Here is a 57,671-nt window from a genome sequence, read left to right as displayed (position 1 = left end):
TAGAATTTGCTCAACGACTGGTTCCTGTTCAATCAGGATGTTTCCGTGCCGATCGACTACTTTCGTAATAAATCGTGGTTCTACCTTTTTACCACCGTTCGCAAAAGCACTGTAGCTATTTGTAATTTCTAACACCCCAACACGTTTAGTGCCAAGTGCTAACGAAGGTATCTCGGTTAATGTACTCTCAATGCCAAGCCTTTTTGCCGTAGTCGTCAATTGATCAAACCCAAGGAAAAAGTGAGTTTTCATTGCATAAATATTATCAGATAAGGCGATTGCCTTAGCTAAGGTCATAAAATCATTAGCATATTGGTTATTAAAATTACTTGGCGCATAGGTTTCTCTACCATCATCATAGACAAAAGTTGTTTCTTCACTTGTCAATGGCGTTGCAGGTGTAAAGCCGTGCTCCAACGCTGCGTAATATAAAAATGGTTTCATCGCTGAACCCGGTGCTCTTCTTGCTTGTGTTGCTCGGTTAAATTGACTTTCTAAGTAATTTCTACCGCCCACCATTGCTTTGACATCGCCATTACGAGGATCAATCGCAACAAGGGCCGTTTGTAACTCTGTTGCTTTCAGTTCATCTTCTACCCACTTCTCCGCCTTTTCCTGTAGGTCTGGATCCAAGGTTGTATACACTTGAAGACCACCAGCCTCAATAATTTGCGGATCTAGTCCGTATTCATCTGTTAAAATTTGATAGACAACATCCTGAAAATAAGGCCCAGTAACCAATGAACTGAGGGACGTATCATGATCTAGATCTAGTGGTGCTCGGTAAAAGTCATCGGCTTCTTGTGCGGTAATATAACCTTCAGTAGCCATCGCGTTAAGTACCTGAGATTGACGACTTTTTGCTCGGTCATAATTTCGTATAGGTGAATAATATAAAGGACCTTTTGGGATTCCAACAAGCATAGATGCTTCTGCAATGTCTAGCTCACTAGCACTTTTTTGAAAATAATAATTTGCAGCAGCCTCAATCCCATAAGCACCGTGGCCATAATAGATAGTGTTTAAATACCCTTCTAATATTTCATCTTTTGAATAGTTCATTTCAAGACGTAAGGCGTAAATTGCTTCATTCCACTTTCTTTGCCAGGTTTTTGCATGGCTTAAAAATAGATTTCGCGCGTATTGTTGCGTAATTGTACTTGCACCTTGAGCCTTTGTCCCTTGCTGAATATTTTTAAGAACAGCAGAGCCAATTCTAATAAAATCAAAACCGTAATGGCGATAGAATTTACGATCTTCAATCGCAATCGTAGCTTCAATGATTGCTGGGTTAATCTCGTCTAAAGGTATCCAATGCCGGTTTTGCCCAACAATCCGCTGGCCAATGACTGAGTCGTCACTGCCATAAAAAACGGTCGTTTGCTGTACCTGTAAAGGTGGTGGACCCTGCATCTTTGCGTATGTTAATAAACCTACGACGCTACCCATTAGTAAAATTCCTAGTACTAATGTTAACCTGATAAGTTTTCTAATTAGACCGACTTTTCTCCGGTATTGTTTTCTAGTGATGACTTCCATCGTATCCACCCCACTGCTTAATTGTGATTTTTGAATTAAAGAAGTCCTTCTGTTAACTTTCGAAGCAAGACAAACCCAAATTCACAATTCATAATTGATAATTCTTCTACATCCATTGTTGGATCTAATTTCCTTTTTTATACTTGTAAAAGAGGATTAGCTAACCTAAGGAAATTTTTCCTTGATTTTTACCAAAAGTCATATATACTTTTTTCTAGTACACAAAGGAACTCGGTGCTAAATCCCGAGTTTTTTTATATTTAAAAGCTTTAAGACTCCTTATTTAGGGAAAGATACTGAAAGAAAAATAATTAGAGGTGAATGAAATGGGAATTTGGTTTACAGAAAAGCAAACGGAGCATTTTGGAATTACAGCAGAAATTAAGCAAACATTACATACAGAGCAAACAGAATTTCAAAAGTTAGATATGGTTGAGACTGCTGAGTTTGGAAATATGCTTATTTTAGACGGAATGGTCATGACAACGCAAAAAGATGAGTTTGTTTATCATGAAATGGTAGCTCATGTACCTTTATTTACTCATCCTAACCCAAAACATGTTCTTGTAGTTGGTGGTGGTGACGGCGGCGTTATTCGTGAAGTGTTAAAACATCCATCAGTTGAAAAAGCAACATTAGTTGAAATCGATGGAAAAGTAATCGAGTACTCGAAAAAATACTTACCTGAAATTGCAGGTAAGCTAGAAGATCCGCGCGTGGATGTGCAAGTTGATGACGGCTTTATGCATATTGCAAAAAGTGAAGCAGTTTACGATGTTATCATGGTTGACTCAACTGAGCCAGTTGGACCAGCAGTAAACTTATTTACAAAAGGGTTCTATGAAGGGATTTCGAAAGCTCTTAAAGAAGATGGTGTTTTCGTTGCGCAAACGGACAATCCTTGGTTCCATAGTCAATTAATCACGAATGTTCAAAAAGATGTAAAAGAAGTTTTCCCAATTACAAGATTATATACAGCAAACATTCCAACGTACCCAAGCGGTCTTTGGACGTTTACAATTGGTTCGAAAAAGTATGATCCACTTGAAGTTGAAGAAGAGCGTTTCCATGAGATTGAAACGAAATACTACACAAAAGAACTTCATAAAGCAGCATTTGCCTTACCGAAGTTCGTTCAAGACTTAATCAAGTAGGGAGCTGTACTAATGCGATTTGATGAAGCATATTCAGGAAATGTGTTTATTGGAATGAACAGTACGTATGAAGAAAGTCAGGCAGTTATATATGGAATGCCGATGGATTTTACAGTTAGTTTCAGACCAGGTTCTCGTTTCGGTCCAGCAAGAATTCGTGAAGTTTCTTTAGGATTAGAAGAATATAGCCCATATTTAGATCGACATTTGGAAGAAGTTCGTTTTTTTGATGCTGGCGACATTCCACTACCATTTGGAAATGCACAACGAAGCATTGATATGATTGAAGAGTTTGTAGACAAGCTTTTAGCAGATGGAAAGTTCCCGCTAGGGCTTGGTGGTGAACATTTAGTTTCATGGCCTATTTTTAAAGCATTGAAGAAGAAGTACGATGATTTAGTTGTGATCCACATTGATGCTCATGCTGATTTACGCGAGCATTATGAAGGAGAGCCACTGAGCCATTCCACACCAATTCGAAAAGCATGTGAACTTCTAGGCCCCGAAAATGTTTATTCGTTCGGTATCCGATCTGGTATGCGAGAAGAATTTCAATATGCTCGAGATTCTGGCATGTATATGGCCAAGTTTAAGGTGGCTGAACCGTTGAAGTTAGTCTTGCCACAGCTTGTCGGTAAAAATGTCTATGTCACGATTGATATTGATGTATTAGACCCTTCGGCAGCACCAGGAACAGGAACGGCAGAAGCCGGTGGAATTACATCTAAAGAGCTTCTTCATGCGATTCATTTAATTGCTGATACAAACATGAATATCGTTGGTGGAGACATCGTTGAAGTTGCACCTGCCTATGATCATTCAGAACAAACCCAAATTGTCGCAAGTAAGTTTGTAAGGGAAATCTTACTAGGTTGGGTGAAGTAGGACTATTGAGTTTAAAGTGGAGAGTGCAGAGTTATGAAGGCAATGCTTCGTAGCCTACTCTCGCTTTAAGCTCTTTTTTGTTAGTGCTGGGATTGTTGGCGAAGTAAGCTCGTTGGCAGTTTACATGATTCTCCTAGTAACTGCTAAAAAGCGTAAGCAAGACCGTTGCCGGTTACACGATTCTCCTAGGAACTGTAAAATAACGTAAGCGAGACCGTTGCTGGTTACACGATTCTCCTAGGAACTGTAAAATAACGTAAGTAAGACTGTTGCTGGTTACATGATTCTCCTAGGAACTGTAAAATAAAGTAAGCAAGACCGTTGCCGGTTACAGGATTCTCCTAATAACTGTAACAAATCGTAAGTAAGACTGTTGCCGGTTACAGGATTCTCCTAGCAACTGTAAAATAACGTAAGTAAGACGGTTGCCGGTCACAGGATTCTCCTAGTAACTGTAAAATAACGTAAGCGAGACGGTTGCCGATTACATGATTCTCCTAGTAACTGTAAAATAACGTAAGCGAGACGGTTGCCGGTTACCAGATTCTCCTAGTAACTGTAAAATAACGTAAGCGAGACGGTTGCCGGTTACCAGATTCTCCTAGTAACTGTAAAATAACGTAAGCGAGACGGTTGCCGGTTACCGGATTCTCCTAGCAACTGTAAAATAATGTAAGCGAGACGGTTGCCGGTTACACAATTCTCCTAGGAACTGTAAAATAACGTAAGCAAGACCGTTGCCGGTTACACGATTCTCCTAAAAACTGCAAAAAAACGTAAGTAAGACGGTTGCCGATTACACAATTCTCCTAGGAACTGTAAAATAACGTAAGCAAGACCGTGCTGGTAAACTATATTCTCCTAGAAAATTCCATAATCAAGCCTTTTGTTGGTGCCCAAAACCTCCTAAAAAGAGAATAAGTACATAAAAATCCAAGAAAATTTACTTCCCTAAAGGACAAGTCCTTGAATGGGAGCAATTACATTCGTTATAATAGCATGGTACATAAGACGAAAAATTAAGGATTGATATAGTGATAACGAAGGATGGTATCGCCGTTTCTGTTAACATGAAAACTCAGATTACCGGTGGAGAAGAAGAACAAGTGATAACACTGTCTGCAGATGGGCGGATATTTAAAAAAGATGTGGGTCTTTATCTACAGTTTAAAGAAGAAACAGAAGAAGTAGGCTCGGTGAACCAAGTTGTAAAATTAGATGACAATCAAACAATTACAATCATTCGCCAAGGTGCTGTCTCAATGAAGCAGCTCTTTCAGCAAGGGATAAAGTCAGAGGGCGTTTATCGTAGCCCATTTGGGATTATGCTGATGAATACAGAAACGAAATACATAAATATCAACATTGATGAGCAAAAGGTAGAAGGTACAATTCGAATTTCTTACCAATTACATATGCAAGATGAGTTTGCGGGCAATTATGATATAACAATTCAATTTAGGAGGAACGACTAATGAATACTGTTGAACAAGTAAAAGAAAATTTGAAGCAAGAGATTATTGCTTCAATTGAAAGAGCAGGATTAGCGACGAAAGAGCAAATTCCTGAGATCGTTTTACAACTTCCAAAAGACAAAGCACATGGTGACTATGCGACAAATGCAGCGATGCAACTGACGAAACTTGCGCAAAAGCCACCACGTCAAATTGCCGAGGAGCTAGTAAATCATTTTGATAAAGGAAGAGCTTCAATTTCAAAAATAGAAATCGCTGGACCTGGATTTATCAATTTTTACATGGACAATAGCTATCTAACAGACTTAATTCCTGCGATCCTTAATGCTGGAGAAAAATACGGTGAAACAAACTTTGGTAATGGCAAAAAGGTTCAAGTTGAGTTTGTATCTGCTAATCCAACAGGTAGCTTGCACCTTGGTCATGCTCGTGGTGCGGCAGTAGGAGATTCGTTATGTAATATCCTAGCAAAAGCGGGCTTTGACGTTGCGAGAGAATTCTATATTAACGATGCCGGAAACCAAATTAACAACCTTGCGCTATCACTAGAAGCTCGTTACTTCCAAGCATTAGGATTAGTAGCTGACATGCCTGAGGGTGGCTATCATGGTGAAGATATCATTGAGTTCGGGAAACAACTAGCCGACGAATTTGGTGATCGTTTTGTCAATGAGTCAGTGGAAGATAGACTCGCATTTTTCCGCGAGTACGGACTAAAGAAAGAACTTGAAAAACTTAAGCATGATTTAAAAGAATATCGTGTTGAATTCGATCACTGGTTCTCTGAAACCTCTTTATATGAGAATGGAAAAGTGATTGAAACGCTTGACCTTTTAAAAGAAAAAGGTGAAACGTACGAGAAAGATGGAGCTACTTGGTTCCAGTCAACGGTTTATGGTGATGATAAAGACCGCGTACTTGTGAAAAATGACGGTTCTTATACGTACTTAACACCTGATATTGCCTATCATCGCAACAAGCTTGAGCGTGGATTTGAAAAGCTAATCAATATTTGGGGTGCTGACCATCACGGCTATATTCCAAGAATGAAAGCAGCCATTCAAGCCCTAGGCTATAACAAGGACCAATTAGATGTTGAAATCATTCAGATGGTTTCACTGTTCCAAAATGGTGAAAAAGTGAAAATGAGCAAGCGTACTGGTAATGCCGTTACATTACGCGAATTAATGGAGGAAGTAGGAATTGACGCGACTCGTTATTTCTTTGCAATGCGTAGTGCCGACACTCAATTAGATTTTGACATGGACTTGGCTGTTTCAAAATCGAACGAAAATCCAGTTTTCTATGTCCAATATGCTCACGCTCGCGTATGCAGCATTTTAAGACAAGGTGAACAAATGCAAGTACCAATTAAAACAGATGCAAATTTCGCTTTAATTGAATCGGAAAAAGAGTTTGATTTACTGAAAAAATTAGGAGAGTTCCCTGAAGCCGTTTCTGATGCCGCTCAAAAGCAGTCACCACATCGTATTACGAATTATGTCTACGAGCTTGCTGCAACACTCCACTCGTTCTACAATGCTGAAAAAGTATTAGATGCAGAAGATATGGACAGAAGCATGGCACGTTTAGCGTTAATGAAAGCTGTACAACAAACAATTCAAAATGCATTAGCGTTAATCGGTGTACAAGCTCCTGAAAGAATGTAATCTTTTAAGCTGTGAGAAATTTCTCGCAGCTTAAAATTTTTTCTATAGTCGTCTGATATCTGACGTGTTAAAACCAATTTTATCAACTACATTATTTCTGAATGAAATTTTTATCGCATTAGTAGCAGGTTTGATCGTTGGCTTCATATTTACGTTTCTTCGATTGCCAATCCCGGCACCGCCTGTTCTATCAGAAATTATGGGTATCATTGGAATATTTCTAGGCTATAAAGCATTTCAACTTTTGATACCTCTGATAACAAAATAGTATAAAACTAGAAGTTTGGCAGACACTACCATATAGGAAAACTATATTTTGGTGGTGTAAGATAGATGCCTTTTGCAAATCATCCGGATACAACAAACATTTATTATGAAACCTATGGTGAAGGAACGCCAATTTTATTTGTCCATCCGCCTGCCATGGGTCACGTTACGTTTAAAGAGCAACGTCCTTTAGCGCAACATTTTCAAATGATTACGGTCGACTTACGTGGGAATGGTCGAAGTGACAATCAAGCAGAAAAAATTACGATGAAGCTGATTGTGGAAGATTTAAAGGCAGTTGTTGATGCAGTTGGTGTTGAAAAAGTTGTTCTTTGCGGCTATTCCAACGGTGGGTCAATTGCCCAAGAATTTGCTTTAACATATCCCGAACGAGCTTTGGGAGTCATCTTATGTGGTGGTTTTTCAGAGGTAACTAGCTTTTTGCTCAGAAATGAGTTTCGTCTTGGAATTTATGCTGCTCAGTTTAAGCTGATGCGCTTAATGTCGTTTGCGCTAGCAACGGCTCATACAAGATCCAAGCTTTTTCAAATGGAGTTAGAGGACTATGTGAAGAAAACAGATCCAAAAGTACTTCGAAATATGTACAATGAAGGACTGCATTATGTTTCAACGGATCGCCTTGATCAATTAACTGTACCACTCCTCCTCGTCTATGGAGAAAAAGACCATTACGTTCACCATTATCAAGATATTTTCTTAGATAAGGTAAAAACCGACGTTGATATCGTCTACATATCCGGAGTTAAACATCAGGTTCCAACGAAAAAAAGTATGGAGCTGAACAGAATTATTTATAACTTTGTGAAAAGAAAAGTAGAAAAAGCTTCGTAGCACAAGCTACGAAGCTTTTTCTTACCCTCTTAAAAGCCTTAGGCCGTTTAGGATGACCAAGATAGTACTACCTTCATGACCTATTACTCCTAACGGAAGTGACACTTGTTGAAAGAAGTTCCCGATGATAAGCAACACGATCACTGAGATTGAGAACAGAATGTTTTGTTTAATGATCTTATTCATGCGCTTTGATAGATTGATAGCTTTGGCAATCTTCGAGAGATCATTTTTTACAAGAACAATATCGGCAGTTTCAATCGCTACGTCAGTCCCGGTACCCATGGCAATCCCGACATTGGCTGTTGCTAGGGCTGGAGCATCATTAATACCGTCACCAACCATCGCAACTGACCCGTATTTTTGCTTCAAACCACTTACCTTTTCAACCTTTGTTTCAGGTAAACAGTTGGCAATATACTCATCGATATTGGTCTCTTTGGCGATTGCCTGAGCTGTTTTCTCATGATCGCCAGTAATCATAATTGAATAAATTCCAGCTTCATGGAACTGGCGTATCGCCTCAATTGCGACATCTCGAACAGTGTCCTGCAAAGCTATTATACCGTAAATACCATCTTCATCGGCTACATAAACCAATGTCTTTCCTGCTGCAGTTAAATCTTCAGCTTCTTGCTTGTAAAATTGGTCAGCTGCCTCGTCACCGATAAAGCTGCGTTTGCCTATTTTATACTGTTTACCGTCTAACGTAGCTGTTAAACCCCAGCCAGTGACATCTTCTACATTTTCAGGTTGGGCTTGTAATATAATCTCTTCTTTCCGAGCATACGCAACGATAGACTCGGCTAGCGGATGTGTGGAATGACTTTCAATAGTAGCAACAGTATATAGAAAGTCTTGTTTTTGAACACCATCTTTGACAAGGATGTCAGTTACCTCAGGCTTTCCTTTTGTTAATGTACCTGTTTTATCTAAAGCGATTGCTTTTATTGAGCTCAATGCTTCTAGATGAACGCCGCCCTTAAATAAAATTCCGTTTCTTGCACCATTTGAAATGGCGGATAATGTTGCTGGCATAATTGAAGCCACAAGAGCACAAGGAGAGGCAACAACAAGCATAACCATAGCTCGATAAAATGTTTCAGTCCAACTCCAGCCTAGCAAATAGTGGGGAGCAAACATCATCAAGGCAACTACAATCAATACTCCTTTTACATAGGTTCCTTCAAATTTCTCAATAAACAATTGAGAAGGTGACTTTTCATCTTTGGCTGTTTGAACTAACTCAATAATCTTTTGAAAAAGGGTTTCATCATTTGTTTTTGTTACCTTCACTGTAATGGCTCCGTTTAGATTAACAGTGCCAGCAAACACTTGATCATCTAACTTTTTGTGAACCGGGATAGACTCACCGGTGATAGCGGCCTCATCAATCGTTGTTTGACCTTTAAAAATCGTTCCATCCGTTGGCACACGTTCCCCAGGCTTTACTAATACTTGATCACCAATTTGTAGAGCTGTCACAGCGATAACTTTTTCATTTCCATCTCTCAAAACTGTTGCTTCTTCAGGCTGTAACTCCATTAATGCCGAGATCTCACGGTGACTTTTGTTTAACGTATAGGTTTCAAGAGCACCACTCAATGAAAATATGAAAATGAGAATTGCACCTTCAACCCAATAGCCAATAATTGCTGCCCCTATAGCAGCTAAAATCATTAGTAGTTCCACATTTAACGAACGCTCAACAACTAAATCTGTGAACCCTTCCTTCGCTTTAAAATACCCTCCAATTAGGTAAGAAGCCAAAAAGGAGGCAATTGCCAACTGCTGCATTTCCATGTTTTGAAGAACGATACCAAGAAGTAAAAATAGGCCACCGAACCCTGCAAAAATTAATTCTTGGTGTTCTGAAAGCTTCGATCGCTCTTTCGTTAACTCCAAATTATCTCCCATCATTTCTTCCTCCTCTACACCTAATTGAGAAATACAATCAAATTCATTACCCCTAAAATGACGAATGCTGCCACCCAACTAGGGTGACAGCAACAATACTATATTTTATTATATTCATCTTACCATAAAAAGGAGACAATTACTAAAGAAGTGGTGACAAAGCAGAGGCGATTTTTTCCTTGCTTTTATGAAAAAATGAGCGATTTTTCAACTGTTCCACCGTTAAGCGCTCCGAGATTGATATGTCATGATCCATTACGGCAATCACATCTTTAATAAATTCCCGATCAAAAATTAAGCAGTTAATCTCATGGTTAATATGAAAGCTACGATTATCTATATTGGCTGTACCGATGTCACAGACTTTTTTATCAATGACAATGGTTTTCGCATGGTAAAAGCCGCGGTAATATCGGTAAACTTCACAGCCGGCCTCAAGGAGTGGTTGAAAGTATGGAAAGGCAGCTTCCTTCACTAAGGGATGGTCTCCTTGCTTTGGAACAATTACCTTTACATCGACCCCACGTTTTGCAGCTTCGATTAACGCAGTTTTTATTTCTTTCCCTGGAATAAAGTAAGGCGTACCAATATAAATAGAATCCTCAGCTTTTTTAATAAAATCAATAAACGACTCTTCAAGAAATGCACCGTCAGAAGGAATGATCTTTAGCTCATGATCCCCTTGTTGTAAAACTGGGTAATAGAAATCCGTATTCAACTTCTCTCTTGTGGCAACAACCCAATCCTCGAGAAATTGTTCTTGCAAATCTTGACATCCATCACCTTGTATACGTAGGTGAATATCGCGCCAATCACCGAACTTAGGCTTTCTCCCTAAATACTCATCACCAACATTGTAGCCACCAATATAACCAAGGTGACCATCTATCACAGTAATTTTACGGTGATTTCGCCGGTTTAAGGTGAAAAATAGGTAGGGAAACTTCGGGGGATGAGAATGAGCGAACTTAACTCCTGCCTTTTTTAACTCTTGACGCTTCTTTTTGCTAAGGTCACAGCCAACGCGGTCGAGAAGAAGACGAACCTCTACCCCTTCTTTTGCCTTTTCCTTGAGTGCTTTTAGAACCTGATTGCCAATATGATCCTCTCGAAAAATATAGAAAAGCATGTGAACATGTTTTTCCGCATTATGAATATCGTCAATCATCTTTTTAAATAGATCATGTCCAGTCGTTAAAATTTCACATTGTCCTTTGCGAATTTCTTGTACGTAACGTCTCGCTTCTCTTTGTTGTTTCTTCATACCTAAACGAAAATCTACCGTCATCCAAATGACAAGTAGTAATATTATCGCAACGATCATCATAAGTACCATTATAAGCCCCCCTAAAAAGCTATATAGGTTAGTTTGCCCAAGTAATGTAGAAAGTTGTATTTATTGTTGATAAAAAAATATTTAGAAAACAATTGACTGAATGCTCATTCACAAATTAAATTTATGTGTTATAATATAAATTAAATTTAGTATTTTCAGAATTTAAACTCGAGAATCTGAAGGGAGTCAATGAAATGGATGCATTTGTGTATGTAAACTGGGCATTATTTTTAATCGTAACAGGTTATGCATTATATCTGTTTGCCACATTAGTTCGAACTCGTATTGAATTTATCAAACTTGGTAAAAAAGCTGAGTGGAATCACACAGCGAAAGAACGTCTCAACGAAGTATTAGTTAACGTGTTTGGACAAAAGAAATTAATGAAGGATAAGAAGAGTGGGATCATCCACATTATGTTCTTCTATGGGTTTCTACTCGTTCAGCTTGGTGCCATTGATTTAATTTGGAAAGGGCTAGCAACAGGATCACATTTACCGCTAGGTCCAATTTATCCATTTTTTACATTTTTCCAAGAAATCGTTGTCCTAATGATTATTGTTGCTGTAGTTTGGGCGTTCCACCGCCGCTATGTTGAAAAGTTAGTTCGTTTAAAACGCAATTTTAAATCTGGGCTTGTCCTTATTTTTATCGGTGGATTAATGATTTCAAAGCTTATTGCAAAAGGAATGGAAATCATCTGGCTTGATAAAACAATTTCATGGGCAGAACCAGTTGCAGCTACTATTGCTACAATAGGTGGAGGCTTAGGGTCAACAGTTGCTGGAGTTTTATTCTTTGTATTCTGGTGGGCTCACTTATTATTCTTACTGACATTCTTAGTGTATATCCCTCAATCAAAACATGCTCACTTAATCGCTGGTCCTGCAAACGTTTACTTGGGGAGAACACATAAGGTTGGCCAATTAGCTTCGATCAATTTCGAAGACGAAGATCAAGAGGTTTTCGGTGTAAACAAAATTGAAGATTTTAATCAAAAACAATTATTAGACCTCTATGCCTGTGTAGAGTGTGGACGCTGTACGAGTATGTGTCCGGCAGCAGGAACAGGAAAATTACTTTCTCCAATGGACTTAATCGTAAAGTTGCGTGACCATCTAACGGAAAAAGGTGCAGTCGTTACATCTCGTAAACCATGGTTACCTGCTTACGCATTCAATAATACAAAAGCAAACCAATTAGCGATGCAAGGTGCTGGTGGTGTTGAAGCTGCAGCTGGTTACGACGTTTCATTAATTGGTGATGTTATTACGGAAGAAGAAATTTGGGCCTGTACAACGTGCCGTAACTGTGAAGATCAATGTCCAGTTGCCAATGAGCATGTCGATAAAATTATTGACTTACGTCGTTACTTAGTTTTAACAGAAGGAAAGCTGGATGCCGATGCACAGCGTGCCATCACAAACATCGAGCGTCAAGGAAACCCTTGGGGCATTAACCGTAAAGAACGCGAAAACTGGAAAGACCTACGTGAGGATATTGTCGTTCCAACAGTAAAAGACATGGAAAAAGCCGGAGAAGAATATGAGTATTTATTCTTTGTAGGTTCAATGGGCTCTTACGACAACCGTAGCCAAAAGGTTGCTCAGTCATTTGTCAGAGTCATGAATGAAGCTGGAATTAAGTTTGCAATCCTTGGAAACAAAGAGAAAAACTCTGGAGATACACCGCGTCGCATTGGTAACGAGTTTTTATTCCAAGAACTAGTAAACTCAAATATTGAGTTATTCCAAAAGCACGGTGTCAAAAAGATTGTTACAATCGACCCACATGCTTATAATTCATTTAAAAATGAATACCCTGAATTCGGTTTAGAAGCAGAAGTTTATCACCACACAGAACTTTTAGCAAAATGGATCGAAGAAGGCAAGATCAAACCAAAGTATGAAGTCAACGAAACAATCACTTTCCACGACTCTTGTTACTTAGGTCGTTACAACGAAGTTTACGAAGCACCGCGTAATGTTTTACGAGCAATACCTGGAGTTACGCTTGTGGAAATGGAACGTAACCGTGAAAACGGCATGTGTTGCGGAGCTGGTGGAGGCTTAATGTGGATGGAGGAGCATGTTGGTACAAGAGTGAACGTAGCTAGAACCGAGCAAGCTCTAGAAGTTAGCCCAACCGTGATCGGTAGTGGTTGTCCATACTGTTTAACAATGTTAAGTGATGGAACAAAAGCCAAAGAAGTAGATGAAAAAGTTCAAACATTAGACGTTGTTGAGATCCTAGAGAAATCTTTAATAAAAAAAGAGCTAGTTTCATAGAAAACAATAGAAAGAAAATTAGTAATATTGTAATATGTTAAATAAAGGAATGAAATGGTGTGCCTTAAGGGGCACACCACTTATTACAAATTGTCCGAGCGAGCGTTCATTCGAAGATCTCAATTATGAAGGGAGAAGTTGAAATGACAAGAACGGTTATTGTAAGTGGTGCAAGAACACCTTTTGGTAAATTTGGAGGTAGCTTAAGTGGTTTAAAGGCTGTAGAACTCGGTGGAGTTGCCATTAAAGAAGCCTTAGTACGTGGAAATGTAAACGCTTTAGAAGTTGACGAGTGTATCCTAGGGGTGGTCCTCCAAGGTGGCCAAGGTCAAATTCCATCTCGCCAAGCTGCAAGCTTAGGCGGGTTACCATGGAGTGTTCCAACAGAAACCATTAACAAAGTTTGTGCTTCAGGAATGAGAAGTATCACTCTTGCTGACCAACTCATCCGCGCAAAAGATGCAGAAGTGATTGTGGCTGGTGGAATGGAGTCTATGAGCAATGCTCCTTACTTTATGACAAAAGCTCGTTCCGGGTTTCGCATGGGCGATGGCAAAGTGCATGACTTAATGGTTCACGATGGTCTGACTTGTTCCTTTAAGGGAGTTCACATGGGCTCATATGGAAACGGTGTTGCTTCGCAATTAGAAATTCCTAGAGAAAAGCAAGATGAGTGGGCACTGCGCAGTCATCAGAAAGCCGTTGCAGCTATTGAAGCAGGGCGCTTAGCGGAAGAAATCGTACCTGTATCTGTACCGGTAAGAAAAGGTGACCCAATTGTCGTTTCTCAAGACGAGTCTCCAAGAGGAGATACTTCACTAGAGCGGTTAGCAAAGTTAGCGCCGGTGTTTGACTCGACTGGCACAATTACAGCAGGAAATGCCCCTGGCGTAAATGATGGTGCCTGTGCGGTTGTGTTGATGTCCGAGGAGAAAGCAGCTAAAGAAGGTAAAGAAGTGCTGGCAACGATTATTGGTCATACAACCATTTCGATCGAACCAGAGAATTTTCCAAAAACACCAGGCTTGGTAATTAATAAACTCTTAGAAAAGACAGGTAAGACTGTTGATGAAATAGATTTGTTTGAAGTTAATGAAGCATTTGCCGCTGTAGCACTAGCAAGTGAGCAAATAGCTGGGTTAGACCCTGAAAAAGTCAATGTTAACGGGGGCGCGGTTGCCCTAGGACACCCAATTGGTGCAAGTGGCGCGAGAATTGTTCTTACATTAGCCTATGAGTTAAAGCGCCGCGGCGGCGGTATTGGCATTGCAGCTATTTGTAGCGGCGGCGGCCAGGGCGATGCGGTGATGATAGAAGTGTAGGTGCAGTAAGTTGTTTTGGTCTTGCTGAAACGTTCACTGTGTGTATGTAATTCTAAAAATCTTGCTCGGTTGTTGCGGGATCGAGGACGGATTTGTAAGTAACTGTAAAAAGCGTGGTCGGTTGAGGGTGAATCGGCGACGGATCTGTAAGTAACTGTAAAAAGCGTGGTCGGTTGAGGGTGAATCGACGACGGAACTGTAAGTAACTGTAAAAAGCGTGGTCGGTTGAGGGTGAATCGACGACGGATCTGTAAGTAACTGTAAAAAGCGTGGTCGGTTGAGGGTGAATCGGCGACGGAACTGTAAGTAACTGTAAAAAGCGTGGTCGGTTGAGGGTGAATCGACGACGGAACTGTAAGTAACTGTAAAAAGCGTGGTCGGTTGAGGGTGAATCGACGACGGAACTGTAAGTAACTGTAAAAAGCGTGGTCGGTTGAGGGTGAATCGGCGACGGAACTGTAAGTAATTGTAAAAAACAGTCATTAATAAGGCTGATCACAGCCCGGAACTAAACAAACTGTAAAACCCAGGTACCAACGGAGCTCGATCTCTCAATGGTCTTGCTCCAAATACCTCTCGAATAAGATACAAAACCAGAATTGGGGGAATAGAACATGGAAATCAAAAAAGTAATGGTCATTGGCGCCGGGCAGATGGGCTCAGGGATTGCTCAAGTATGTGCGCAAGCTGGATATGAAGTTCTTCTTAATGACATCAAAGATGAGTTCGTTGATCGCGGCTTAGGCAACATTAACAAAAACTTAAATCGCCAAGTGGAAAAAGGGAGATTAACTGAAGCAGAACGTGACTCAGTTCTTAACCGCATCATAGCCTCTGTGCAACTTGAAGACGCAGCTGACGTTGACTTAGTCATTGAAGCAGCGGTTGAAAACATGGAAATTAAATCAAAGATCTTCGCGCAACTAGACGAGATAACGCCATCTCATGCCATCTTAGCCACAAATACATCTTCACTTCCAATAACAGAGATTGCAGCTGTGACGAAACGTCCAGAAAAAGTAATCGGCATGCATTTTATGAATCCAGTTCCAGTTATGAAATTGATTGAGGTCATTCGCGGCCTAGCAACATCCGATGAAGTCTATGAAGCTATCGAAAGTATGTCTCATAAGTTAAATAAAACTCCTGTTGAAGTGAATGACTTTCCCGGTTTCGTTGCAAATCGTATCTTGATGCCAATGATCAATGAAGCGATCTACACAGTTTACGAAGGTGTTGCAACTCCAGAGGCTGTTGATGAAGTAATGAAATTAGGGATGAATCACCCAATGGGTCCACTAACACTAGCTGACTTTATCGGCTTAGATACTTGTCTTTATATCATGGAAACATTACACGAAGGTTTTGGAGATGACAAATATCGTCCATGCCCATTGCTTAGAAAATATGTAAAAGCTGGCTGGCTCGGCAAAAAATCAGGCAGAGGATTTTATCAATATAATTAAGGTGAAGGTGTCGGCTGAGATAGAAACTGCTACAAAGCAGTACTTCAGCGAATTCACAATTCACAATTCATAATTCACAATTAGGTTTGAAGGGGTTGTCAACATGGAGCTTCGTTTTACAGAAGAACAAGAGATGATGCGGAAAATGGTGAGGGACTTTGCTCAAGAGCAAATCGCTCCAAAGATAGAGGAAATGGAAGAAACAGATCTTTTCCCAACAGAAATTATTAAACAAATGGGTGAACTTGGTTTACTAGGCATTCCAATTTCAGAAGAGTATGGCGGATCTGGTATGGACTTCACGTCGTACATTATTGCCATTAATGAGCTATCAAAGGTGAGTGCAACTGTCGGAGTCATTTTATCAGTTCATACATCTGTCGGAACAAATCCGATTCTCTACTTTGGTACAGAGCAGCAAAAGCAAAAGTATGTACCGAAGCTAGCATCTGGTGAATATTTAGGGGCATTCGCCATTACTGAGCCAGGTGCAGGTAGTGATGCAGCAAGTATCCGTACTACGGCTGTAAAAAATGGTGATCACTACATTCTAAATGGTTCGAAGATTTTTATTACCAATGCTGGAGCAGCTGATACGTACATTGTTTCAGCGAAAACAGATCCTAGTGCAGGTGTAAAAGGTATTTCAACATTTATTGTTGAGAAAGGCACTCCAGGTTTTTCAGTCGGGAAAAAAGAGAAGAAGATGGGGTTACACGGATCGAATACGTGTGAAGTGATCTTTGAGGATTGCAAAGTTCCTGTAGAAAACCTTCTAGGTGAAGAAGGAGAAGGCTTCAAAATATTAATGGCTAACTTAGACGTCGGTCGAATCGGGATCGCAGCTCAGGCGTTAGGGATTGCAGAGGCTGCAGTCGAAAGTGCACTCGGTTACGCAAAGGAAAGAAAGCAATTTGGCAAACCAATCGCAGCACAACAAGGCCTCGCATTTAAATTAGCCGATATGGCGACAAAAGTAGAGGCTTCAAGATTACTAGTTTATCGTGCGGCAGCACTTAGACAACAAGGACTTCCTTGTGGGAAAGAAGCTTCGATGGCAAAATTATTTGCTTCAAGTGCAGCGATGAAGGTCGCAACTGAAGCCGTTCAAGTATTCGGTGGGTATGGCTATACAAAAGAATATCCAGTGGAGCGGTTCTTCCGAGATGCAAAAATTTGTGAGATTTACGAAGGTACTAGTGAGATACAAAGAATTGTAATTAGCAAACATCTTTTAAGAGATTAATTAGGGGGAAATACAATGAACTTTTTATTAACTGAAGAACAAGAAATGATTCGAAAAATGGTACGCGACTTTGCAAAAAACGAAGTTGCCCCAACTGCAGCGGAACGTGATGAAGAAGAGCGTTTCGATCGCGGTATTTTTGACATGATGGGTGAACTAGGACTAACAGGAATTCCGTGGCCAGAAGAGTATGGTGGAATTGGTGCAGACTACCTGTCTTATGCGATTGCTGTTGAAGAGTTATCCCGTGTATGTGCGTCAACAGGTGTAACCTTATCTGCTCATACCTCCTTAGCAGGTTGGCCGGTATATAAATTTGGTACCGAAGAGCAAAAACAAAAGTTTTTACGCCCGATGGCTGAAGGTAAAAAAATGGGTGCTTATGGCTTAACAGAGCCAGGTGCTGGTTCTGACGTTTCTTCAATGAAAACGACAGCTAAATTAGAAGGCGACGAGTACGTCATTAATGGATCAAAGATTTTTATTACAAACGGTGGAGAAGCGGAGATTTATATTGTCTTTGCCGTAACACAACCAGAGTTAAAGCACAAAGGTGTTAGTGCCTTTATCGTTGAAAAAGGAACTCCGGGCTTTTCATTTGGTAAAAAAGAAAAGAAATTAGGAATTCGTTCATCGCCAACATTAGAAATTATTTTTGAAGACTGCCGCATACCAACAGAAAATCTTCTTGGAAAAGAAGGAGAAGGCTTTAAAATTGCAATGATGACACTTGATGGTGGTCGTAACGGAATTGCCGCTCAAGCAGTAGGAATTGCTCAAGGTGCTCTTGACGCAGCGGTCGATTATGCAAAAGAAAGAAAGCAATTTGGCAAGCCGATTTCAGCTCAACAAGGACTTGCGTTTAAGATTGCCGATATGGCAACAAAAATTGAGGCTTCAAGACTATTAACCTACCAAGCTGCATGGCGTGAGAGTGAAGGTTTATCGTACGGATTAGAGTCAGCGATGTCAAAATTATTTGCTGGAGATACAGCGATGGATGTTGCAATTGAAGCGGTCCAAGTATTTGGAGGTTACGGATATACAAAAGAGTACCCAGTAGAACGCTACATGCGTGACGCGAAAATTACGCAAATCTACGAAGGAACAAACGAAATTCAAAGACTTGTAATTTCAAAAATGTTATTGGCAGACTAGTGAATTATGAATTGTGAATTATCAATTATGTTGAGGGTAGAGCTTCGAGGAACTGCCCTCAGCAATTCATAATTCATAATTTTTAATTCACAATTAAGCAGTTGGGGGAGTGTAATCGTCCTTGAAAAAGAAAGTGCCATCGATGGTTAAGGATCAGCTATTAATTAAAAAGCGTCGTGAACAGATGATTAAGGCTGCGGTAACTCTTTTTATTCAAAAGGGTTTTCATCGCACGACAACAAGGGAGATTGCCAAAGAGTCAGGATTTAGTATTGGGACTCTCTATGAGTATATTGGTTCAAAGGAAGACATCCTCTATCTTGTTTGTGACTCGATCTATGATCAAGTTAGTGAAAATTTAAAAAAGCGTCTCAAACAAGATGTAGAGGGAATTGACAGTTTAAGGTATGCAATTGCCGCTTTATTCAGAGTGATTGATGACCTACAAGATGAAGTTCTCGTTATGTATCAGGAGTCAAAGTCGCTTCCAAAAGAAGCGTTACGTTATGTTTTGCAAAAAGAGTTCGAGATGACAGAACTGATCCAAGAAGTCATTCAAGAATGTGTAACAAAAGGGCATCTTGAATTAACCGATCAAGAAATTTATCAATCAGCTCATAACATTCTTGTCCAAGCGCATATGTGGACATTCCGGCGTTGGGCAATTCAAAACAAATATACATTAGACGAATACACAGAAATACAGACAAATCTGTTTTTAAATGGACTACTGAAAAAATAATTATGAATTGTGAATTGGATTGAGGGCATTACTTTGATGCAAATTCGAGTTGGACTACGAAGCGAAGCTCAATAATTCATAATTCACAATTCAAAATTCAAAATTGAATTGGAGTGTTTTGATGGAAAAGATCGAGATTTATCGACCGAAAAACCATGTACGCTTTGTTACTGCATCGAGTCTTTTTGACGGGCATGATGCATCAATCAATATTATGAGAAGAATGCTGCAGGCAAGCGGTGCTGAGGTTATTCATTTAGGGCATAACCGTTCTGCTGAAGAGGTTGTTCTTGCAGCCATCCAAGAAGATGTTCAAGGTATTGCATTATCCTCCTACCAAGGCGGTCATGTGGAATATTTCAAGTACATGTATGACCTATTAAAAGAAAATGGTGCTACACACATCCGTATTTATGGCGGTGGTGGTGGGGTTATTATTCCATCTGAAATTAAGGAACTCCATGATTACGGGATTGCCCGTATTTTTTCACCTGAGGACGGTCGTATTCACGGTCTTCAAGGGATGATCAACATGATGATGGAAGAATGCGATTTTCCAACTGTAAAATCAGTGACTGATGAAATTGATCAGTTACGTGAAAAAAATATTCAAGCGATCTCGAAACTGATTACCCTAGCGGAAAAACAAGAGCTTGATCACCAAGAAGTAGCGACAACGGCTGAAGCTGCTTTTGAAAAAATTAAAGCTTTAGCACAAGAAGTTCCAGTGGTTGGAATTACAGGAACAGGTGGAGCAGGTAAAAGTTCATTGACCGATGAGCTTGTTCGTCGCTTCTTATATGAATTTGAAGACAAAACGGTAGCGATCATTTCTATAGACCCAACGAAACAAAAAACAGGGGGAGCTCTCTTAGGTGACCGCATTCGCATGAATTCGATTAATTCACCACGAGTATTTATGCGCTCGCTTGCGACACGTGGCTCGAAAATGGAGATTTCTGAAGGGATTCGTGACGCAATTCAAGTCGTCAAGGCCGCTGGATTTGATTTAGTTATTGTAGAAACAAGTGGGATTGGGCAAGGAGATGCAGCAATTGTTGAAGTTGTTGACATTTCGATGTACGTGATGACGAGTGAATTTGGTGCGCCGTCTCAGCTTGAGAAAATTGATATGATCGATTACGCCGATTTAATCTGTATTAACAAGTTTGAGAGAAAGGGCTCAGAGGATGCATTACGTGATGTAAAGAAGCAGTATCAACGCAGCCATACTCTTTTTGACCAAGATCCTGAAACAATGCCTGTGTATGGGACAATCGCTAGTCAATTTAATGATCCAGGAACGAATACATTATTTGTTGCTCTTGTTGAAAAAATTAATGAGAAATTCGAATTAGATTGGCAGACAAACCTTGAAACGACCAAAACGGTTGTCAAAAGTAATATGATTATCCCGCCAGAGCGTTCGCAATATTTATTTGAAATCGTTAGCACAATTCGAAACTATAAACAGTTTTCAGAAGAACAAGTGACAGTGGCGAGAAAACTCTATCAAATCAAAGGAACGTTAGAAGCGCTTCAGCTTGTTGGTGGTACGCCAGAGGTTGTAAGTGAACTAGAAAAAGTTCAAAAGCATTTTGAAGAGCAGCTTCATCCTGAAACAAAAGCCCTCCTTGAAAGATGGCCGTCGTTGAAAGATAGCTATTCAAAAGATGAGTTAGTGACGAAAATTCGCGACAAAGAAATTCGTACACAGCTAACAACAACGAGTTTATCAGGGTTAAAAATTCCAAAGGTATCGTTGCCTAAATTCGATGATTGGGGCGAAATCATCCGTTGGTGCTTAAAAGAAAATGTACCTGGTGAGTTCCCGTATACAGCGGGAGTATTCCCATTCAAACGCCAAGGTGAAGATCCAAAACGTCAATTTGCTGGGGAAGGTACGCCAGAACGTACAAACCGCAGATTCCATTACCTATCAAAAGACGATGATGCGAAGCGTTTAAGTACGGCGTTTGACTCAGTAACCCTATATGGCGAAGACCCTGATTACCGTCCCGACATTTATGGAAAAGTCGGTGAAAGTGGTGTAAGCATTTGTACTTTAGAGGATATGAAAAAACTGTATGCAGGCTTTGATCTATGTGCACCTAGTACATCCGTATCAATGACGATTAATGGTCCGGCACCAATCATCTTAGCGATGTTCATGAATACAGCGGTTGATCAGCAGATCGAGAAGTTCGAGGTAGAAAACGGTCGTTCAGCGACAGAAGAAGAACGTTCGCAAATCAAAGCGATGACGCTAGCAACGGTACGTGGTACGGTGCAGGCTGATATTTTAAAAGAAGACCAAGGGCAAAATACTTGTATCTTCTCAACAGAATTTGCGTTACGAATGATGGGAGATATTCAGCAATACTTTATTGACCATAAGGTTCGAAACTACTATTCGGTTTCAATTTCTGGCTACCATATTGCAGAGGCTGGTGCTAACCCGATTAGTCAGTTAGCATTTACATTAGCGAATGGCTTTACGTATGTTGAGTATTATTTAAGTCGTGGGATGAAAATCGATGACTTTGCACCAAACCTATCATTCTTCTTCTCAAACGGCCTTGATCCAGAGTACACAGTGATTGGGCGCGTGGCTAGGAGAATTTGGTCAACGGTGATGAAGCATAGATACCGAGGAAATGATCGTAGCCAAAAGCTAAAGTATCATATTCAAACATCTGGGCGTTCATTACATGCGCAAGAGGTAGATTTCAACGATATTCGCACAACGCTGCAAGCATTGATGGCGATCTACGACAACTGTAATTCGCTTCATACGAATGCTTACGACGAGGCGGTGACAACGCCAACAGAAGAGTCTGTACGTCGTGCAATGGCAATTCAAATGATTATTACGAAAGAGCTTGGCTTAGCGAAAAATGAAAACTCGCTGCAAGGCTCATTTATCATTGATGAAGTAACTGACTTAGTAGAAGAAGCGGTACTGCAAGAGTTAGAAAAAATCAGTGACCGTGGCGGTGTATTAGGGGCCATGGAAACTCAGTATCAACGTGGAAAAATTCAAGAAGAGTCAATGTTCTACGAAATGAAGAAGCATAGTGGCGAGCTACCGATCATTGGGGTTAACACGTACTTAAACCCTAATCCGCCTTCTGAGGATGAGTTTCAAATGGAGATTGCTCGTGCGACTCAAGCAGAAAAGGAACAGCAAATTGCCAATCTGCGTGCCTTCCAAGAGCGTCATCAAGGTACAACAGAAAAAGCACTTAAGCAGCTGCAACAAACAGCGATGTCAAACGGCAACGTCTTCGCTGAACTAATGGAAACAGTAAAAGTAGCCTCACTTGGCCAAATCACAAACGCCCTTTATCAAGTAGGCGGGCAGTATAGAAGGAATATGTAGTGTCGTATGGAGTTGGGAGCAAATAGTTTGTTCTCAGCTCTATATCTTTTTGAATGTAGAATGTAAAATGCAAAATGTAGAATGGTGATTGCTATTCAAAGATGTTTTAATCTACCATGAGTTACTCACATCATTCTACACTCTACATTCTACATTCTACATTTAAAAAAAGATTTTCCACTGGACTAGCATAATGTTTTCATTTATGTTTATAATGAAAGGTATGATTTTCCTTATATCTATTTAAAATAGTGGGAATACATACGTTTAGGTAGGTGTGTTTTTTAGAAGTACTAGGATTTTCGGTTTTGTACGGAAGTTCAGGTTATTTTCTACATAAATAATGATCAATGTTCATTGAAAGGATGTGTTAGCTTTGACGCTAAATGAGTATACGCCAGAAGAAATATCAGAAATGTCCATGGTGGAAATTGCTTATGAGTTAATGAGAAACGAGAAGCAACCTTTTGCATTTGGTGATTTAGTTAAACGAGTTGCTGAAATCAAAGGACTGTCTGAGGAATATGTATCGGAAAGAATTTCTTATCTTTATGCAGATCTAAATATTGATGGCCGTTTTATTGCCCTAGGTGAAAATCGTTGGGGCCTAAGAACTTGGTATCCTTATGAGCAGGCAGACGAAGAAGTTACTCAAACTGTTCGTCGTAAAAAGAAGAAAGCTGAAGATGATGAGGATCTAGAAATCGAATTAGATGAAGACTTCGATGACTTAGATGGAGATTTAGATGATGAGTATGAAGATTTAGAAGATGAACTAGACGATCTTGTAAGCGAAGAGAACGAAGAAGAAGATTTTGATCTAGATCTTGACGAAGAAGAAGATGTCGATGCTGATGATTCAGAGGATGACCTTGATGAAGATTTAGAGGCAGAGGACGAAGACGATCTTCTCTAAAAAACATAGTTGACAATAGTGCTTGTCTAGGATAGAATTCTTTTTGGGCTTTTCTTATAAGCAAATTGAATAAACAATTATATTAGGAAAGTTGAAGGTCAACTTTTCCATAATACGTAAATGTAAAACAAAAGTCGCCCCCTAAAATTGGGGCAGTGGCTTTTGTTTTTTTATTTTTAGATGAATTTCATCAGCATTATGAAATTCAAGTTTGGAAAGTATAAAGATGGAAACTAATTTTTTCGAGGTAGAATTCAGGAAACGGTAAGAGTATGAAGGCACTTATCTATTATTTTTTAAGACTTCTTTTACCCCAACTCTAATCTTTACAATCTACACTCTAAACTAACACAAAAGAGAGGGAACGAAATGGCGACGAAGTATATTTTTGTAACTGGTGGGGTTGTATCTTCACTAGGTAAGGGTATTACAGCTGCATCTTTAGGACGATTATTAAAAAACCGAGGCTTAAAAGTTTTTATTCAAAAGTTTGACCCATACATTAATGTTGACCCTGGAACAATGAGTCCATATCAACACGGGGAAGTATTCGTAACAGATGATGGCGCGGAAACTGACTTAGACCTTGGTCACTATGAGCGTTTCATCGATATTAACTTAAGTAAGAATAGTAATGTGACGACAGGAAAAATCTATTCAACAGTTCTGAAGAAGGAACGTCGTGGAGATTATCTTGGTGGAACGGTGCAGGTTATTCCTCATATTACGAACGAGATTAAAGAACGTGTTTTCCGTGCAGGAAGAGAAACAGGTGCAGATATCGTTATTACTGAAATTGGTGGTACTGTTGGGGACATCGAATCTCTGCCATTTTTAGAGGCAATTCGTCAAATCAAGAGTGATGTAGGCGTGAATAACGTGATGTACATTCACTGTACGTTAATCCCTTACTTAGCCGCTGCTGGTGAAATGAAGTCAAAGCCTACACAACACAGTGTAAAAGAGCTTCGTAGCTTAGGTATTCAACCAAATGTGATTGTTGTTCGTACAGAACGTCCAGTTCCAGATGATATGAAAGATAAGATTGCTCTGTTTTGTGATATTGATAAAAATGCGGTTATTGAAGCTCGCGATGCTGACACATTATATGAGGTTCCGCTTGATCTTCAACGACAAAAGCTTGACCAATTTGTTTGTGAATACTTAAAATTGAATTGCCAAGAGCCTGACATGACGGAGTGGGTTGCACTTGTTGAAAAGGTAAAAAATCTTTCTGGCAAAGTAAAAATTGCTTTAGTAGGAAAATACGTTGCCCTTCAAGATGCTTATCTTTCTGTTGCAGAATCATTAAGACATGCTGGTTATGCATTTGATGCTGATATCGAAATCAAGTGGATTAATGCTGAAGATGTAACAGAGGAAAATGTAACTGATTTATTACAAGACGTTGACGGTGTACTAGTTCCTGGTGGTTTCGGTGACCGTGGAATTGAAGGTAAGATCTCTGCAATTAAATATGCGCGTATAAATAAAGTGCCTTTCTTAGGAATTTGCTTAGGGATGCAATTAGCATCGATCGAGTATGCAAGAAACGTCTTAGGTTTAGAAGGAGCTAATTCTGCTGAACTTAACCCTGCTACAAACTATCCAGTAATTGACCTTTTACCTGAGCAAAAAGATATTGAAGATTTAGGCGGTACATTACGTTTAGGTCTATACCCTTGTAAATTAATTGAAGGCTCAGTGGCTTTTGAAGCTTACAAAGAACAAGTGGTTTATGAGCGCCATCGCCATCGTTACGAGTTCAATAACGAATACCGTGAGCAAATGGAAAAAGCAGGCTTTATTTTCTCTGGGACAAGCCCAGATGGCCGCTTAGTGGAAATTATTGAAATTGAAGATCACCCATATTTCGTTGCATCTCAATTCCATCCAGAATTTGTTTCACGTCCAACTAGACCACAGCCATTATTTAGAGAGTTTATCAGAGCGTCATTAAATAAAGCGTAGCCCCTTGGGTTACGTTTTTTTCTTAATTTTAGGCTCTTTTTCGTAAACATTGTGGCTTTTTTACCCTGAAATAATCGGAAAAATACCCTAGATGAAGATATCAGCCAATAAAACTTTGCGATAACAGCCTAATTTTAAGTGGATGAATTTCATAATACCTTAATGGAGCCATATTAAACTAAATGTAGTTGTGAATGTTTTAGCGTAACTACAACTATTATCGTAATGGCGATACTAAATTCATTTAAGTGGATATTAAAAGAAATTTTTACAAATAGAAGGAAAAACTTAAAGAAACACAGAATAATGTAAGGATGAAAATACAAGGAATGGGTGAAGAATTTGAAAAAGAAAATCTTAATTGTCGATGACCAATTTGGTATTCGCGTTTTATTAAATGAAATCTTTCAAAAAGATGGTTACGATACATACCAAGCTGCAAGTGGTGTTCAGGCACTAAGTATAGTCGAAGAGAACTTACCTGATTTAGTTATTCTAGATATGAAAATTCCAGGAATGGACGGATTAGAAATCCTTCGAAGGCTAAAGGATTATAACTCAGGTATCCAAGTAATAATGATGACAGCTTATGGTGAGCTAGACATGATTAATGAAGCGATGAAGTTAGGGGCAATTACCCATTTTGCGAAACCTTTGGATATTGATGAGGTACGTGCAGTTATTAAAGAGCAAATCGGAGTATAAGGAAACGCTTACATAACGTTAATCGTTTTGTCAAGATATTTCCGTGATTTTTTTACTCAGTATGCTATAATAGGTCTGTACAACTTGAGTAGGTTTTTTAAAAAGCATCATCTATACATAATTTCTATGTACAATGGGTTAAAATTTAAAAGTAATGTTTTTTATTGATCTTATTCAGGACTACCTAAACACAAGTGGTTTAATCAAAAGGAGGATATCACCAATGCCTTTAGTGTCAATGAAGGAAATGTTATTAAAAGCAAAAAATGAAGGGTACGCTGTAGGTCAGTTTAACCTTAACAACCTTGAATTCACTCAAGCAATTCTTCAAGCGGCTCAAGAAGAAAACTCACCAGTAATCCTAGGGGTTTCAGAAGGTGCTGCACGTTACATGGGTGGCTTTAAAACAATTGTAAAATTAGTAGAAGCGCTTATGGAAGAGTACAAAACAACTGTACCTGTTGCAATTCATTTAGACCATGGTTCAAGCTTCCAAAAATGTGCGGAGGCAATTCATGCTGGATTTACATCTGTTATGATCGATGCTTCTCACCATTCTTTTGAGGAAAATATTGAAATTACTTCAAAAGTAGTTGAGCTTGCTCACTTCCACGGTGTATCTGTAGAAGCGGAATTAGGAACTGTTGGAGGTCAGGAAGATGACGTAATCGCTGATGGCGTAATCTATGCTGATCCAAAAGAGTGTGAAGAGTTAGTTAAGCGTACAGGAATTGACTGCTTAGCTCCTGCATTAGGTTCTGTTCATGGACCATACAAAGGTGAGCCTAACTTAGGTTTCAAAGAGATGGAAGAAATCCTAAACCTAACTGGTGTACCTCTAGTGTTACATGGTGGTACTGGAATTCCTACAGCTGATATCACGAAAGCAATTTCTTTCGGTACAGCAAAAATTAACGTAAATACAGAAAACCAAATCGCTTCTGCAAAAGCTGTTCGTGAAGTTCTTGCTGCTGACGCTGAAGTTTACGATCCTCGTAAATACTTAGGCCCAGCTCGTGAAGTAATCAAGCAAACAGTTATCGGCAAAATGCGTGAGTTTGGTTCTTCAAATAAAGCTTAATATTGTCGTCAAAAGTTGGTCTCCGTTAGGAGATCAACTTTTTTTGCGTTCAGAAAAGGTTGCCTTCTAGTCAAGCGGTCTCAGAGGACCTTATTTTAGCTAAAATAGCCGTTTTTGAAATTTTACGGACTGTGAGGACGCTATTTTCAATGTTTAAGGGTGTTTTGCTGCCATATCGGTCTAATAAGGGTTCCTGAGTCCGCCAAATCTAAAAAAGAAGGTTTTTTCTTGAAATAGGGTCTTCTGAGTCCTCTAAAAAAGCCCCTTGAACTAATTTCCCATTAGGAAGGAATCGACAAGTTTCTCAAAAGGAATTAAGACTACTATCAGCGAATATAGTTATTCAGTGTGAAAATACAAATCAGGGGTGAAGGATATGAAGTTTTTCATTGATACAGCAAATTTAGAAGAAATTCGTGAAGCGAATGCTCTAGGTGTACTAGCGGGTGTAACAACAAACCCATCTTTAGTAGCAAAAGAAGGAGTAGATTTTCATACGCGCTTAAGAGAAATTACAGAGGTCGTATCTGGCTCAGTTAGTGCTGAGGTTATTGCTCTTGATTACGAAGGAATGCTTAGAGAAGGAAAAGAATTAGCGGCAATCGCCCCAAACATTACCGTGAAAGTGCCGATGACAACAGAAGGATTAAAAGCTGTTCGAGCATTTGCTGATCAAGGAATTAAAACAAATGTTACGCTTGTTTTCTCAGCTGTCCAAGCGTTATTAGCCGCTCGAGCGGGTGCTACATACGTATCGCCATTTTTAGGACGACTTGATGATATCGGTCATAATGGACTAGATTTGGTTTCACAAATATCTGAAATGTTTTTCATTCATAACATTGAAACAGAAATTATTGCAGCATCTATTCGCCATCCGATGCATGTTCATGATGCAGCAATGAAAGGCGCTCACATTGCAACGATTCCATATAAGGTTATTAGCCAACTCGTCAAACATCCATTAACAGACCAAGGCATTGAGAAATTCTTGGAAGATTGGAATAAACAGAAATAATGGTATAATAAGTAGGAAGCATTGTTTCAAACAGATGCTTCCTCTTATAAAATCAAATTGTGAATTATGAATTGTGAATTAGTAAGAAAACAGGCTTCAAAAATCCAATTCAAAATTCAAAATTCATAATTTAAATTGCGAGTGAGATGGTTATAATGGTAAAAACATCTAGAAGGCCATATGACCAGATTTTTTAGATCAAAAAAGAAGGGAAGCTGTTATGGAAAAGTTATTAATTGAGGGCGGTTATCCTCTAGAAGGTAGAGTAAATATTAGTGGAGCAAAAAACAGTGCAGTTGCGCTTATCCCTGCTGCTATTTTAGCTGATTCAGAGGTAACAATTGATAATTTACCACAAATCTCTGATGTACAGTTACTAAGTGAACTACTTGAAGAAATTGGTGGTACAACAAGATTAACGGGCGACTCCTTGACAATCTATCCTGAAAATATGTTTGCGATGCCACTACCTAATGGCCGAGTAAAAAAGCTGCGAGCATCTTATTATTTAATGGGTGCGATGCTTGGGAAATTCAAGAAGGCAGTAATTGGTTTACCTGGTGGTTGTAATTTAGGACCGAGACCAATCGACCAACATATTAAAGGGTTTGAAGCACTTGGAGCTCGAGTAACGAATGAACAAGGTGCGATTTATCTACGTGCCGATGAGTTACGTGGGGCAAAAATTTATCTAGACGTTGTAAGTGTAGGCGCAACTATCAATATTATGTTAGCCGCGGTAAGAGCTAAAGGACGTACAGTTATTGAAAACGCAGCGAAGGAACCAGAAATTATTGATGTAGCTACGCTGTTAACTAGTATGGGTGCGCAAATTAAAGGGGCTGGAACGAACGTTATTCGAATTGATGGTGTTGACTCGCTTCATGGATGTCGACATTCAATTATTCCTGATCGAATTGAAGCAGGGACTTATATGATTATTGCTGCTGCTATGGGGCAACAGATGATGATTGACAACGTAATTCCGGATCATTTAGAGTCATTGATCGCTAAGCTTCGTGAAATGGGCGTTCATATCGAGACAAATGATGATCAAGTCTATATTTATCAAACCGGCAACTTAAAAGGTGTTGATATTAAAACATTGGTATATCCAGGCTTCCCAACCGATTTGCAACAGCCTTTCACTTCCCTTTTAACAAAAGCTAGTGGAACCAGCATTGTTACGGATACGATTTATAACGCAAGATTTAAACATATCGATGAACTTAGACGAATGGGTGCTAATGTAAAAGTTGAGGGGCGCTCTGCCATTATTAATGGTGATGGAAATCAACTGCAAGGATCAAAGGTTCGAGCGAGCGATCTTCGTGCAGGTGCAGCGCTTGTTGTAGCTGGACTTATGGCTCAAGGAGTTACTGAGATCTCAGGCGTCGAACACATTGATCGTGGTTATGAGCACCTAGAAGAAAAACTCAAAGGCCTTGGTGCAAAAATTTGGCGTGAAAAACTAACTGCTGACGAATTAAAAGAAGTGGAAAACGCTTAAAGGGCAAGTGTGAATTGTCAATTATGAATTATGAATTGGTTTTGAAGAGCTTCGAAGCTCAAGGAATCAATTCATAATTTACTATACGTATTCAGAATTATTCGAATTGGGGGAGAGAAACATGGAAAGAAGTTTATCGATGGAGCTTGTTCGTGTTACAGAGGCAGCAGCTTTAGCAAGTGCGCGTTGGATGGGTAGGGGAAATAAGGATGCAGCGGATGATGCAGCAACTCAAGCAATGAGAGACGTGTTTGATACGATCCCAATGAAAGGGACCGTTGTGATTGGGGAGGGCGAAATGGATGAAGCCCCGATGCTATACATAGGTGAAAAAGTTGGAAATGGGTATGGCTCTCGTCTTGATGTAGCAGTTGATCCACTTGAAGGAACAAACATTGTTGCCTGTGGGGAATGGAATGCTCTTGCCGTTTTAGCGGTAGCTGATAATGGCAACCTACTTCATGCTCCTGATATGTATATGGATAAAATTGCAGTAGGCCCTGAATCTGTTGGTAAGGTTAGTCTTGACTATACTGTTCTAGAAAACTTGCAAGCAGTAGCCGCTGCGAAAAAGAAGAATATAGAAGATCTAGTAGTTGCAATTTTAAAACGTGAACGTCATGAAAGCTTAATTCAAGAAATTCGTGATACTGGTGCTAGGATTAAATTAATGCAAGACGGGGATGTTGCAGCAGCTATTAATACTGCTTTTGAAGATACAGGAGTTGATATTTTACTAGGTTCGGGTGGAGCTCCTGAGGGTGTACTAGCAGCTGTGGCACTTAAGTGTTTAGGTGGAGAGCTTCAAGGTCGACTACTGCCACAGGATGAGGAAGAAATTGCGCGTTGTAAAAAGATGGGCATTGAAGATGTTAACCGCATTTTAATGATGGATGACCTAGTCAAAGGTGATGATTGTATTTTTGCCGCCACTGGTGTGACCGATGGGGAACTTTTAAAAGGTGTTCGTTACAAAGGTGACGTTGGCTTTACCCAATCTGTTGTTATGCGCGCGAAATCAGGAACAGTACGTTTCGTTGATGGAAAACATAGTCTTAAGAAAAAACCAGATTTAGTGATCAGATAATAGTTCTTACAAAAGAGTTTAGAGGACTACTCTAAACTCTAAATATTCCTCGAGGTAAGAACAAATGTTCTTTTATTTTCCTCACTCATGTTGTATAATTTAGTCATAGATATTGAATTTGCAAAAGTTGTCAAAACTATTTTCTTGAATAAGAATAGTAATTATGGTTAAAATAGTATTTATTATTACTGTTACTAGAAACGTACGAGCAAAACTCTTCTGCTAGTTTTTGAATTAGGACAGTACATAACAAGGTCTCACTCTTCATTAGGAAAATACGAACCTCATCAACTTCACTTATATCCTTTCAATACTTAATTCCAAATCAAATGAATCTCTTTTAAACAAGAGAGGTATTTTTGTATGCTTTTTCATAAAAAAAATCTATTAAAAAGAAGTGGTGTCAAACATGGGTGTAAATTTAGCCGAATTAGAAAATATGAAGCTACGCGAATTATACGAATTAGCAAAACAGTATAAAGTAACGTCTTACAGTAAGTTAACAAAGAAAGAGTTAGTATTTGCAATTTTAAAAGGACAAGCTGAAGAAGATGGCTTAATGTTTATGGAAGGTACTTTAGATATCGTTTCATCTGAAGGTTTTGGGTTTTTAAGACCGATTAATTACTTGCCAAGCTCAGAGGATATCTATATTTCTGCTTCGCAGATCCGTAGGTTTGAGTTAAGAAATGGCGATAGAGTATCTGGTAAGGTTAGAAAGCCAAAAGAAAATGAACGTTTTTACGGATTACTTCATGTAGAAGCGGTAAACGGTGATGATCCTGATACGGCGAAAAGTCGTCCGCATTTTCCAGCGTTAACCCCGTTATATCCAGAAACAAAAATCAAATTAGAAGCCTCACCTGAAAAAGTGTCTTCAAGAATTATTGATATGATTTCTCCTGTAGGGTTTGGTCAGCGTGGTCTTATTGTCGCTCCTCCAAAAGCGGGTAAAACGTTGCTGTTAAAAGAGGTTGCTAATAGTATCAGTGTGAACCATCCTGATGCAGTATTAATTGTTCTTCTAATTGATGAGCGTCCTGAGGAAGTAACTGATATCGAACGTTCTGTAAATGCTGAAGTAGTTAGTTCTACGTTTGATGAAGTTCCAGAAAATCATATTAAGGTTGCTGAGCTTGTTCTTGAGAGAGCGATGCGTTTAGTTGAGTCAAAGAAAGACGTTATTATTTTGATGGATAGTATTACGCGTCTTGCACGTGCATATAACCTAGTTGTCCCACCAAGTGGTCGTACTCTTTCTGGTGGTATTGATCCGGCTGCCTTCCATCGTCCGAAACGCTTTTTTGGTGCGGCGAGAAACATCGAAGAAGGAGGTAGCTTAACAATTTTAGCTACTGCCTTAGTAGAAACCGGCTCACGGATGGATGAGGTAATTTACGAGGAATTCAAAGGTACTGGTAATATGGAACTTCACCTTGACCGTAAGCTTGCAGAAAGACGTATCTTCCCTGCTATCGATATTTTACGTTCTGGTACAAGACGTGAAGAGCTACTTTTACCAAAAGAGCAGCTTGAAACATTATGGGCTATTCGTAAAACAATGAAAGACTCATCGGAATACGTTGACCACTTTATCAAAAAGATTAAAACAACGAAGACAAATGAAGAATTCTTCGCTTCGATTGAAGAGGATAAAGCAGGTAGAAAAGTTCGTTCGTAGTTTGAGTGGACAACCCACAAAATTACAGTTGCAAAACTACTTTTAAGTTGATATAATTTCGTCATGTGTGAAAAAGGTATTACACAAAATAATACCTTTATAAACTCTGTTTCGAAGAGACTCAGGGCAAAAAGGAGATGAAAAGAATGAAACCGGAAATCCATCCTAAATATCAAAAAGTTGTGTTTAAGGATACAAGTACAGGTTTTATGTTCTTAAGTGGCTCAACAAAGTACTCTGCTGAGACTGTTGAGTGGGAAGATGGCAAAACTTATCCTCTATTAAACGTAGAGATCAGTTCTGACTCTCATCCATTCTACACAGGTCGTCAGAAGTTTGCTGACGCTGGTGGACGTGTGGATCGCTTCAAGAAAAAATACAACCTTAAGTAATCCCAAAAATAAAGAAGACAGGCAAGTGCAATTTTCTTGCCTGTTTTTTTTGTTGCTAAGATTGTTACCAAGGCTAATCGGGCCCTGCTCATTTACATAAATTTACTTAAAGAATTTTCATTTTGATCATGAAAATTGTCAGGAAAAGTTGTATTATATATTATTGTGAGGAATTTTCGGAGAGAATACTTGAACAGAGCAGTGATGGGAGAGACAAATATGCATTTAACGAGAAAAGAAGGCTGGTTAGAAGTTGTTTGCGGAAGCATGTTCTCTGGAAAATCAGAGGAATTAATTCGTCGAGTTCGGAGAGCAAGCTTCGGAAAACAAAAAGTACAGGTGTTTAAACCAGCGCTTGATAATCGCTATTCTAGTGAAGAAGTTGTTTCCCACAATGGGACAAAAGTATTGGCAAAGCCTGTGAAAACATCAGTAGAAATTTTAGAATTAGTGGAATTTGATACACAAGTAGTGGCAATTGATGAAGTACAGTTTTTTGACGAAGCAATTATTCCTGTTGTTCAGTCACTTGCAGATCAAGGAATTCGTGTCGTTGTTGCCGGCTTAGATCAAGATTTCCGTGGTGAGCCTTTCGGTCCAGTGCCTACACTAATGGCCTTAGCTGAGACGGTTACAAAATTTCAAGCAATTTGCTTGGCATGTGGATCTCCAGCTAGCAGAACGCAACGTCTAATTAACGGAAGCCCTGCTAATTATGATGACCCAATCATCTTAGTAGGAGCATCAGAGTCCTATGAGCCAAGATGTAGACATTGCCATGAGGTACCTGGCAAACCAGAATTATTACCTATAAAGGAAGAACAAACCAATCTCAGTTAGAGGTTGGTTTTTTTTCGACAAACTTCGGGTTGTCACAGTGACAAATAGGTGAAATTATTTTGTCCTTTCTGGGTAAGCTATCATCAGGAGGTGTTTTCATGAAAAAAGCGCTACTTCTTATCACAGTCATACTTATGACTTGTGGATGTTCGCCGACAAATTCCCCTGAAGCAGGTATGGAAAACACAGTGGATGGCAACCAAGTTGCTTATGGTTTATTAGGGCCTGGTCCGATAAACTATGGTGTTATTAGAGATGATGTAGATGAATATCGGTATGATGGGATGATCAACCAAAGCCCGAGCTTTCGAACATTGGATCGCCACCGTACTGATTTAGGTGATGATCAGGATAAGGTTCGAACAATTCTACTTCAAGAAGGTTTACAACCAGGTGGAATTTTCATCATTGGTAAAGATATTTGGGTAAATGCGAGAACGGATGTACAGGACACGCAGGAACGAGAACAGCAACAGAAAGATATCCAAAGAGTTTTATCGCAAGCAATGCAGCGTTATGACATCCATGTAACGATAAATCCTTAAGTGAACTCGCCTCGGGTTCACTTTCGCCATTTTCTTTGACTTTCTACATAGAACCTTTGACTGTAGGCTTCTCATATACTATAATTATAATGTTATGCCATAAAAAGAGGTGAATGAGCGTGTTTGATCGATTACAGTCATTAGAAGATCGCTACGAAAGGTTAAATGAACTTTTAAGTGATCCAGACGTTATAAATGATTCAACAAAACTTCGTGAATATTCAAAAGAACAATCGAACTTAACAGATACAGTACAGGCTTATAAAGAATACAAAGAAGTTATGACACAATATAAAGATGCAAAATCAATGTTTGAAGAAAAACTTGATGATGAAATGTACGAAATGGTTAAGATGGAAATTAGCGAGTTAGAAGATCAAAAAGAAGAGCTTGAAAACCGCTTGAAAATCTTATTGCTTCCTAAAGACCCGAACGATGACAAAAACGTTATCGTTGAGATCCGTGGTGCGGCTGGTGGAGACGAAGCAGCCCTTTTTGCCGGTGACTTGTATAAAATGTACAGCCGTTTTGCGGAAGCTCGTGGCTGGAAAACGGAAGTTATTGAAGCTAACTACACTGAGATCGGTGGATATAAAGAGATTATCTTTATGATCAACGGTACTGGTGCGTATTCAAAATTAAAGTATGAAAACGGAGCTCACCGTGTACAACGTGTACCAACAACTGAGTCTGGTGGACGTATTCATACATCAACAGCAACGGTTGCAGTTTTACCAGAAGCTGAAGACGTTGAAATTGAAATTCACGAAAAAGATATTCGTGTTGATACATTCTGCTCGAGTGGAGCTGGTGGACAGAGTGTTAACACGACAGCATCGGCTGTACGTGTAGTGCATATTCCAACCAACACGGTAGTAACGTGTCAGGATGAGAAATCTCAGCATAAAAACAAAGATAAAGCGATGAAGGTTTTAAGAGCGCGTATTTTTGATAAAATGCAACAAGAGCAACAAGCAGAATATGATGAGGTAAGAAAATCAGCAGTAGGTACAGGAGACCGTTCAGAGCGTATCCGTACGTATAACTTCCCGCAAAGCCGTGTAACTGACCACCGCATTGGTTTAACTCTTCAGAAGTTAGATCAGATTTTACAAGGCAAACTTGATGAAATTATTGATGCGCTAGTGGTTGAAGAGCAAGCGAGCTTAATGCAGCAGGCTGATGATTAATGAGTAAGCAACCAATGAAAATTTATGAAGCCCTACGCTGGGCTTCTTCTTTTTTAACAGAACACGGGCTAGAAGAACCAATCGCTGAGATTTTACTTAAGCATTACTTGCAGGTGGATCGTACTAAGTTGTTTCAAATTTTTCAAGACGAGCTTCCTTTAGACGTTGAAAACTCGTTGAGAGCAGCGTTAGAGAAGGTTGTAGCAGGAACCCCTGTCCAACACATTACAGGTGTTGAGGACTTCTATGGAAGGCAATTTACCGTGAACGAGCACGTCCTCATTCCTCGACCCGAAACTGAGGAGCTCGTAATGGGGCTTTTACAGCGCATTAATAGAGTCTTTCCTAACCAATCACCAATTAAGGTTGTGGACGTTGGGACTGGCAGTGGGGCTATTTCAATTTCATTAGCATTAGAAAATCCTAATCTAAAAATTACGACGGTTGATATCTCACCTGAAGCGATTGAAGTCGCAAAGCTGAACGCGAAAAAATTAGACGCATCGGTTCAATTTTTAGAAGGCGATCTCCTTCAGCCGTTGATCGATTCTGGCGCAAAGGTAGATGTTGTTGTCTCAAACCCACCCTATATTTCAGAAGCTGATTTTCGAGAGCTTGCCGTAAATGTCCGTGATTTTGAACCGACGCTTGCGTTAGTTGGCGGTGTGACCGGCTATGAGCTTTATGAAAAATTAGTTGCTCAAATTCCTACGGTCTTAAACAAAAATGGGATTATCGCCTTTGAAGTTGGTGCGGGTCAGAGTAAACAGGTGGAAGCGCTAATTAAAGCACAATACCCACATGCCGAAACGGAAATTGTCTTTGATATCAATGGAAAAGACCGGATGGTTTTTGGGACGCTGTGATAATTGTCAATTATGAATTGTGAATTATGAATTATGAATTATGAATTATGAATTATGAATTATGAATTATGAATTATGAATTGGTGAAAGCAAAGCTCCGAAGCTTTACTTTCACCTAATTCAAAATTGTCAATTCAAAATTTTTTTAAAAAAAAAGGGTTTATAATCTAGTAATCTTGTCCAACCTAGTACTACAAAAAGGTTGGGGGGATTTAAAATGAAAAAAAATCAAAAGGTTATTATTTACATAATTACTAGTTTACTAGTTTTAATAATGAGCTGGGAGGCTCAAAGAAGTATGTCGGTGGCTGCATCGAATTTGGTGACGATACCTGAGGATGCAATCCGCTTACGTATTTTAGCAAATAGCGACTCACCGAGAGATCAATGGTTAAAACGTGAAATTCGTGATCAAGTAAATGCAGAAATTACAAAATGGGTGACTGAGCTAGAAACGATTGAAAATGCTAGAGATGTCATTGAGTCTCAACTAGACAAAATCGAAGACATTGTTGAACACGAGCTTGCTAGACTTGGAATAAAAGATAGTTTTACAGTTGAGTTTAATGATGTGCAATTTCCGACAAAGCTTTATGGAAATGTTTTGTATCCAGCAGGAATGTATGAAGCGGTGTTAATTACAATTGGTGAAGGGAAAGGTGAAAACTGGTGGTGTGTTCTGTTCCCACCATTATGCTTTATCGATTTCGCTAACGGAGATGCTGTAGCTAACGAGGGTGATGCACAATCTGAAGAGTCAGGAGAAGTTGAAGTTCGCTTTTTCGTGGTAGAAATCTTTCAAAAAGTAAAATCACTTTTTATCTAAAAGTAGTAATACTCTCTCTTTTTCCGTCATAGGATGGTATAGTACAAGCCATTTTGTAGGAGGAGAAACAATGGGAATCGTAATAAGAATTGCTACAGAAAAAGATTTGTTACCGATCCAGCACTTATTAGCAAAAGCTAATCTATCCGAACGAGGTATTGAACAAAACATTGATAATTTTCTTGTTGTAGAGGACCCAGACAAAAAAGTCATTGGCACTGTAGGGATTGAGCCAATTGGAAAAGATGGCTTACTTCGATCATTAGTAATGGCTTCTGAAAGTTGGAATGCAAAAGTTGGCCTAGACTTCATTGAATTAGCAGTATCTTATGGCAAACAAAAAGGCTATGAAAAATTATATTTACTAACGAATTCATCCTTGCCGTTTTTCGAATACATAGGCTTTCGAATTCTAGAAGAGCAGGATGTTCCCGGCCATTTAAAGGATACCGAGCACTTTGCTCAGTATGTAGAAGGAGTTACGAAGGTCATGGAATTATCCACAGACGAGATTTAATTTGTAAACAGCAACTGTGGACAAACTGTCTTGGAGTGAATAAACTGAAGATGAAAAGGTTATCAACAGGTTATCCACAGTTAGTGGATAACTTTTTTTTCGTGTAAAACGGAAGAATTGTTGTGGACAAGTTTATCAAAGCAAAATAATAAGGTAAGATAGAAAATATAATTAAGGTCTAAGGAGTTTTTAACATGGGTTTCATTGAAACGAAAAACTGGATTGTGGATAAAGAGCGTGAAATTGTTCCGCAAATTGAAGAAGCGGCAATGTGGATAAGAGAAAATGAGGTCGTTGCCTTTCCGACTGAAACGGTATATGGTCTGGGGGCAAATGCTTATTCAGAGGAAGCGGTCGCGAAAATCTTCCAAGCAAAAGGAAGACCAAGCGACAATCCGTTAATTGTCCACATTGCGAGCGTAGTTCAATTAGAAAGACTTGTAGACGAAATTCCGCTTCACGCCAAAATACTGATTGATGCATTTTGGCCAGGGCCATTAACATTAGTACTTAACAAGGGAGAGGGAATTGCAGAAAATGTAACAGCTGGGTTATCCACTGTTGCTGTTCGGATGCCTGATCACCCAGTTGCCTTAGCGATCATAAGTGAGGCGGACTTACCGATAGCTGCTCCGAGTGCGAATGTTTCAGGAAAGCCTAGTCCAACATTGGCTGCTCATGTGCTTAGTGATTTAAATGGGAAAATTGCTGGTATTGTTGATGGTGGTCCGACGGGCGTAGGGCTAGAGTCAACCGTGCTTGATTGCACGACAGAGGTACCGATGATTTTACGACCAGGTGGAGTTACTCGTGAACAGCTTGAGAAAGTGATCGGCAATGTGGTTGTAGATCCAGCTCTAGAAGATGATGGACAAGCTCCTAAATCTCCTGGAGTCAAATATAAGCATTATGCCCCGCAGGCAAAATTATTTTTAGTTGATGGAACTGCAGCTTTTTTACAAGAACAGGTGGAAAACGCAAAAGCGGCAGGTAAAAAAGTAGGTGTGCTTACAACAATAGAAGGTGTTCCCAACTATCAAGCTGACGTTGTCTTACCTTCTGGAACGGCAACCGATTTAGCAACAGTTGCTCAGCACTTGTATGAAGTGCTAAGAAAATTTGATGAATACGATCTCGATGTTATTTATAGTGAAACATTTTCAGAGGAAGCTGTCGGAAAAGCCATTATGAATCGCTTAACCAAAGCTGCAGGTGGAGACGTTATTAAAGAACAATTATGAATTGTCAATTGTGAATTATGAATTGAAATGATTTTCTGGGTTATTGCTTCGAAGATAAGGAAAATAATTCATAATTATTAATTCATCATTGAAAATTATAATATTTCCCCTTGGACGTGCATAGGGTAGAGTAGCATGTACTAGGGGGAGATCCTTTTGTTGAATGAACTAATTGCGATTAGTATTATGGCATTTGCCTTAGGTATGGACGCATTCTCCTTGGCCATTGGGATGGGGATGTTGGGACTTCGTTATAAACATATTTTTAAAATTGGTGTGACGATTGGTGCTTTTCATGTCATTATGCCTTTTTTAGGAATTGTCATTGGTAAGTTTTTGTCTCAGTATTTTGGTCTGGTGGCTATCATAATTGGAGGGGTATTGTTAATTATCCTTGGGCTACAAATGTTATACTCGGCTTTATTTTCGGATGATGAAGAAGGAAGAACCCTGCAACCAGTAGGAATTGGTCTAATACTATTTGCGTTAAGTGTTAGTGTTGACAGTTTTTCTGTAGGTTTAAGCCTTGGGATGATTGGTGCGAAAACCGTAATTACTCTATTAAGCTTTGGAATGATGAGTATGGTTTTAGCTTGGCTTGGGCTAATTATTGGAAAAAAGGTTCAAGGATACATAGGGGTTTATGGAGAGATATTAGGTGGTAGTATTTTAGTAGCGTTTGGAATTAAATTATTGTTACCAATTTAGCCATAGTGAAAACGATATTTTATGGTAAACTTATAAATGTTAACAGCACTTCGTTGTTGTTAACATTTTTTCGTACTATAATTTTTAGTAAATCCTTATCGATTTTCTTGAAAATATGATAAATAATGTAGAAGGGAAGTGAGGACATGAGAAATATCCTCTTCGTATGTACAGGTAATACTTGCAGAAGTCCCCTTGCACAAGCTTTATTAAAACAAAAGCGTCCAGATCTTGAAGTGAAATCAGCAGGTGTAAGTGCATTACCAGGGATGAATGCTTCAGAAGGTACGTTAGAGGTTCTACACGAGAAAGGAATTTCTCTAGTACATTCGTCAAGTTTAGTAGATAAAGAAGTCATGGAGTGGGCAGATCTTGTCTTAACGTTAACCGAAAGTCACAAGGCCCTACTTGTTAAACAATTTCCTCTATTTGTCGATAAAATACATACATTGAAAGAGTTTGCTTATGAGAATGATGTGGTAGAAAAGAGACAACTTCTTCAACATCATTATGCCGAGCTTCAACTTAAGCAAGCGCAGTTTCTCCAACAGCATAAAGAAGAGCTAGAACAATTAAATTCGTTACAAGGTGATGCTTCAAAAAGACGTTTAGACGAAATAAGTAAACGTCTACAAGCGATTATTAAAGACGATCGTCTAGCCATTGAGCGCTTAGAACAGCTAATGCCATCGCTAGATATTTCAGATCCATTTGGAGGCTCTGTTGCAATTTATCGAAGGACGGCAAAGGAAATAGAAGAAGCAATTGATAATATGCTTTCAAGACTTTAAAGATTTTTAATTAGGGGAATGTAGGGGGAAGTACCATGAATGAAAAAAAGAAGTACAGGTTTAGTCTTAGAAAAAAGATGGTGATAGGTATATCTGCGGTTGCGGCGGTTACCTATGCAACTAGTGCGTTTTTTATTTTTTATCTAAGTGAAGTTCTTGGTAGTATATTAGGGGTAAATGAAGATATTTTCACTGTTATTACTCTAGTTCTTGGTGTCTTTTGGTGTGCAATTCTTGGCTTTATTGCCGCTGGATTCATTACAAAGCCGTTAACGAGGTTAGAAGAGGCTTCAAGAAAGGTAGCCAACGGAGACATCCGAGTTGATGTGGAAGTGACGAAATCGGACGATGAGATCCGTGCATTAGGACTAGCCTATCAGGACATGGTACAAAATCTGCGCTCAATGGTATCTGACATTGGCACAAACTTTGAATTAACAAATGAGAAAGTAAACGAGATTAAATCTGCATCTCAAGCAGCATCATTGCAAGCACAAAATATTGGACGTACCGTAGACGAAATCGCAGTAGGTGCAGAAAGTTCTGCAACTGCGATACAAGCCACTGCTGAGTCAATGGAGGATGTCTCTGAACTTGCAGATCAAGTGCAAAATCGCGCCAATGTCTCAAAACAACTATCAGTTGAAATGGTTGATACATTAGAAGAGAGCAAACAAGTCATTCACTCGTTAGTTGCTGGAATTAATCAACTAGCGTCAGATAATCAAAATTCCTTAACTGTGGTAAGTCGTCTAGAGGGCCATGCGAAAAAGGTAGGAGAGATTATTTCTCTTGTTGGCGATATTGCTGAGCAAACAAATCTACTTGCGTTGAATGCCTCAATTGAAGCGGCAAGAGCGGGAGAACAAGGCCGAGGATTTGCTGTTGTAGCTGATGAGGTTCGTAAGCTTGCAGATGAAAGCTCAAAGGCTGTTAAAGGAATTTCACAACTGGTGAAAAATATTCAGAATGAAGTATCAAATGTAGTTTCTCAGATTTCAAAGCAAGTAGAAGTCGCGAATAAAGAAGCACAAAAAGGCACGCGTACAAACGAGGCAATTGCTGATATGACAAAATCAGTGAATGAAGTAGCGAAAGCAGTTCAAGATATAACTGAGATTATTGATCGTCAGCTTCAGTCAATTCGTATAACAACAAGGGAGTCTCAAGAAGTGGCCGCTATTGCTGAAGAAACGTCTGCTGGAACAGTGGAAGTATCATCAGCAACTTCAGAACAAGCAGCGGTTATGCAAGAAATTGCCGCTTCTGCGGAAGTCCTGGCAACGCAAGCCACTAAATTGAAAAAAACTATAGGCAAATTTACAACCTAATATTGGAGGATTTACGAATGAAAGTAGCAATCGCTTCAGATCACGGTGGATTAAATATTAAAGCAGAAATCAAAAGTCTTATGGATGAAATGAACATTCAATATGAGGATGTTGGTTGTAATTGTGAGGATTCAGTTGACTATCCTGATTACGCATTACCAGTTGCCGAAAAAGTAGTCAATGGGGAAGTGGACCGTGGAATATTAATTTGCGGAACAGGTATTGGAATGAGTATTGCAGCTAATAAAATTAAAGGGGTTCGTTGTGCACTGGTTCATGACACGTTTAGTGCGAAAGCAACTCGTGAGCATAACGATAGTAATATTTTATCAATGGGCGAAAGAGTCATTGGACCAGGGCTAGCAAGAGAAATTGCAAAAATCTGGTTAGAGACTGAGTTCGAAGGTGGTCGTCATGCCCGCCGTGTTGAAAAAATAACTTTATTAGAAAATAAATAATCAGGACATTTCCATCAGGTACTAGTGCCTGGTGGATATTTTTTAAGAAAGCAGGTGGAAATATGTCTGAGATATTCGAGCAAGTTTCACAAGCGTTAGTCGATTTAGATAGCAAAAAGCGATTAACAGACGAGCATATCTTGGTAATTGGAACAAGTACAAGTGAAGTGATTGGTGAACACATTGGAACCTCTGGAACGAAGGAAGTGGCGGAAGCTATTTTTCAGGGGGTGCAAGAGTTTCAGAAGAGGACTGGCGTCCACCTAGCATTTCAATGCTGCGAGCACTTGAACCGAGCGCTAGTGGTTGAAGACACTACTCGTAAAGTCTATGGCTTGGAACCAGTATCGGTCATTCCTGTTCCCAAAGCTGGTGGCTCAATGGCAGCATTTGCGTATAGCGAGATGAAAAACCCTGTCGTTGTAGAATTTATTAAGGCAGATGCGGGAATTGATATTGGTGATACGTTAATTGGGATGCATTTAAAGCATGTTGCCGTTCCGGTAAGAAGTAAAGTGAGAATGGTCGGTCAAGCTCATCTAACACTAGCTGTCACGAGACCAAAGTTAATTGGTGGCGCGAGAGCAGTGTATGAACTGCAAGCGGAAGAAGGAAACTGTAACTAGAAAACTTTTAAAAAATTAGTATCTACACAATATCCTAATTGTGATAAAATAGTGAACATGTTTTAGTATTTAATGCTTGGAAGGGGTTTTTGTAAAATGGAAAAGCTTAAGCAACAGGATCCAAAACTTTATGAAGCAATGCAAGATGAGTTATCGAGACAACGTGATAAAATTGAATTAATTGCATCAGAGAACTTTGTAAGTGAAGCTGTTATGGAAGCACAAGGCTCAGTCCTAACTAATAAATATGCAGAAGGCTATCCTGGCAAGCGCTATTATGGCGGTTGTGAACATGTGGATGTTGTCGAAGATATTGCAAGAGATCGTGCCAAAGAAATTTTTGGTGCTGAACACGTAAACGTTCAACCACATTCAGGTGCTCAAGCAAATATGGCTGTTTATTTTACAATTTTAAACCATGGGGATACAGTTCTAGGAATGAATTTATCTCATGGTGGTCACCTTACACATGGAAGCCCAGTAAACTTCAGTGGCGTTCAGTACAATTTCGTTGAGTATGGTGTCGATGAAGAAACACAACGCATTAATTACAAAGATGTGGCAGAAAAAGCTAGATTACATAAACCAAAGCTAATTGTTGCGGGTGCAAGTGCATACCCAAGAGCAATTGATTTCAAAAAGTTCCGTGAAATCGCTGATGAAGTTGGCGCGTATTTCATGGTTGACATGGCTCACATTGCTGGACTTGTTGCTGCAGGATTACACGAAAATCCTGTTCCATATGCGGACTTCGTGACAACAACTACGCATAAAACATTACGCGGACCTCGTGGCGGAATGATTTTATGTAAAGAAGAGTGGGCAAAGAAAATTGATAAATCAATTTTCCCAGGAATCCAAGGTGGTCCACTAATGCACGTGATTGCAGCGAAAGCAGTTGCATTTGGTGAAGCACTTCAACCTGAATTCAAGCAGTATGCTGAGCGTGTGAGAGATAATGCGAAGCGCCTAGGTGAAAAACTTGTTGCGGAAGGTATTAACCTTGTATCAGGCGGAACAGATAACCACTTAGTTCTTTTAGATCTACGTAGCCTTGACATGACTGGAAAAGTTGCAGAGCATGCCCTTGATGAGATCGGCATTACAACGAATAAAAACACAATTCCATTTGATCCACAAAGTCCATTCGTAACAAGTGGTATCCGTATTGGTACGGCTGCAGTTACTTCGCGTGGACTAGGTCTTGAAGATATGGATGAAATCGGTGAGATCATTGCTTCGACTCTAAAGAATATCGAGAACGAAGAAAAACTTGCTGAAGCTAGAGAGCGTGTTGCAGCACTAATGAACAAATATCCAATGTATGAGAATTTATAAGAGATAAAAGGGAAGCTCGGGGTATGGTCCTCGGGCTTTTTTTGTGTGTGGTTAGGTGTTGTGGGTACAGAAAACATGTTCATCTGTCTAGGCTGACCTTTGTAAGAAGTGAAGCGGACCGAGAGGACGTTATTTTGCAAAAAAAGGGCAAAATGAGAGTTTCGCGGTCACAGGGGCCCCTATTTGCAAGATAAACAGCGGAAAAGCGGGATTTTTGGTCAAATAGTGCCCTTTCAGTCCGCGAAATTTCAAAAAGCGAAGAAAAAGGTGAAATAAGGTCATTTGAGTCCGCATGAGTGAGTCCGAGACCTCTGCTCAACCGAACTCGACACAATATCTCCACGTGATCTTCCACATTCTCCATATTTATCCTTGAAGTCGACAGATTTTTTATGTAAAATCTTCAAGGAACAAAAAAGAGTTTACGTGGTATATTAACATATAGTACATAAACCTCAAGTATAGGAGCGGATAAACATATGAGTAAAGTATTTGTATTTGACCACCCATTAATTCAGCACAAATTAACGTACATTCGAGATAAAAGTACTGGGACCAAAGAGTTTCGTGAGCTAGTTGACGAAGTTGCGGCACTAATGGCTTTTGAGATTACTCGAGATCTTCCACTTAAAGAGGTAACTGTGGAAACGCCTGTAGGTCCTGCGAAATCGAAAACGATTGCTGGTAAAAAACTTGGACTAGTTCCAATTTTACGTGCAGGTTTAGGAATGGTAGACGGTATTTTAAAGCTAATTCCAGCAGCAAAAGTTGGACATGTTGGTCTTTATCGTGATCCTGAGACGCTTCAACCAGTTGAATACTATGTTAAGCTTCCAACAGACGTTGAAGAGCGTGAGTTTATCGTCATTGACCCAATGCTTGCAACAGGTGGTTCAGCTGTAGAAGCGATTAACTCGCTAAAAAAACGTGGTGCGAAAAACATTAAACTAATGTGCTTAATCGCTGCACCAGAAGGCGTTGAGTTTGTTCAAAACGCTCATCCTGATGTGGATATTTATCTTGCAGCATTAGATGAAAAATTAAATGAAAAAGGCTATATTGTACCAGGCTTAGGAGATGCTGGTGACCGCTTGTTTGGAACGAAATAAAATCAATTATGAATTGTGAATTAAGAATTATGAATTGGTGTGGGTTAGGGCTACGAAGCTTCGCCCTCACTAATTCAAAATTGACAATTGATCATTCATAATTGTAAAAAGGGGTTTACGCATGGATCAGAAAATTAAAGTTATGACGATTTTTGGTACTCGTCCTGAGGCTATCAAAATGTGTCCTTTAGTATTGGAACTTGAAAAATATGAACAAATCGAATCGATTGTGACTGTGACAGGCCAACACCGTGAAATGCTAGATCAAGTTTTATCAATCTTTAACGTCAAACCAGACTATGACTTAAACATTATGAAGGCGAGACAAACGCTTGTAGATGTGACGGTAAACGTACTGCAAGGGTTAGACCAGATCATGAAAGATGTGAAACCAGATTTGGTTCTAGTTCATGGTGATACATCAACTACGTTTGTAGCAAGTTTGGCTGCTTATTATAATCAAATTGCAGTAGGACATGTTGAAGCAGGACTTCGTACGTGGAATAAATACTCACCATACCCTGAAGAGATGAATCGTCAGTTAACGGGTGTAATAGCAGACCTACATTTTGCACCGACATCAAAATCAGCAGATAACCTTCGCGCTGAGAATAAACATGAAGAAGCCATCTACATAACAGGGAATACTGCGATCGATGCGTTAAAAACAACGGTTTCTGAAGAGTATCATCATGAAGTGTTAGCTAATCTTGGTGCAGACCGACTGTTATTATTAACTGCTCACCGTCGTGAAAATTTAGGCGAGCCAATGCGAAATATGTTCCGGGCAATTAAGCGATTAGTCAATGAGCATGACGATTTACAAGTCGTTTACCCAGTCCATTTAAATCCAGTTGTTCGCGAGATTGCTGATGAAGTACTCGGGAACGACCCGCGCATTCAGCTAATTGAACCATTAGGTGTTTTAGATTTCCATAACTTTGCTTCTAGAGCCCACATCATTCTTACGGACTCAGGGGGTGTTCAAGAAGAAGCACCTTCACTAGGTGTTCCAGTCCTTGTTCTTCGTGACACAACTGAGCGACCTGAAGGAATTGAAGCTGGAACATTAAAGCTTGCTGGTACAGATGAGGAAACAATTTACGGCCTTGCAAAGCAACTGTTAACAGATGAAGAAGCCTATAAAAAAATGTCAAAAGCCTCAAATCCATATGGTGACGGCTTTGCTTCTAAACGTATTGTTGAGGCAATTCTCCACCACTTTGGAACAGGTACTAGACCGGAACCTTTTAAAATGTAAATTAAGAATTAAGAATTAAGAATTATGAATTAAGAATTATGAATTATGAATTATGAATTATGAATTATGAATGCCCTAAGATCTCCCTTCGGAGCGTTTTCTGAACAATTCTTAATTCTACATTCTGACATTTTTCATTGAACAAAAAACATGCGGACAATGCCCGCATGTTTTTTGTTATATTGTGGTACTCTAAAAAATGCTAATTAGATAGGGAGGGATTGCAGACACGAATGAGAAAACTTAGGATAATGTTACTTACAGTTATTTTTACAGCAAGCTGTTTATCAACGAGTTTTGCGGCAACTTTTCCAGAACGCCCTCCACACCAAAAAAGTAAAGATGATGGCAATACTGTTGTGATGGTAGAGGTTGATGGAGATCCCGAAGATATATTTTCAAAGATTGAACGTGAAATCCCTCATTCCCAATTACGAAAAATGTATAAGACGTTATACTCAGGCTTTTCACTACAGCTGAAAAAAAGTGATCTAGCCACTCTAGAGGGGATTGCGGGGATCACCCGAGTGGATCCGTTAAGAGAATATACAGCCACATTGGATGAAAGTGTTCCGTTTATCGGCGGTGATCATATCCGTGGCAAGTTGGATGAGAAGGGGCAACGTTTAACGGGAAAAGGTATTAAGATAGCAGTTATTGATACTGGGATTGACTATGCTCATCCAGATCTGAAGAAAAACTACAAAGGTGGCTATGACGTCATTGACCAAGACGGAGATCCTTTAGAAACTCAAAAAGAACAAGGTCTTCCGACGATCCATGGAACACATGTCGCTGGAATTATTGCAGCGAACGGAAAAATAAAGGGAGTTGCTCCTGAAGCTGAGATCTATGCGTATCGTGCTTTAGGTCCGGGTGGAAAAGGAACGACAGAACAAGTCATTGAGGCCATTGAAAAAGCAGTTGAAGATGGTGTAGATATAATTAACTTATCATTGGGTAATACTGTAAACGGCCCAGACTGGCCAACGAGTGTTGCTCTTGATAAAGCTGTTGATGAAGGAATTATTTGTGTGACATCTAACGGTAATAGTGGTCCAAACATGTGGACAGTCGGTTCTCCTGGCACTTCTGTCAAGGCAATCTCAGTCGGAGCATCTACTCCGCCACTAAAAGTGCCTTATTTAACGTTTGAAAGTGATGACAGAGAAATCGCTCTTCATCCGATGGTCGGTTCAAGGCCTTGGACATTTAAGCGCGATTACAAAATTAAAGAAGTGGGCCTTGGTCGAGTCGAGGAAATGGAAGATGTGAAAAACAAACTTGTACTAGTAAAAAGAGGCGTCATACCATTTGGTGAAAAAGCAAAAATTGCTCAACAAGCTGGGGCAATTGGCGTCATTATTTATAACAACACACCAGGTGAATTTATGGGTTCACTGGAAACACAGATCGATATACCGGTCATTTCAATTTCCAAAGAGGACGGAGAATGGTTAAAAGACAAACTTGATCTGAAATCCAAAAATTATCTTCGAACGATTTATCGAAAAGAACAAGATCAAATTGCTTCGTTTAGTTCTAGAGGTCCTGTTACTCATAACTGGGTAGTGAAACCGGATGTTGTCGCTCCGGGAGTTTCTATTGAAAGTACAATTCCGAACGGCTATTTAGGATTAAATGGAACGAGTATGGCGGCGCCGCATGTTGCGGGACTTGCAGCACTCGTGAAGCAAGCGCATCCGGATTGGACGCCAGAAGAAATTAAAGCTGCAATCATGAATTCGGCTAAACCAATACACGATAAAGAAGGTAAACCATATTCCCCGCATGAACAAGGGACGGGTCGAATTCAAGTTGAGAAAGCAGTCCAAGCGGAAACACTTATCTATCCAGGAACTGTAGGGTTCGGGAAATGGACTAGAGAGCAATCAAGGCATCAAAAAGAGGTTGAACTAACCATTAAGAATACCTCTGACAAGAAAAGAACCTACCATGTCAAACCACCGTTTGTCGTTCCTGATGGCGTACAGTGGAAGGTGCCATTCTCGATTATCTTAGGTCCTGGTGAAGAAACAAAGGTACCCATTACGATTGATATTTTACCTGGAGTATTTCAATCTGGAATTCACTATGGTGAATTTATCGTAGAGGGTGGAAGAGAACCTGTTCGTGTACCTTTTATGTTTTTTATTGAAGAGCCAAATTATCCTAGACTCATGGCCTTTTCCTTTGAATTTGGAGATGAAAAAGGTCAGTACCGCTATGAAATGTACTTACCAGGCGGTGCTGAGGAAGTAGGAATTGCTTTATATGATCCTGATACATTCCAATTTGTTACGTACTTAGATGTGAGAGAAAATGTCGACCGTGGCTTACTAGAAGTAGAATTAGAAGATGTTGATCTGACTGAAGGAATTTATAAAACACTTGTCTATGCAAAAAAAGAAGGAAAAGAAGATTTAATTGAGACAATGATTTATATCGGTGAGACAACAGAGAAGGTAACAGGACATACCATTCTTATTAAATAGAAATAGGTAGAATGCAATTTATCTATTTGCATTCTACCTTACATAAACTTATTATGGTAATAACATGTAAAATAGTGAACAAATTATGTCCGTTTGTAATAGCAATTTGTGACAAATAAGGACTTCGTTCACCAATTCGCCTTTTATTAAAAGGGTTTAAGCACTGTGGAAGTGTTGTTAACTTAATTATTTTTATTGTGAAAATTCGTTGACAGATGAAGTACCCTATTGTACGATTACAAAGGGTAATAATGATAGGGTTTACATCCTTGAAACTACTAGGAAGCGTATTCGCTTGTTGCATAACAGAACCAATTATGAGTTTTGAATTTTGAATTGCTAAGACAGGTTTGCTTTGAAATTAAGCGTTCATTTATTCACAATTAACAATTCAAAATTCACAATTGAAAAGAGGGTGTTTAAGATGGATGATCCTAAACGCTTTAAACAAACAATGCGAACGTTAGCGCTGATGTCTACGATCAGTTCCTACTTACTAGGTTCAATTCTAGTAGGTGTTTTTGGTGGTAGATGGCTAGATAGTTACTTTGGAACCAATTCATTATTTCTGATTATAGGTCTATTCCTTGGCCTTGGCACTGGCTCCTACGGGGTCATAGTGGTTATCAAACACTTTTTACGTGATCAAGACCAAAGATAGAGAAAGAAAAATGTACATGCATTTTTCTAAGGAGAAGATCGGTAAATGGGAGACTACATTGCGTTAACGAAGCGCTATACGTTATACACAGTTATTATTATGAGTCTTTTTCTTGTCTTAGCTCTTGTAACCCCATACCAACCAATATTCCTTGGACTATTATTGGGTTCTATTATAAGCCTAAGTAATTTGTGGAGTACATATTTTCAAGTGAAAAGACTAGGTGAGTCGGTGGAAGCCGGACGAGCCAAATTTTCTCTAGGAACACTTTTTCGTATAGCCTTAGTCTTAGGCGCTGTGTATATTGCATATCAATACCCCGACAACTTCCACTTTATTAGTGTGGTCATAGGTTTAATGCTAACCTATATCATCATATTTATTAATTCTATTTTTCAACTAAAACGTCTATAGTCAGAAAAGAGGTGAAAATGAATTGGAAACAATATCTCCAGTAAGGTATTTTCTAGGTCAACCGGTGAATATGTCTAGTATTTTAATGACAACTGTAGCCGCAGCAATCGTCTTTTTCGTTTGTTTTTTTATGTCTAGAAGAATCCAAATGAAACCAACAGGTGCCCAAAATGCTCTAGAATGGCTTGTTGATTTCGTCAAGAACATCATCAACAGTAACATGGATTGGAAAGTCGGCAAAAACTTCGTCATGCTTGGGATTACTATTCTCTTATACGTATTCGTTTCAAATATGTTAGGAGTTCCATTTGAGATTAAGTCAAAAATTGCGGATGGTGTTTATGAAGTATGGTGGAAATCACCAACATCTGATCCATTATTAACTCTATCTCTAGCAGCAATGGTTATTTTATTAACACACTATTATGGAATTAAGATTAAAGGTTTCAAGGAATACGGAAAAGATTACTTCCGTCCAGTTCCATTCTTATTCCCGTTTAAAATTGTTGAGGATTTTTCCAACACATTAACGCTTGGAATGCGTCTTTTCGGTAACATCTATGCGAAAGAAGTATTAATGGTCATGCTTGTTACCTTAGGAAAATCGACATTATTCTTAGCCGTAGGGGTGGCACTACCACTTTTAGTTTGGCAAGCATTTAGTATATTCATCGGATCACTACAAGCATTCATCTTCTGTATGCTAACGATGGTATATATGTCTCACAAAGTTAGTGAAGATCACTAATCATTACATTGTTTATCAATTTGTCCTGAAAATTTAGGGCGTAAAAATAATAAAAAACATATTTCTTATATCTCAAAGGAGGATTTTTTCATGGTATTTTTAGCAGCGGCAATCGTAGCAGGTTTAGCAGCAATCGCAGGAGCATTCGGGGTAGCAATGATCGTACGTGCTACTTTAGAGGGAGTAACTCGTCAACCTGAGCTTAAAGGTTCTTTACAAACAATCATGTTCATCGGGGTACCACTTGCAGAGGCACTTCCAATCCTTGGTATCGTTATCGCATTCTTAATCTTAGGTAACGCTTAATTTCGGATTTATTAGATAATGGCGGAGAACGTATTTCACACAATCTTCGCCATTCCTTATGTAAGACTTGATGAAGGAGGAGAATGTTTTGTTTGAAAATATAGCTTGGTTAAATGCAGCATATCAATTAGTAGTATTCTTTGTTCTCCTTGTATTGCTGAAAAAATTTGCTTTTGGTCCGATTATCGGAATGATGCAAAAGCGTGAAGAGCATATCGCAAATCAAATTACTTCTGCTGAGAAAAATCGCGAAGAAGCAGAAAAATACTTAGTAGAGCAACGCGAAGCTATTCAAACAGCACGCGCTGAAGCTCAAAGTATTTTAGCTAACGCAAAGAAAATCTCTGAGCAACAAACAGAAGAAGCAATAAAATCAGCGAAAGCAGAAGCTGAGAGAATGAAGGATATCGCTTTAGCGGAAATCAAACGAGAAAAAGAACAAGCAGTTTCAGCTTTACGTGAACAAGTAGCAACACTTTCAGTATTAGTTGCAACAAAAGTGATTGAAAAGGAACTTGACGAGAAAGCTCAATCGAAGCTTATCGAAGACTACCTTAAAGAAGTAGGCGAAGACCTATGAAACAAGACCACGTTGCAAAACGTTACGCAATCGCAGTATTTGAACTAGCAAAAGAGCAAAATTCAGTAGCTCAAATATCAGAAGAGTTAAAGGTTGTTAGTGAAGTCGTTGAAAATACAAACCTATTTGAAACGTTCTTCAAGCATCCGAAAGTTTCTGCAGCTCAAAAGAAGGATCTTGTTAAAGCAAGCTTTCACGGGAAAATTAGTGATACATTGTTAAATACATTATTCCTACTCATAGATAAAAAGCGTGAGGGGATTCTTTTTAAAATGGTAGAAGAATTTCTTAAGCTTACAAACGAAGAGCAAGGAATTGCTGAAGCAAAAGTTTACACGGCAAAGCCACTTACTGATGCAGAGAAAATTGCCTTTGAAGCAACGTTCTCAAAAGTAGCTGGCAAAGCAAAACTAACCATTAATAATATCGTTGATCCTGAGTTAATCGGCGGCTTTAAAGTCCGCATTGGTGATCGCATTTATGATGGCAGTGTGTTAAGCCAACTTAGACGTATTGAACGTCGCATGATTTCTGGAAACGTTAGTAGATAGGGGTGAAGGATATGAGCATCAAAGCTGATGAAATTAGCTTACTAATAAAAAAGCAAATTGAGGACTATCAGTCTGAAGTTGAAATTAATGATGTGGGTACCGTTATCCAAGTTGGGGATGGTATCGCACTTGCACACGGTTTAGAAAACGTAATGGCTGGAGAGCTTCTTGAGTTTTCTAACGGTGTAATGGGTATGGCTCAAAACCTAGAGGAAAATGCTGTAGGTATTATTATTCTTGGACCTTACACAGATATTCGTGAAGGTGATGAAGTAAAAAGAACTGGCCGTATCATGGAGGTTCCTGTAGGTGATGCACTTCTTGGTCGTGTAGTTAACTCGTTAGGTCAACCAGTCGATGGTTTAGGACCAATCGCAACTACTGAAAGTCGTCCAATTGAATATGCAGCTCCTGGAGTTATGGATCGTAAATCAGTTCATGAGCCACTACAAACTGGTATTAAAGCAATTGACTCTTTAATTCCAATCGGTCGTGGTCAACGTGAGTTAATTATCGGTGACCGTCAAACAGGTAAAACTGCAATTGCAATCGACACAATCATTAACCAAAAGAACGAAAACATGATTTGTATCTACGTTGCAATTGGACAAAAAGAATCTACAGTTGCAGGTGTTGTTGAAACTCTTCGTCAACAAGGTGCATTAGATTATACAATCGTTGTTACAGCGAGTGCGTCTCAACCAGCTCCATTATTATTCTTAGCTCCTTATGCTGGGGTAACTATGGGTGAGCACTTCATGTACCAAGGTAAGCACGTTTTAGTTATCTATGATGATTTAACAAAACAAGCATCTGCTTACCGTGAGCTTTCTTTATTACTTCGTCGTCCTCCAGGTCGTGAAGCATATCCAGGGGATGTTTTCTACTTACACTCACGCTTACTTGAGCGTGCAGCTAAGTTAAGCGATGCAAAAGGTGGCGGTTCATTAACTGCATTACCATTCATCGAAACACAAGCAGGTGACGTATCTGCTTATATTCCAACAAACGTTATCTCCATCACAGATGGACAAATCTTCTTACAATCAGACCTTTTCTTCTCAGGGGTACGTCCAGCGGTTAACGCAGGTCTTTCAGTATCTCGTGTAGGGGGTTCTGCACAAATCAATGCAATGAAAAAAGTTGCTGGTACACTTCGTCTTGACTTAGCATCTTACCGTGAGTTAGAAGCGTTCGCACAGTTCGGTTCTGACCTTGATAAAGCAACTCAAGCGAAACTTAACCGTGGTGCACGTACAGTAGAAGTATTAAAGCAAGGCTTACATGAGCCATTAGCTGTTGAAAAACAAGTACTTATTCTGTTTACGTTAACAAAAGGCTTCTTAGATGACATCGCAGTTGAAGATGTGAAACGTTTTGAAGAAGAGTTATATGTACACTTCGATCACAACAACAAAAATCTTTTAGACCAAATCCGTTCAACTGGTAAACTGCCTGACGAAAATGAACTGAAGGCTGCAATTCAAGCATTTAAGAAAAACTTCGTAAGTTCAAAGTAATAAGGTAGTTCAAAAAGGAGGATGACAAGTCCGACTTTTTGAACATCAGTTTTGATGGTAAACCAGTTTAGCAAAAAGGTGGTGAACGGAACATGGCTTCTTTAAGAGATATTAAAAATAGAATTAATTCAACAAAGAAGACGAAGCAAATCACAAAGGCGATGCAAATGGTGTCTGCAGCTAAGCTTAACAAAGCGCAGATGAAGGCCCAAAACTTCCAGCCTTATACTGATAAAATTCGTGATGTAGTTGTCTCTATTGCTGGTGGCAATAGTGAAAGTACTCATCCGATGCTAGAGTCTCGTCCTGTTAAGAAAACAGGCTATATCGTAATCACGTCTGATCGCGGTTTAGCAGGTGCTTACAACAGTTCAATTTTACGTGCGGTAATGAACACGATCAAAGAGCGTCATAAATCAACAGACGAATACGGTATTATCGTAATGGGTCGTATTGGTCGCGACTTTTTCAAAAAGCGTCAAATGCCAATCATCCAAGAAATCGTTGGTTTATCTGATAGCCCAACGTTTGCTGATATAAAAAATATCGCAGCGACAACAGTACAGATGTTTACAGATGAAATCTTTGATGAGTTGTATGTTTACTACAATCATTTTGTCAGCCCAATCAAACAAGATGTAACAGAAACAAAGCTGTTACCGTTAACTGAGCTTACTAGTGATGCAGCAACTCCAGAATATATATATGAACCAAATGAAGAGGTTATCCTTGAGCAGCTTTTACCACATTATGCTGAAAGCTTAATCTTTGGTGCCCTTCTTGATGCAAAAGCAAGTGAATTCGGTTCAAGGATGACGGCGATGAGCTCGGCGACAGACAATGCTGGTGCCCTTATCGACGATCTTACACTTACGTATAACCGTGCACGACAAGCTGCAATCACACAAGAGATTACAGAGATTGTTGGTGGAGCGGCAGCTCTTGAATAACTCTCGGAAGTTAGGAGGAAAAATTAATGAACAAAGGACGCGTAACTCAAGTTATGGGACCTGTAGTTGACGTAAAGTTCAACCGCGGTGAACTACCTGAGATATATAACGCTTTAAAAATCTCTCACAAAGCACAACATGCTGGTGAAGTAGATATCGAGTTAACATTAGAAGTTGCTCTTCACTTAGGTGACGACTCAGTTCGTACAATTGCAATGGCTTCTACAGACGGTGTTGTTCGTGGATTAGAAGTTGTTGATACTGGCGCAGCTATTTCCGTACCAGTAGGTGAAGTAACATTAGGACGCGTATTTAACGTATTAGGGGAAAATATCGACTTAGATGAGCCAGTACCGGCTGATGTAAGAAGAGACCCAATTCATAGATCTGCACCTAAATATGAAGAACTATCTACAAAAACTGAAATTCTTGAAACAGGAATTAAAGTAGTAGACTTACTAGCTCCTTACATCAAGGGTGGTAAGATCGGTTTATTCGGTGGTGCCGGTGTAGGTAAAACAGTATTAATCCAGGAATTAATCAACAACATCGCTCAAGAGCACGGTGGTATCTCTGTATTCGCCGGTGTAGGTGAGCGTACTCGTGAAGGAAATGACCTTTTCCACGAGATGAGTGATTCTGGAGTTATCAAGAAAACAGCGATGGTATTCGGTCAGATGAACGAGCCACCTGGAGCACGTATGCGTGTTGCTCTTACAGGTCTTACAATGGCAGAATACTTCCGTGATGACCAAGGTGCGGACGTATTATTATTCGTAGATAACATCTTCCGCTTTACACAAGCAGGTTCTGAGGTTTCAGCCCTTCTTGGACGTATGCCTTCAGCGGTAGGTTATCAGCCAACACTAGCAACAGAGATGGGTCAGCTTCAAGAGCGTATCACATCGACAAAAACAGGTTCTGTAACATCGATCCAAGCGATCTATGTACCTGCCGATGACTATACGGATCCAGCTCCTGCTACAGCATTCGCTCACTTAGATGCAACTACTAACCTTGAGCGTAAGCTTTCTGAGATGGGTATTTACCCTGCGGTAGACCCACTTGCATCGACTTCAAGAGCATTAGCTCCTGAAATCGTAGGTAAAGAACACTATGAAGTAGCTCGTCGTGTACAGCAAACACTTCAAAAATATAAAGAGTTACAAGATATCATTGCAATCCTTGGTATGGATGAGTTATCTGAAGATGACAAGCTAGTAGTACACCGTGCTCGTCGTATTCAATTCTTCTTATCACAAAACTTCCACGTTGCTGAGCAGTTCACTGGACAACCAGGATCATACGTACCAGTTAAAGAAACAATCAAAGGTTTCGGTGAAATCCTTGATGGTAAGTATGACGATCTTCCAGAAGACGCATTCCGTCTTGTTGGACGTATCGAAGAAGTTGTTGAAAAAGCGAAGCAAATGGCATAAACAAGTCTCCACTCGAGTCGCCATCACCTTTGATGGCGGCGCCAAGAGTGCTTAAGGAGGGTTTTTCATGAAGACAATGAATGTCAGTGTTGTAACCCCTGATGGTAAAGTATTCGATGGAGACGTTGAAATGGTAAGCGTGAAAACAATTAATGGCGGACTTGGTATTCTACCAAACCATATCCCTTTAGTTACTCCTTTAACCATTGGAGCGGTTCGAATTAAAAAAGATTCTGAAATCACACTTGTAGCGATCACTGGCGGAATTATGGAAGTACGCGGCGATCAAGTAAGTATCTTAGCAGAATCAGCTGAATTGCCATCAGATATCGACATCTCCCGTGCTCGCGCTGCTAAAGAACGAGCAGAGCGTCGTATGGAAAAAGCAAAACAAGATGACATCGACTTCAAACGTGCAGAGAACGCACTTAAACGCGCGATTAATCGTTTGAACGTTGCAGAAAGAAAATAAAAAGCTTGAGGAGAAAATCCTCAAGCTTTTTATTTTCTTTCTTTAATGTAGGATGTAGAATCATTTGTGGGTTTTGCTTTGAAGGTCCAATGTCCCACCTAGTTAGGAGGTGAAAGGAATGAGTGAAAATATAATAAAGGACAAGTCATTTCATTTTTCACTATGTATAATTAACACTTAGTTAGTGAGAAAAAAGAATATGTTATGTCAAAACAGATATTACGTTCTGGTACAAGTATTGGTGCAAACATAGCAGAAGCAACGGTTGCACAATCAAAAAGAGATTTTATCTACAAGTTAAATATCTCCCTAAAAGAAGTTTCCGAGACTTTATATTGGCTTGAACTTCTCCGAATATCCGAATATATTAACAATGAACAGGGTCAAGAACTACTAAGCAAATGCCTCGAACTCAAAAAGATCCTAACAACTATCATTAAAACCTCAGAAAACAACTTATAAGCTAACAACCATTTTCAAGGTATCAAAGCCAACCAACACCTACCTACACCTAAAACTATCACACCCAACCAACTCTACTAACCCTGTTCATTGCATTCTACATTCAGCTCACTCTCCGCTCGGTTTGGGCACGATAGGATCTCTTGCGTTACCTTTTCTTTCACTCTCCGCTCGGTTTGGGTACGATAGGACCTCTTGCGTTACCTTTTCTTTCACTCTCCGCTCGGTTTGGGCACGATTGAATATAGACTATAAAGTGGACACGATATGGAGAGACTTGTAACACAAGTTTACAGAGCGGAGCGTGTCACTATGCGTAGATCTTACGATCAGGAATTTAAAGAGTATATTGCAAAGTTAGTAGTA

The 57,671-nt window shown here is 39.5% G+C and carries 51 protein-coding genes and 1 pseudogene (1 of these 52 running past the window's edge); 49 read left to right on the top strand and 3 right to left on the bottom strand.

Features of this window, described 5'->3' with window-relative positions; all coding sequences use genetic code 11:
* A protein-coding gene (locus DS745_RS05315; RefSeq protein ID WP_129077247.1) for a transglycosylase domain-containing protein crosses the window boundary here: on the bottom strand, nt 1–1,539 show its 5' portion. It extends 546 nt beyond the left edge of the window; only the first 1,539 of its 2,085 coding nucleotides appear in the window; the start codon lies at nt 1,537–1,539; its stop codon lies beyond the left edge, outside the window.
* 326 nt (nt 1,540–1,865) lie between these two features.
* On the opposite strand from DS745_RS05315, the gene speE reads away from it, so the two are divergent.
* The 6 genes from speE (at nt 1,866) to DS745_RS05285 (ending at nt 7,842) form a co-directional block, all read left to right on the top strand.
* The gene (gene speE, locus DS745_RS05310) at nt 1,866–2,693 is read left to right on the top strand and encodes a spermidine synthase (RefSeq protein WP_129077246.1); all 828 of its coding nucleotides are present in this window, start codon (nt 1,866–1,868) and stop codon (nt 2,691–2,693) included.
* Between the two features lie 12 nt (nt 2,694–2,705).
* Nucleotides 2,706–3,578 carry an agmatinase gene (gene speB / locus DS745_RS05305; RefSeq protein ID WP_129077245.1) on the top strand — a complete coding sequence of 291 codons (873 nt, stop codon included), beginning with the start codon at nt 2,706–2,708 and terminating at the stop codon, nt 3,576–3,578.
* Between the two features lie 1,034 nt (nt 3,579–4,612).
* The gene (locus DS745_RS05300) at nt 4,613–5,053 is read left to right on the top strand and encodes a YwiB family protein (RefSeq protein WP_129077244.1); all 441 of its coding nucleotides are present in this window, start codon (nt 4,613–4,615) and stop codon (nt 5,051–5,053) included.
* A complete protein-coding gene (argS, locus tag DS745_RS05295) occupies nt 5,053–6,723 on the top strand; it encodes an arginine--tRNA ligase (protein WP_129077243.1) in 1,671 nt (556 codons plus the stop codon). The genes DS745_RS05300 and argS overlap by 1 nt, the downstream gene beginning before the upstream one ends.
* A 64-nt stretch (nt 6,724–6,787) precedes the next feature.
* A complete protein-coding gene (locus DS745_RS05290; protein ID WP_338324523.1) occupies nt 6,788–6,991 on the top strand; it encodes a XapX domain-containing protein in 204 nt (67 codons plus the stop codon).
* Nucleotides 6,992–7,056: 65 nt separating this feature from the next.
* The gene (locus DS745_RS05285) at nt 7,057–7,842 is read left to right on the top strand and encodes an alpha/beta fold hydrolase (protein WP_129077242.1); all 786 of its coding nucleotides are present in this window, start codon (nt 7,057–7,059) and stop codon (nt 7,840–7,842) included.
* Between the two features lie 21 nt (nt 7,843–7,863).
* Here the strand turns inward: DS745_RS05285 and DS745_RS05280 are convergent, their stop codons facing one another.
* The gene (locus DS745_RS05280) at nt 7,864–9,762 is read right to left on the bottom strand and encodes a heavy metal translocating P-type ATPase (RefSeq protein ID WP_129077241.1); all 1,899 of its coding nucleotides are present in this window, start codon (nt 9,760–9,762) and stop codon (nt 7,864–7,866) included.
* Between the two features lie 139 nt (nt 9,763–9,901).
* Nucleotides 9,902–11,095 (bottom strand): cardiolipin synthase, encoded by a 1,194-nt coding sequence (cls, locus tag DS745_RS05275; protein ID WP_129077240.1) that lies wholly within the window; start codon nt 11,093–11,095, stop codon nt 9,902–9,904.
* A 194-nt stretch (nt 11,096–11,289) separates the two neighbouring features.
* Between cls and DS745_RS05270 the strand changes: the two genes are divergently transcribed.
* From DS745_RS05270 to DS745_RS05060, 43 genes and pseudogenes are all read left to right on the top strand, one after another.
* A complete protein-coding gene (locus DS745_RS05270; protein WP_129077239.1) occupies nt 11,290–13,383 on the top strand; it encodes a (Fe-S)-binding protein in 2,094 nt (697 codons plus the stop codon).
* Nucleotides 13,384–13,526: 143 nt separating this feature from the next.
* Entirely contained in the window at nt 13,527–14,705 is a 1,179-nt protein-coding gene (locus DS745_RS05265; protein WP_129077238.1) for an acetyl-CoA C-acetyltransferase, read from the top strand.
* A gap of 614 nt (nt 14,706–15,319) precedes the next feature.
* The gene (locus tag DS745_RS05260) at nt 15,320–16,171 is read left to right on the top strand and encodes a 3-hydroxybutyryl-CoA dehydrogenase (RefSeq protein ID WP_129077237.1); all 852 of its coding nucleotides are present in this window, start codon (nt 15,320–15,322) and stop codon (nt 16,169–16,171) included.
* Between the two features lie 103 nt (nt 16,172–16,274).
* A complete protein-coding gene (locus DS745_RS05255; RefSeq protein WP_129077236.1) occupies nt 16,275–17,417 on the top strand; it encodes an acyl-CoA dehydrogenase in 1,143 nt (380 codons plus the stop codon).
* A gap of 15 nt (nt 17,418–17,432) precedes the next feature.
* Nucleotides 17,433–18,575 carry an acyl-CoA dehydrogenase gene (locus DS745_RS05250; protein ID WP_129077235.1) on the top strand — a complete coding sequence of 381 codons (1,143 nt, stop codon included), beginning with the start codon at nt 17,433–17,435 and terminating at the stop codon, nt 18,573–18,575.
* Between the two features lie 142 nt (nt 18,576–18,717).
* Nucleotides 18,718–19,317, top strand: a complete 600-nt coding sequence (locus DS745_RS05245; protein ID WP_129077365.1) for a TetR/AcrR family transcriptional regulator — start codon at nt 18,718–18,720, stop codon at nt 19,315–19,317.
* Nucleotides 19,318–19,438: 121 nt separating this feature from the next.
* On the top strand, nt 19,439–22,699 hold the full coding sequence (gene icmF, locus DS745_RS05240) for a fused isobutyryl-CoA mutase/GTPase IcmF (RefSeq protein WP_129077234.1): 3,261 nt from the start codon (nt 19,439–19,441) through the stop codon (nt 22,697–22,699).
* Nucleotides 22,700–23,066: 367 nt separating this feature from the next.
* The gene (gene rpoE, locus DS745_RS05235) at nt 23,067–23,615 is read left to right on the top strand and encodes a DNA-directed RNA polymerase subunit delta (RefSeq protein ID WP_421721801.1); all 549 of its coding nucleotides are present in this window, start codon (nt 23,067–23,069) and stop codon (nt 23,613–23,615) included.
* A 369-nt stretch (nt 23,616–23,984) separates the two neighbouring features.
* The gene (locus DS745_RS05230) at nt 23,985–25,586 is read left to right on the top strand and encodes a CTP synthase (RefSeq protein WP_129077232.1); all 1,602 of its coding nucleotides are present in this window, start codon (nt 23,985–23,987) and stop codon (nt 25,584–25,586) included.
* A gap of 342 nt (nt 25,587–25,928) precedes the next feature.
* The gene (locus tag DS745_RS05225) at nt 25,929–26,291 is read left to right on the top strand and encodes a response regulator (protein WP_129077231.1); all 363 of its coding nucleotides are present in this window, start codon (nt 25,929–25,931) and stop codon (nt 26,289–26,291) included.
* Nucleotides 26,292–26,514: 223 nt separating this feature from the next.
* Nucleotides 26,515–27,372: a class II fructose-bisphosphate aldolase gene (locus DS745_RS05220; protein WP_129077230.1), complete on the top strand. Its 858-nt coding sequence runs from the start codon at nt 26,515–26,517 to the stop codon at nt 27,370–27,372.
* A 376-nt stretch (nt 27,373–27,748) separates the two neighbouring features.
* On the top strand, nt 27,749–28,390 hold the full coding sequence (gene fsa / locus DS745_RS05215; RefSeq protein ID WP_129077229.1) for a fructose-6-phosphate aldolase: 642 nt from the start codon (nt 27,749–27,751) through the stop codon (nt 28,388–28,390).
* Nucleotides 28,391–28,610: 220 nt separating this feature from the next.
* Nucleotides 28,611–29,900, top strand: a complete 1,290-nt coding sequence (locus DS745_RS05210; protein WP_129077228.1) for a UDP-N-acetylglucosamine 1-carboxyvinyltransferase — start codon at nt 28,611–28,613, stop codon at nt 29,898–29,900.
* A 121-nt stretch (nt 29,901–30,021) separates the two neighbouring features.
* Nucleotides 30,022–30,987, top strand: a complete 966-nt coding sequence (glpX, locus tag DS745_RS05205) for a class II fructose-bisphosphatase (protein WP_129077227.1) — start codon at nt 30,022–30,024, stop codon at nt 30,985–30,987.
* Between the two features lie 409 nt (nt 30,988–31,396).
* The gene (rho, locus tag DS745_RS05200; protein WP_129077226.1) at nt 31,397–32,668 is read left to right on the top strand and encodes a transcription termination factor Rho; all 1,272 of its coding nucleotides are present in this window, start codon (nt 31,397–31,399) and stop codon (nt 32,666–32,668) included.
* A 146-nt stretch (nt 32,669–32,814) separates the two neighbouring features.
* A complete protein-coding gene (locus DS745_RS05195; protein ID WP_129077225.1) occupies nt 32,815–33,060 on the top strand; it encodes a type B 50S ribosomal protein L31 in 246 nt (81 codons plus the stop codon).
* Nucleotides 33,061–33,279: 219 nt separating this feature from the next.
* Nucleotides 33,280–33,900 carry a thymidine kinase gene (locus DS745_RS05190; RefSeq protein WP_129077364.1) on the top strand — a complete coding sequence of 207 codons (621 nt, stop codon included), beginning with the start codon at nt 33,280–33,282 and terminating at the stop codon, nt 33,898–33,900.
* Nucleotides 33,901–33,998: 98 nt separating this feature from the next.
* A complete protein-coding gene (locus tag DS745_RS05185; RefSeq protein WP_129077224.1) occupies nt 33,999–34,445 on the top strand; it encodes a hypothetical protein in 447 nt (148 codons plus the stop codon).
* A 119-nt stretch (nt 34,446–34,564) separates the two neighbouring features.
* A complete protein-coding gene (gene prfA / locus DS745_RS05180; RefSeq protein ID WP_129077223.1) occupies nt 34,565–35,635 on the top strand; it encodes a peptide chain release factor 1 in 1,071 nt (356 codons plus the stop codon).
* Between the two features lie 14 nt (nt 35,636–35,649).
* Nucleotides 35,650–36,501: a peptide chain release factor N(5)-glutamine methyltransferase gene (prmC, locus tag DS745_RS05175; protein ID WP_129077363.1), complete on the top strand. Its 852-nt coding sequence runs from the start codon at nt 35,650–35,652 to the stop codon at nt 36,499–36,501.
* Between the two features lie 217 nt (nt 36,502–36,718).
* The gene (gene spoIIR / locus DS745_RS05170; RefSeq protein ID WP_129077222.1) at nt 36,719–37,327 is read left to right on the top strand and encodes a stage II sporulation protein R; all 609 of its coding nucleotides are present in this window, start codon (nt 36,719–36,721) and stop codon (nt 37,325–37,327) included.
* 70 nt (nt 37,328–37,397) lie between these two features.
* Nucleotides 37,398–37,844, top strand: coding sequence for a GNAT family N-acetyltransferase (locus DS745_RS05165; RefSeq protein ID WP_129077221.1), 447 nt, complete (start codon nt 37,398–37,400; stop codon nt 37,842–37,844).
* A gap of 194 nt (nt 37,845–38,038) precedes the next feature.
* Entirely contained in the window at nt 38,039–39,085 is a 1,047-nt protein-coding gene (locus tag DS745_RS05160) for an L-threonylcarbamoyladenylate synthase (protein WP_129077220.1), read from the top strand.
* 186 nt (nt 39,086–39,271) lie between these two features.
* On the top strand, nt 39,272–39,793 hold the full coding sequence (locus DS745_RS05155) for a manganese efflux pump MntP (RefSeq protein WP_129077362.1): 522 nt from the start codon (nt 39,272–39,274) through the stop codon (nt 39,791–39,793).
* A gap of 146 nt (nt 39,794–39,939) precedes the next feature.
* Nucleotides 39,940–40,584, top strand: a complete 645-nt coding sequence (locus DS745_RS05150) for a low molecular weight protein arginine phosphatase (protein ID WP_129077219.1) — start codon at nt 39,940–39,942, stop codon at nt 40,582–40,584.
* Nucleotides 40,585–40,619: 35 nt separating this feature from the next.
* The gene (locus DS745_RS05145; protein WP_129077218.1) at nt 40,620–41,915 is read left to right on the top strand and encodes a methyl-accepting chemotaxis protein; all 1,296 of its coding nucleotides are present in this window, start codon (nt 40,620–40,622) and stop codon (nt 41,913–41,915) included.
* A 17-nt stretch (nt 41,916–41,932) separates the two neighbouring features.
* Nucleotides 41,933–42,373: a ribose 5-phosphate isomerase B gene (gene rpiB, locus DS745_RS05140; protein ID WP_129077217.1), complete on the top strand. Its 441-nt coding sequence runs from the start codon at nt 41,933–41,935 to the stop codon at nt 42,371–42,373.
* A gap of 62 nt (nt 42,374–42,435) precedes the next feature.
* The gene (locus DS745_RS05135; RefSeq protein WP_129077216.1) at nt 42,436–42,999 is read left to right on the top strand and encodes a TIGR01440 family protein; all 564 of its coding nucleotides are present in this window, start codon (nt 42,436–42,438) and stop codon (nt 42,997–42,999) included.
* Between the two features lie 96 nt (nt 43,000–43,095).
* Nucleotides 43,096–44,337: a serine hydroxymethyltransferase gene (gene glyA, locus DS745_RS05130; protein ID WP_129077215.1), complete on the top strand. Its 1,242-nt coding sequence runs from the start codon at nt 43,096–43,098 to the stop codon at nt 44,335–44,337.
* 479 nt (nt 44,338–44,816) lie between these two features.
* Nucleotides 44,817–45,446 carry a uracil phosphoribosyltransferase gene (upp, locus tag DS745_RS05125; protein WP_129077214.1) on the top strand — a complete coding sequence of 210 codons (630 nt, stop codon included), beginning with the start codon at nt 44,817–44,819 and terminating at the stop codon, nt 45,444–45,446.
* Nucleotides 45,447–45,567: 121 nt separating this feature from the next.
* The gene (gene wecB / locus DS745_RS05120) at nt 45,568–46,707 is read left to right on the top strand and encodes a non-hydrolyzing UDP-N-acetylglucosamine 2-epimerase (protein WP_129077213.1); all 1,140 of its coding nucleotides are present in this window, start codon (nt 45,568–45,570) and stop codon (nt 46,705–46,707) included.
* A 233-nt stretch (nt 46,708–46,940) separates the two neighbouring features.
* Nucleotides 46,941–49,202, top strand: a complete 2,262-nt coding sequence (locus DS745_RS05115; protein ID WP_129077212.1) for a S8 family serine peptidase — start codon at nt 46,941–46,943, stop codon at nt 49,200–49,202.
* A 424-nt stretch (nt 49,203–49,626) separates the two neighbouring features.
* Nucleotides 49,627–49,863: an AtpZ/AtpI family protein gene (locus DS745_RS05110; protein WP_129077211.1), complete on the top strand. Its 237-nt coding sequence runs from the start codon at nt 49,627–49,629 to the stop codon at nt 49,861–49,863.
* A gap of 45 nt (nt 49,864–49,908) precedes the next feature.
* Nucleotides 49,909–50,277, top strand: coding sequence for an ATP synthase subunit I (locus tag DS745_RS05105; RefSeq protein ID WP_129077210.1), 369 nt, complete (start codon nt 49,909–49,911; stop codon nt 50,275–50,277).
* Between the two features lie 22 nt (nt 50,278–50,299).
* Complete coding sequence (gene atpB / locus DS745_RS05100; protein WP_129077209.1) at nt 50,300–51,025, top strand: F0F1 ATP synthase subunit A; 726 nt, start codon at nt 50,300–50,302, stop codon at nt 51,023–51,025.
* A 90-nt stretch (nt 51,026–51,115) separates the two neighbouring features.
* Nucleotides 51,116–51,331, top strand: coding sequence for a F0F1 ATP synthase subunit C (gene atpE, locus DS745_RS05095; protein WP_129077208.1), 216 nt, complete (start codon nt 51,116–51,118; stop codon nt 51,329–51,331).
* A gap of 88 nt (nt 51,332–51,419) precedes the next feature.
* Nucleotides 51,420–51,911 carry a F0F1 ATP synthase subunit B gene (gene atpF / locus DS745_RS05090; protein ID WP_196121196.1) on the top strand — a complete coding sequence of 164 codons (492 nt, stop codon included), beginning with the start codon at nt 51,420–51,422 and terminating at the stop codon, nt 51,909–51,911.
* Entirely contained in the window at nt 51,908–52,462 is a 555-nt protein-coding gene (locus DS745_RS05085; protein WP_129077206.1) for a F0F1 ATP synthase subunit delta, read from the top strand. Before atpF ends, DS745_RS05085 begins: the two co-directional genes overlap by 4 nt.
* Nucleotides 52,463–52,473: 11 nt before the next feature.
* Nucleotides 52,474–53,982, top strand: coding sequence for a F0F1 ATP synthase subunit alpha (gene atpA / locus DS745_RS05080; RefSeq protein WP_129077205.1), 1,509 nt, complete (start codon nt 52,474–52,476; stop codon nt 53,980–53,982).
* Nucleotides 53,983–54,074: 92 nt separating this feature from the next.
* Nucleotides 54,075–54,932, top strand: coding sequence for a F0F1 ATP synthase subunit gamma (locus DS745_RS05075; protein WP_129077204.1), 858 nt, complete (start codon nt 54,075–54,077; stop codon nt 54,930–54,932).
* A gap of 26 nt (nt 54,933–54,958) precedes the next feature.
* The gene (atpD, locus tag DS745_RS05070) at nt 54,959–56,371 is read left to right on the top strand and encodes a F0F1 ATP synthase subunit beta (RefSeq protein ID WP_129077203.1); all 1,413 of its coding nucleotides are present in this window, start codon (nt 54,959–54,961) and stop codon (nt 56,369–56,371) included.
* A gap of 67 nt (nt 56,372–56,438) precedes the next feature.
* Complete coding sequence (locus tag DS745_RS05065; RefSeq protein ID WP_129077202.1) at nt 56,439–56,843, top strand: F0F1 ATP synthase subunit epsilon; 405 nt, start codon at nt 56,439–56,441, stop codon at nt 56,841–56,843.
* Nucleotides 56,844–57,038: 195 nt separating this feature from the next.
* Nucleotides 57,039–57,305: pseudogene (locus DS745_RS05060) on the top strand (four helix bundle protein); the annotation flags it as partial.
* Nucleotides 57,306–57,671 lie beyond the last annotated feature (366 nt).

Origin of the sequence: Anaerobacillus alkaliphilus (assembly GCF_004116265.1) — a bacterium.
GTDB classification, from domain to species: domain Bacteria; phylum Bacillota; class Bacilli; order Bacillales; family Anaerobacillaceae; genus Anaerobacillus; species Anaerobacillus alkaliphilus.
Note: the sequence above shows the minus strand (reverse complement) of the source record. Positions and strands in the feature narration are given on the sequence as shown.

Excerpts from the sequence above, each read along its gene's own strand:
- DS745_RS05270 (WP_129077239.1), top strand. The coding sequence starts at position 11,290 with ATGGATGCATTTGTGTATGTAAACTGGGCATTATTTTTAATCGTAACA.
- DS745_RS05285 (WP_129077242.1), top strand. The coding sequence starts at position 7,057 with ATGCCTTTTGCAAATCATCCGGATACAACAAACATTTATTATGAAACC.
- DS745_RS05185 (WP_129077224.1), top strand. The coding sequence starts at position 33,999 with ATGAAAAAAGCGCTACTTCTTATCACAGTCATACTTATGACTTGTGGA.
- DS745_RS05280 (WP_129077241.1), bottom strand. The coding sequence starts at position 9,762 with ATGATGGGAGATAATTTGGAGTTAACGAAAGAGCGATCGAAGCTTTCA.
- spoIIR (WP_129077222.1), top strand. The coding sequence starts at position 36,719 with ATGAAAAAAAATCAAAAGGTTATTATTTACATAATTACTAGTTTACTA.
- DS745_RS05195 (WP_129077225.1), top strand. The coding sequence starts at position 32,815 with ATGAAACCGGAAATCCATCCTAAATATCAAAAAGTTGTGTTTAAGGAT.
- DS745_RS05165 (WP_129077221.1), top strand. The coding sequence starts at position 37,398 with ATGGGAATCGTAATAAGAATTGCTACAGAAAAAGATTTGTTACCGATC.
- upp (WP_129077214.1), top strand. The coding sequence starts at position 44,817 with ATGAGTAAAGTATTTGTATTTGACCACCCATTAATTCAGCACAAATTA.
- icmF (WP_129077234.1), top strand. The coding sequence starts at position 19,439 with ATGGAAAAGATCGAGATTTATCGACCGAAAAACCATGTACGCTTTGTT.
- wecB (WP_129077213.1), top strand. The coding sequence starts at position 45,568 with ATGGATCAGAAAATTAAAGTTATGACGATTTTTGGTACTCGTCCTGAG.
- DS745_RS05250 (WP_129077235.1), top strand. The coding sequence starts at position 17,433 with ATGAACTTTTTATTAACTGAAGAACAAGAAATGATTCGAAAAATGGTA.
- DS745_RS05150 (WP_129077219.1), top strand. The coding sequence starts at position 39,940 with ATGAGAAATATCCTCTTCGTATGTACAGGTAATACTTGCAGAAGTCCC.
- DS745_RS05085 (WP_129077206.1), top strand. The coding sequence starts at position 51,908 with ATGAAACAAGACCACGTTGCAAAACGTTACGCAATCGCAGTATTTGAA.
- DS745_RS05145 (WP_129077218.1), top strand. The coding sequence starts at position 40,620 with ATGAATGAAAAAAAGAAGTACAGGTTTAGTCTTAGAAAAAAGATGGTG.
- atpE (WP_129077208.1), top strand. The coding sequence starts at position 51,116 with ATGGTATTTTTAGCAGCGGCAATCGTAGCAGGTTTAGCAGCAATCGCA.
- DS745_RS05260 (WP_129077237.1), top strand. The coding sequence starts at position 15,320 with ATGGAAATCAAAAAAGTAATGGTCATTGGCGCCGGGCAGATGGGCTCA.
- cls (WP_129077240.1), bottom strand. The coding sequence starts at position 11,095 with ATGGTACTTATGATGATCGTTGCGATAATATTACTACTTGTCATTTGG.
- glpX (WP_129077227.1), top strand. The coding sequence starts at position 30,022 with ATGGAAAGAAGTTTATCGATGGAGCTTGTTCGTGTTACAGAGGCAGCA.
- DS745_RS05190 (WP_129077364.1), top strand. The coding sequence starts at position 33,280 with ATGCATTTAACGAGAAAAGAAGGCTGGTTAGAAGTTGTTTGCGGAAGC.
- DS745_RS05245 (WP_129077365.1), top strand. The coding sequence starts at position 18,718 with ATGGTTAAGGATCAGCTATTAATTAAAAAGCGTCGTGAACAGATGATT.
- fsa (WP_129077229.1), top strand. The coding sequence starts at position 27,749 with ATGAAGTTTTTCATTGATACAGCAAATTTAGAAGAAATTCGTGAAGCG.
- atpD (WP_129077203.1), top strand. The coding sequence starts at position 54,959 with ATGAACAAAGGACGCGTAACTCAAGTTATGGGACCTGTAGTTGACGTA.
- DS745_RS05155 (WP_129077362.1), top strand. The coding sequence starts at position 39,272 with ATGGCATTTGCCTTAGGTATGGACGCATTCTCCTTGGCCATTGGGATG.
- DS745_RS05265 (WP_129077238.1), top strand. The coding sequence starts at position 13,527 with ATGACAAGAACGGTTATTGTAAGTGGTGCAAGAACACCTTTTGGTAAA.
- DS745_RS05220 (WP_129077230.1), top strand. The coding sequence starts at position 26,515 with ATGCCTTTAGTGTCAATGAAGGAAATGTTATTAAAAGCAAAAAATGAA.
- DS745_RS05160 (WP_129077220.1), top strand. The coding sequence starts at position 38,039 with ATGGGTTTCATTGAAACGAAAAACTGGATTGTGGATAAAGAGCGTGAA.
- DS745_RS05135 (WP_129077216.1), top strand. The coding sequence starts at position 42,436 with ATGTCTGAGATATTCGAGCAAGTTTCACAAGCGTTAGTCGATTTAGAT.
- DS745_RS05255 (WP_129077236.1), top strand. The coding sequence starts at position 16,275 with ATGGAGCTTCGTTTTACAGAAGAACAAGAGATGATGCGGAAAATGGTG.
- glyA (WP_129077215.1), top strand. The coding sequence starts at position 43,096 with ATGGAAAAGCTTAAGCAACAGGATCCAAAACTTTATGAAGCAATGCAA.
- DS745_RS05065 (WP_129077202.1), top strand. The coding sequence starts at position 56,439 with ATGAAGACAATGAATGTCAGTGTTGTAACCCCTGATGGTAAAGTATTC.
- speE (WP_129077246.1), top strand. The coding sequence starts at position 1,866 with ATGGGAATTTGGTTTACAGAAAAGCAAACGGAGCATTTTGGAATTACA.
- DS745_RS05110 (WP_129077211.1), top strand. The coding sequence starts at position 49,627 with ATGGATGATCCTAAACGCTTTAAACAAACAATGCGAACGTTAGCGCTG.
- DS745_RS05210 (WP_129077228.1), top strand. The coding sequence starts at position 28,611 with ATGGAAAAGTTATTAATTGAGGGCGGTTATCCTCTAGAAGGTAGAGTA.
- DS745_RS05105 (WP_129077210.1), top strand. The coding sequence starts at position 49,909 with ATGGGAGACTACATTGCGTTAACGAAGCGCTATACGTTATACACAGTT.
- prmC (WP_129077363.1), top strand. The coding sequence starts at position 35,650 with ATGAAAATTTATGAAGCCCTACGCTGGGCTTCTTCTTTTTTAACAGAA.
- argS (WP_129077243.1), top strand. The coding sequence starts at position 5,053 with ATGAATACTGTTGAACAAGTAAAAGAAAATTTGAAGCAAGAGATTATT.
- DS745_RS05115 (WP_129077212.1), top strand. The coding sequence starts at position 46,941 with ATGAGAAAACTTAGGATAATGTTACTTACAGTTATTTTTACAGCAAGC.
- rho (WP_129077226.1), top strand. The coding sequence starts at position 31,397 with ATGGGTGTAAATTTAGCCGAATTAGAAAATATGAAGCTACGCGAATTA.
- DS745_RS05075 (WP_129077204.1), top strand. The coding sequence starts at position 54,075 with ATGGCTTCTTTAAGAGATATTAAAAATAGAATTAATTCAACAAAGAAG.
- speB (WP_129077245.1), top strand. The coding sequence starts at position 2,706 with ATGCGATTTGATGAAGCATATTCAGGAAATGTGTTTATTGGAATGAAC.
- atpA (WP_129077205.1), top strand. The coding sequence starts at position 52,474 with ATGAGCATCAAAGCTGATGAAATTAGCTTACTAATAAAAAAGCAAATT.
- DS745_RS05230 (WP_129077232.1), top strand. The coding sequence starts at position 23,985 with ATGGCGACGAAGTATATTTTTGTAACTGGTGGGGTTGTATCTTCACTA.
- rpiB (WP_129077217.1), top strand. The coding sequence starts at position 41,933 with ATGAAAGTAGCAATCGCTTCAGATCACGGTGGATTAAATATTAAAGCA.